The sequence below is a fragment of the Parasphingorhabdus sp. genome (assembly GCF_036963705.1).
Lineage (GTDB): Bacteria > Pseudomonadota > Alphaproteobacteria > Sphingomonadales > Sphingomonadaceae > Parasphingorhabdus.
Window position 1 is genome coordinate 1 of sequence record NZ_JBALUT010000003.1, and the last position, 57,671, is coordinate 57,671.

At 55.0% G+C, this 57,671-nt stretch carries 49 protein-coding genes, 2 tRNA genes, 1 pseudogene and 1 riboswitch (1 of these 53 running past the window's edge); of the genes and pseudogenes, 27 read left to right on the forward strand and 25 right to left on the reverse strand.

Annotated elements, in window-relative coordinates:
• From groEL to V7680_RS01075, 4 genes and pseudogenes are all read left to right on the forward strand, one after another.
• Window positions 1-186, forward strand: a pseudogene (gene groEL, locus V7680_RS01060) (chaperonin GroEL); the annotation flags it as partial.
• A gap of 143 nt (window positions 187-329) precedes the next feature.
• Window positions 330-2,183 carry a DUF885 domain-containing protein gene (locus tag V7680_RS01065; RefSeq protein ID WP_335651431.1) on the forward strand — a complete coding sequence of 618 codons (1,854 nt, stop codon included), beginning with the start codon at window positions 330-332 and terminating at the stop codon, window positions 2,181-2,183.
• Window positions 2,184-2,198: 15 nt separating this feature from the next.
• The gene (locus tag V7680_RS01070; RefSeq protein ID WP_335651432.1) at window positions 2,199-3,575 is read left to right on the forward strand and encodes an L-serine ammonia-lyase; all 1,377 of its coding nucleotides are present in this window, start codon (window positions 2,199-2,201) and stop codon (window positions 3,573-3,575) included.
• Window positions 3,576-3,596: 21 nt separating this feature from the next.
• The gene (locus V7680_RS01075) at window positions 3,597-4,670 is read left to right on the forward strand and encodes an MBL fold metallo-hydrolase (protein ID WP_335651433.1); all 1,074 of its coding nucleotides are present in this window, start codon (window positions 3,597-3,599) and stop codon (window positions 4,668-4,670) included.
• 55 nt (window positions 4,671-4,725) lie between these two features.
• On the opposite strand, the gene V7680_RS01080 is transcribed toward V7680_RS01075, so the two are convergent.
• Both V7680_RS01080 and V7680_RS01085 read right to left on the reverse strand, forming a co-directional pair.
• On the reverse strand, window positions 4,726-5,940 hold the full coding sequence (locus V7680_RS01080; RefSeq protein ID WP_335651434.1) for an MFS transporter: 1,215 nt from the start codon (window positions 5,938-5,940) through the stop codon (window positions 4,726-4,728).
• Between the two features lie 52 nt (window positions 5,941-5,992).
• Window positions 5,993-6,676, reverse strand: a complete 684-nt coding sequence (locus V7680_RS01085) for a DJ-1/PfpI family protein (protein WP_335651435.1) — start codon at window positions 6,674-6,676, stop codon at window positions 5,993-5,995.
• Window positions 6,677-6,693: 17 nt separating this feature from the next.
• A riboswitch (ZMP/ZTP riboswitch) is annotated at window positions 6,694-6,778 on the reverse strand.
• Between the two features lie 86 nt (window positions 6,779-6,864).
• Between V7680_RS01085 and V7680_RS01090 the strand changes: the two genes are divergently transcribed.
• Window positions 6,865-7,587, forward strand: a complete 723-nt coding sequence (locus V7680_RS01090; protein WP_335651436.1) for an energy transducer TonB — start codon at window positions 6,865-6,867, stop codon at window positions 7,585-7,587.
• 7 nt (window positions 7,588-7,594) lie between these two features.
• Here V7680_RS01090 and V7680_RS01095 read toward each other — a convergent pair whose 3' ends face one another.
• Window positions 7,595-8,110, reverse strand: a complete 516-nt coding sequence (locus tag V7680_RS01095) for a DUF1993 domain-containing protein (protein WP_335651437.1) — start codon at window positions 8,108-8,110, stop codon at window positions 7,595-7,597.
• Window positions 8,111-8,148: 38 nt separating this feature from the next.
• Window positions 8,149-8,565, reverse strand: coding sequence for an MAPEG family protein (locus V7680_RS01100; RefSeq protein ID WP_335651438.1), 417 nt, complete (start codon window positions 8,563-8,565; stop codon window positions 8,149-8,151).
• A gap of 301 nt (window positions 8,566-8,866) precedes the next feature.
• On the opposite strand from V7680_RS01100, the gene V7680_RS01105 reads away from it, so the two are divergent.
• The gene (locus V7680_RS01105) at window positions 8,867-9,718 is read left to right on the forward strand and encodes a GGDEF domain-containing protein (protein WP_335651439.1); all 852 of its coding nucleotides are present in this window, start codon (window positions 8,867-8,869) and stop codon (window positions 9,716-9,718) included.
• A 38-nt stretch (window positions 9,719-9,756) separates the two neighbouring features.
• Window positions 9,757-12,573 carry a DNA polymerase I gene (gene polA, locus V7680_RS01110; protein WP_335651440.1) on the forward strand — a complete coding sequence of 939 codons (2,817 nt, stop codon included), beginning with the start codon at window positions 9,757-9,759 and terminating at the stop codon, window positions 12,571-12,573.
• A 23-nt stretch (window positions 12,574-12,596) separates the two neighbouring features.
• On the opposite strand, the gene V7680_RS01115 is transcribed toward polA, so the two are convergent.
• From V7680_RS01115 to V7680_RS01150, 8 genes are read right to left on the reverse strand one after another with little or no spacing between them, the layout of a single operon-like run.
• Complete coding sequence (locus tag V7680_RS01115) at window positions 12,597-12,746, reverse strand: DUF2474 domain-containing protein (protein WP_335651441.1); 150 nt, start codon at window positions 12,744-12,746, stop codon at window positions 12,597-12,599.
• Window positions 12,746-13,750, reverse strand: coding sequence for a cytochrome d ubiquinol oxidase subunit II (gene cydB / locus V7680_RS01120; RefSeq protein ID WP_335651442.1), 1,005 nt, complete (start codon window positions 13,748-13,750; stop codon window positions 12,746-12,748). Before cydB ends, V7680_RS01115 begins: the two co-directional genes overlap by 1 nt.
• Window positions 13,747-15,168 (reverse strand): cytochrome ubiquinol oxidase subunit I, encoded by a 1,422-nt coding sequence (locus tag V7680_RS01125; RefSeq protein WP_335651443.1) that lies wholly within the window; start codon window positions 15,166-15,168, stop codon window positions 13,747-13,749. Before V7680_RS01125 ends, cydB begins: the two co-directional genes overlap by 4 nt.
• Window positions 15,165-16,934 (reverse strand): SulP family inorganic anion transporter, encoded by a 1,770-nt coding sequence (locus V7680_RS01130; RefSeq protein WP_335651444.1) that lies wholly within the window; start codon window positions 16,932-16,934, stop codon window positions 15,165-15,167. Before V7680_RS01130 ends, V7680_RS01125 begins: the two co-directional genes overlap by 4 nt.
• A gap of 8 nt (window positions 16,935-16,942) precedes the next feature.
• Window positions 16,943-18,538, reverse strand: a complete 1,596-nt coding sequence (locus tag V7680_RS01135; RefSeq protein ID WP_335651445.1) for a TIGR01244 family sulfur transferase — start codon at window positions 18,536-18,538, stop codon at window positions 16,943-16,945.
• Window positions 18,539-18,566: 28 nt separating this feature from the next.
• Window positions 18,567-18,974 carry a DUF6691 family protein gene (locus V7680_RS01140; RefSeq protein ID WP_335651446.1) on the reverse strand — a complete coding sequence of 136 codons (408 nt, stop codon included), beginning with the start codon at window positions 18,972-18,974 and terminating at the stop codon, window positions 18,567-18,569.
• Window positions 18,971-19,411, reverse strand: a complete 441-nt coding sequence (locus V7680_RS01145) for a YeeE/YedE family protein (RefSeq protein WP_335651447.1) — start codon at window positions 19,409-19,411, stop codon at window positions 18,971-18,973. Before V7680_RS01145 ends, V7680_RS01140 begins: the two co-directional genes overlap by 4 nt.
• Window positions 19,411-20,328, reverse strand: coding sequence for an MBL fold metallo-hydrolase (locus tag V7680_RS01150; RefSeq protein ID WP_335651448.1), 918 nt, complete (start codon window positions 20,326-20,328; stop codon window positions 19,411-19,413). Before V7680_RS01150 ends, V7680_RS01145 begins: the two co-directional genes overlap by 1 nt.
• Before the next feature lie 100 nt (window positions 20,329-20,428).
• Between V7680_RS01150 and V7680_RS01155 the strand changes: the two genes are divergently transcribed.
• From V7680_RS01155 to V7680_RS01165, 3 genes are read left to right on the forward strand one after another with little or no spacing between them, the layout of a single operon-like run.
• Window positions 20,429-21,061, forward strand: coding sequence for a peroxiredoxin (locus tag V7680_RS01155; protein WP_335651449.1), 633 nt, complete (start codon window positions 20,429-20,431; stop codon window positions 21,059-21,061).
• Window positions 21,058-21,456: an ArsR/SmtB family transcription factor gene (locus V7680_RS01160; protein WP_335651450.1), complete on the forward strand. Its 399-nt coding sequence runs from the start codon at window positions 21,058-21,060 to the stop codon at window positions 21,454-21,456. The genes V7680_RS01155 and V7680_RS01160 overlap by 4 nt, the downstream gene beginning before the upstream one ends.
• Window positions 21,457-21,472: 16 nt before the next feature.
• Complete coding sequence (locus V7680_RS01165; protein ID WP_335651451.1) at window positions 21,473-22,348, forward strand: class I SAM-dependent methyltransferase; 876 nt, start codon at window positions 21,473-21,475, stop codon at window positions 22,346-22,348.
• A gap of 69 nt (window positions 22,349-22,417) precedes the next feature.
• Here the strand turns inward: V7680_RS01165 and V7680_RS01170 are convergent, their stop codons facing one another.
• Both V7680_RS01170 and V7680_RS01175 read right to left on the reverse strand, forming a co-directional pair.
• The gene (locus V7680_RS01170) at window positions 22,418-23,089 is read right to left on the reverse strand and encodes a DUF3833 family protein (RefSeq protein WP_335651452.1); all 672 of its coding nucleotides are present in this window, start codon (window positions 23,087-23,089) and stop codon (window positions 22,418-22,420) included.
• A gap of 56 nt (window positions 23,090-23,145) precedes the next feature.
• On the reverse strand, window positions 23,146-23,394 hold the full coding sequence (locus V7680_RS01175) for a YdcH family protein (protein WP_335651453.1): 249 nt from the start codon (window positions 23,392-23,394) through the stop codon (window positions 23,146-23,148).
• 282 nt (window positions 23,395-23,676) lie between these two features.
• On the opposite strand from V7680_RS01175, the gene V7680_RS01180 reads away from it, so the two are divergent.
• From V7680_RS01180 to V7680_RS01220, 9 genes are all read left to right on the forward strand, one after another.
• Entirely contained in the window at window positions 23,677-24,855 is a 1,179-nt protein-coding gene (locus V7680_RS01180) for a Yip1 family protein (protein WP_335651454.1), read from the forward strand.
• Window positions 24,856-24,938: 83 nt separating this feature from the next.
• Window positions 24,939-25,301 carry a hypothetical protein gene (locus tag V7680_RS01185; RefSeq protein WP_335651455.1) on the forward strand — a complete coding sequence of 121 codons (363 nt, stop codon included), beginning with the start codon at window positions 24,939-24,941 and terminating at the stop codon, window positions 25,299-25,301.
• A 123-nt stretch (window positions 25,302-25,424) separates the two neighbouring features.
• Window positions 25,425-25,988 carry an ECF-type sigma factor gene (locus V7680_RS01190; protein ID WP_335651456.1) on the forward strand — a complete coding sequence of 188 codons (564 nt, stop codon included), beginning with the start codon at window positions 25,425-25,427 and terminating at the stop codon, window positions 25,986-25,988.
• Between the two features lie 127 nt (window positions 25,989-26,115).
• On the forward strand, window positions 26,116-28,584 hold the full coding sequence (locus V7680_RS01195; RefSeq protein WP_335651457.1) for a serine/threonine-protein kinase: 2,469 nt from the start codon (window positions 26,116-26,118) through the stop codon (window positions 28,582-28,584).
• 116 nt (window positions 28,585-28,700) lie between these two features.
• Window positions 28,701-29,561, forward strand: a complete 861-nt coding sequence (locus tag V7680_RS01200; RefSeq protein WP_335651458.1) for an LCCL domain-containing protein — start codon at window positions 28,701-28,703, stop codon at window positions 29,559-29,561.
• Window positions 29,562-29,647: 86 nt separating this feature from the next.
• Window positions 29,648-30,106: a hypothetical protein gene (locus V7680_RS01205; RefSeq protein ID WP_335651459.1), complete on the forward strand. Its 459-nt coding sequence runs from the start codon at window positions 29,648-29,650 to the stop codon at window positions 30,104-30,106.
• A gap of 81 nt (window positions 30,107-30,187) precedes the next feature.
• Entirely contained in the window at window positions 30,188-30,619 is a 432-nt protein-coding gene (locus V7680_RS01210) for a hypothetical protein (RefSeq protein WP_335651460.1), read from the forward strand.
• A gap of 342 nt (window positions 30,620-30,961) precedes the next feature.
• Window positions 30,962-32,134: a thiolase family protein gene (locus V7680_RS01215; protein ID WP_335651461.1), complete on the forward strand. Its 1,173-nt coding sequence runs from the start codon at window positions 30,962-30,964 to the stop codon at window positions 32,132-32,134.
• A gap of 47 nt (window positions 32,135-32,181) precedes the next feature.
• Window positions 32,182-33,108: an acyl-CoA thioesterase gene (locus V7680_RS01220; protein ID WP_335651462.1), complete on the forward strand. Its 927-nt coding sequence runs from the start codon at window positions 32,182-32,184 to the stop codon at window positions 33,106-33,108.
• A 6-nt stretch (window positions 33,109-33,114) separates the two neighbouring features.
• Here V7680_RS01220 and V7680_RS01225 read toward each other — a convergent pair whose 3' ends face one another.
• The 5 genes from V7680_RS01225 to V7680_RS01240 all read right to left on the reverse strand — a co-directional run bounded on the left by V7680_RS01225 (window position 33,115) and on the right by V7680_RS01240 (window position 39,261).
• Window positions 33,115-34,857: a class I adenylate-forming enzyme family protein gene (locus tag V7680_RS01225; RefSeq protein ID WP_442954952.1), complete on the reverse strand. Its 1,743-nt coding sequence runs from the start codon at window positions 34,855-34,857 to the stop codon at window positions 33,115-33,117.
• 55 nt (window positions 34,858-34,912) lie between these two features.
• On the reverse strand, window positions 34,913-36,949 hold the full coding sequence (locus tag V7680_RS01230; RefSeq protein WP_335651463.1) for a 3-hydroxyacyl-CoA dehydrogenase NAD-binding domain-containing protein: 2,037 nt from the start codon (window positions 36,947-36,949) through the stop codon (window positions 34,913-34,915).
• A gap of 432 nt (window positions 36,950-37,381) precedes the next feature.
• Entirely contained in the window at window positions 37,382-37,480 is a 99-nt protein-coding gene (locus V7680_RS15730; protein WP_442954953.1) for a DUF6538 domain-containing protein, read from the reverse strand.
• A gap of 99 nt (window positions 37,481-37,579) precedes the next feature.
• Window positions 37,580-37,682: transfer RNA gene (locus V7680_RS01235), tRNA-OTHER, on the reverse strand.
• A gap of 268 nt (window positions 37,683-37,950) precedes the next feature.
• Entirely contained in the window at window positions 37,951-39,261 is a 1,311-nt protein-coding gene (locus V7680_RS01240; RefSeq protein WP_335651464.1) for a hypothetical protein, read from the reverse strand.
• A 152-nt stretch (window positions 39,262-39,413) separates the two neighbouring features.
• Between V7680_RS01240 and V7680_RS01245 the strand changes: the two genes are divergently transcribed.
• The 3 genes from V7680_RS01245 (at window position 39,414) to V7680_RS01255 (ending at window position 45,533) form a co-directional block, all read left to right on the forward strand.
• Window positions 39,414-39,824 carry a hypothetical protein gene (locus V7680_RS01245; protein ID WP_335651465.1) on the forward strand — a complete coding sequence of 137 codons (411 nt, stop codon included), beginning with the start codon at window positions 39,414-39,416 and terminating at the stop codon, window positions 39,822-39,824.
• 76 nt (window positions 39,825-39,900) lie between these two features.
• Window positions 39,901-41,601 (forward strand): ShlB/FhaC/HecB family hemolysin secretion/activation protein, encoded by a 1,701-nt coding sequence (locus tag V7680_RS01250; RefSeq protein WP_335651466.1) that lies wholly within the window; start codon window positions 39,901-39,903, stop codon window positions 41,599-41,601.
• 11 nt (window positions 41,602-41,612) lie between these two features.
• On the forward strand, window positions 41,613-45,533 hold the full coding sequence (locus tag V7680_RS01255; protein ID WP_335651467.1) for a two-partner secretion domain-containing protein: 3,921 nt from the start codon (window positions 41,613-41,615) through the stop codon (window positions 45,531-45,533).
• A 250-nt stretch (window positions 45,534-45,783) separates the two neighbouring features.
• Here the strand turns inward: V7680_RS01255 and V7680_RS01260 are convergent, their stop codons facing one another.
• From V7680_RS01260 to V7680_RS01270, 3 genes are all read right to left on the reverse strand, one after another.
• The gene (locus tag V7680_RS01260) at window positions 45,784-46,035 is read right to left on the reverse strand and encodes a hypothetical protein (RefSeq protein WP_335651468.1); all 252 of its coding nucleotides are present in this window, start codon (window positions 46,033-46,035) and stop codon (window positions 45,784-45,786) included.
• Window positions 46,032-47,195: a tyrosine-type recombinase/integrase gene (locus V7680_RS01265; protein WP_335651469.1), complete on the reverse strand. Its 1,164-nt coding sequence runs from the start codon at window positions 47,193-47,195 to the stop codon at window positions 46,032-46,034. Before V7680_RS01265 ends, V7680_RS01260 begins: the two co-directional genes overlap by 4 nt.
• 204 nt (window positions 47,196-47,399) lie before the next feature.
• Window positions 47,400-50,021 carry a DNA-primase RepB domain-containing protein gene (locus tag V7680_RS01270; protein WP_335651470.1) on the reverse strand — a complete coding sequence of 874 codons (2,622 nt, stop codon included), beginning with the start codon at window positions 50,019-50,021 and terminating at the stop codon, window positions 47,400-47,402.
• 659 nt (window positions 50,022-50,680) lie between these two features.
• Here V7680_RS01270 and V7680_RS01275 point away from each other — a divergent pair.
• Entirely contained in the window at window positions 50,681-51,031 is a 351-nt protein-coding gene (locus V7680_RS01275) for a LysR family transcriptional regulator (protein WP_335651471.1), read from the forward strand.
• Between the two features lie 68 nt (window positions 51,032-51,099).
• On the opposite strand, the gene V7680_RS01280 is transcribed toward V7680_RS01275, so the two are convergent.
• Both V7680_RS01280 and V7680_RS01285 read right to left on the reverse strand, forming a co-directional pair.
• Window positions 51,100-51,711 carry a DUF4230 domain-containing protein gene (locus tag V7680_RS01280; RefSeq protein WP_335651472.1) on the reverse strand — a complete coding sequence of 204 codons (612 nt, stop codon included), beginning with the start codon at window positions 51,709-51,711 and terminating at the stop codon, window positions 51,100-51,102.
• A gap of 74 nt (window positions 51,712-51,785) precedes the next feature.
• The gene (locus V7680_RS01285; protein ID WP_335651473.1) at window positions 51,786-52,178 is read right to left on the reverse strand and encodes a hypothetical protein; all 393 of its coding nucleotides are present in this window, start codon (window positions 52,176-52,178) and stop codon (window positions 51,786-51,788) included.
• A gap of 276 nt (window positions 52,179-52,454) precedes the next feature.
• Here V7680_RS01285 and V7680_RS01290 point away from each other — a divergent pair, with 276 nt between their 5' ends.
• Together V7680_RS01290 and V7680_RS01295 are read left to right on the forward strand one after the other, a co-directional pair.
• Window positions 52,455-53,567: a DUF262 domain-containing protein gene (locus V7680_RS01290; protein WP_335651474.1), complete on the forward strand. Its 1,113-nt coding sequence runs from the start codon at window positions 52,455-52,457 to the stop codon at window positions 53,565-53,567.
• The gene (locus V7680_RS01295; RefSeq protein ID WP_335651475.1) at window positions 53,560-54,207 is read left to right on the forward strand and encodes an MAE_28990/MAE_18760 family HEPN-like nuclease; all 648 of its coding nucleotides are present in this window, start codon (window positions 53,560-53,562) and stop codon (window positions 54,205-54,207) included. The genes V7680_RS01290 and V7680_RS01295 overlap by 8 nt, the downstream gene beginning before the upstream one ends.
• 122 nt (window positions 54,208-54,329) lie before the next feature.
• Here the strand turns inward: V7680_RS01295 and V7680_RS01300 are convergent.
• A tRNA-Thr gene (locus V7680_RS01300) sits at window positions 54,330-54,405 on the reverse strand.
• Window positions 54,406-54,635: 230 nt separating this feature from the next.
• Here V7680_RS01300 and V7680_RS01305 point away from each other — a divergent pair.
• Both V7680_RS01305 and V7680_RS01310 read left to right on the forward strand, forming a co-directional pair.
• Window positions 54,636-55,973, forward strand: a complete 1,338-nt coding sequence (locus V7680_RS01305) for a PAS domain-containing protein (protein WP_335651476.1) — start codon at window positions 54,636-54,638, stop codon at window positions 55,971-55,973.
• Window positions 55,974-56,167: 194 nt separating this feature from the next.
• Window positions 56,168-57,671, forward strand: the beginning of a protein-coding gene (locus tag V7680_RS01310) for an NAD-glutamate dehydrogenase (protein ID WP_335651477.1). The gene runs 3,173 nt beyond the window's last position; the window shows 1,504 of its 4,677 coding nt (coding positions 1-1,504); its start codon is at window positions 56,168-56,170; the stop codon falls past the right edge of the window.

Below are 57,671 nucleotides of genomic sequence, written 5' to 3' on the forward strand. Positions count from 1 at the left end.
GTCAAAGCTGGCGTCATCGATCCAACCAAGGTTGTTCGTGCAGCATTGCAGGACGCTTCCTCGGTTGCTGGCCTGCTGATCACCACCGAAGCGGCTGTGGCAGAAACGCCATCAGACGACAAAGCCGGTGGCGGCATGCCCGACATGGGCGGCATGGGCGGCGGCATGGGCGGAATGGGCTTCTAAACCCAACCACCCAGCTTACGCTGAACCAAACAAGAGGGGCTGGAGGGAAACTTCCGGCCCTTTTTTTGTGGTCGCTAGATGCGTTTCCAAATTGACTGACTTGTGCGATGGAAGCGTCATTGAAAATCACAACGACAGGATGAATGACTATGCGGATCCGGTTTCTTCTCATTACCACGGCCTTACTCAGTGGGCTGGCTACTGCCCCGATGGCAACAGCGGCAGCGGCAACAGAGCAAGGGGCAGTCGAAGCGGCGAGCGAGACCGATCGCATCAACCAGTGGTTCGACGAAAAATATGAAGAAGAGCTCGCGTTCAGTCCGATTGAGCAGACATTCATCGGACGCAAAACCAATTATGGACTGATCGACGATTATAGTGATGAAGGCGCGGATCGCGAACTGGCCTGGCGACGCGCCGCTGTTGCTGAGATGAAAAGTCAATTTGACTATGAGAAGCTCTCGCAAGACGCCAAAATTTCTTACGATATCTGGGTCTATAATCTCGAACAGGTCGAAGCTGGTCTGGCGTTCCGGACCAATCGCTATGTGCTGCACCAGCATAACGGCCTGCAATCTTTCTTTCCGACTTTTCTGATCAATACGCACAAGGTCGAATCCGAAGCGGATATGCTCGGCTTTATCCAGCGCTTGTCCGGCGTCGCCACCGCGCTCGATCAACTATTGGCGCGAGCAAAAACCAACGCTGCGGCAGGAACCCGCCCGCCGCGCTTTGCCTATGAAGGGGTGATCGACCAGTCGCGCAAGATCATCAGCGGCGCGCCTTTTGGTGACGGACCGCCCTCGGCGATCTGGACCGCGACCGAAGAGAAATTGCAGGGTCTGGTCGACAAAAAGATTATAGACGAGGCGCGTGCGGAAGTGCTGCGTAGCGAAGCGCGAACCGCGCTGACCGACGCGTTTGCGCCAGCCTATCAGCGGATTATCGCCTGGTACGAAGCAGATATCTCCAACAGCGATGCCGCTCCGAAAGGGGCAGGCACTCTGGCGAACGGGGAAGCTTTTTATGATTATCGCCTCGCCAACCAGACGACGACCAAGCTGACCGCCGACCAGATTCACGATCTCGGCCTGTCCGAAGTGATACGGTTGCGCGCCGATATGGAAGCGGTCAAAGACAAGGTCGGGTTTGATGGCGATCTCAAGCAATTTTTCAAATTCATCCGCGAAGATGACCGCTTCTATTTCTCCGACGATGATGCCGGAGCGGATCAATATATCGCGGCGGCGAAGGAACATATCGAGGCACTAAAACTGAAACTGCCTGATTATTTCGGCATCCTTCCGAAGGCGGATCTGGAGGTGCGCCGCGTCGAATCTTTCCGCGAACGCGATGGCGCAGCCCAGCATTATCGCAGTGGCACGCCCGACGGTTCGCGGCCCGGTATCTATTATGCCCATCTTTCCGATATGCGGGCCATGCCGATTCCGACGCTGGAAGTGATCGCCTATCATGAAGGCCTGCCCGGCCATCACATGCAGATTTCCATCGCCCAGGAACTGACCGGCATTCCGGTCTTCCGCACCCAGGCGGGCTATACCGCCTATAGCGAAGGCTGGGGTCTCTATTCGGAGAAACTCGCCAAGGAAATGGGTGGCTATGCTGATCCCTATTCCGAATTCGGGCGGCTCACCAGCGAGATCTGGCGGGCGATCCGTCTGGTGGTCGATACCGGATTGCACAGCAAGGGCTGGAGCGAGGAGCAGGCCGTGGCCTATTTCCTCGAGAATAGCTCGATCCCGGAAGCAGCGGTGCGTTCCGAAGTGCGCCGCTATCTGGTCAATCCAGGTCAGGCAACCAGCTACAAGATCGGGATGATCAAAATCCTCGAGTTGCGGGCGCGGGCGCAAGAACAGTTGGGCGACCGCTTCGATATAGGCGCCTTTCACGACACCATCCTTGGCGGCGGCGCGCTGCCGCTCGGCATATTGGAACAGCGGGTCGATCAGTGGATCGCCGAAACGCTCGGCTCGTAAAGGTCAGGACGCGCTATGGTCTGCAGCACATTTGAGCTTTTCAAGATCGGCGTCGGGCCGTCGAGTTCGCACACGATGGGGCCAATGCTGGCTGCAGCGCAATTTGTCGAGCGGGTCGACGATAGCGGCAGGCTGAACGAGGTCACCCGGCTCGAGACCTTGCTGTTCGGTTCGCTGGCGCTGACCGGCAAGGGCCACGCGACCGATCGGGCGATATTGCTCGGACTCAGTGGTCAGCGACCCGAGCATATCGAGCCCGATGCAGCGGATCTGCTGATCGGGCAAATCCGGGATTCGAGCCGGATTCGCCTGAACGACGTTCATGAGATTGCTTTTGATGAAGCCGGTGATGTGATCTTCGACCAGAAGAAACGGCTGGACTTCCATAGCAACGCGATGCGCTTCAACGCATTCAACGGTGACGAACTGGTCGCGACCCGTGTCTATTATTCGGTCGGCGGCGGCGCGATTCTCGACGAGGACCAGATCGGCAGCAACAACCCCGAAAGCGGCCTGTGGGATGTGCCTTATAGTTTTTGCTCAGGCGCAGACTTGCTTAAAATTACGGCAGACGAGAATATATCGATCGCCGATATCATGCGCGCCAACGAGCGCACCCGGCAGCCGGACGAGCAGACCAGCATCGCCATCCGTGCGATTGCCGATGCGATGTCCGCCTGTATTGATCGCGGGATATTGCAGGGTGGTATTCTGCCCGGCGGCCTGCAGGTCAAGCGGCGAGCGCCGCTGATCCACGCGCGGTTGATGGAGCGGCAGGAACGCGCCTTGTCCGATCCTCTGACCATATTGGACTGGGTCAATCTCTGGGCACTGGCTGTGAACGAGGAAAATGCCGCCGGTGGCAAGGTGGTGACTGCTCCGACTAATGGCGCCGCCGGAATCGTTCCTTCGGTGCTGCGCTTCTACGAGCGTTTCGCGCCCAAGGCGGATGCGGCGGGCGTCGAGACTTTTCTGCTGACCGCTGCCGCTATCGGTTCTTTGTTCAAGGAAAATGCCTCGATCTCCGGCGCCGAAGTCGGCTGTCAGGGCGAAGTTGGTGTCGCTTGTTCAATGGCTGCTGCAGGCCTCACGGCAGCTTGGGGCGGAACCCCGCTGCAGGTCGAAAATGCTGCCGAAATCGGGATGGAGCATAATCTCGGGCTGACTTGTGATCCGGTTGGTGGTCTGGTGCAGGTGCCGTGCATCGAACGCAATGCGGTGGGCGCGGTGAAGGCGATTGAAGCGGCGCGGCTAGCCATTCTCGGCGATGGCACGCACCGGGTCAGTCTCGACGAAGTGATCGAAACCATGCGCAAGACCGGGCTCGATATGAGCGATCGCTACAAGGAAACATCGCAAGGTGGTTTGGCTGTCAATCTGGTGGAATGCTGACCGAAACGGGAGGAATTATCGATGAAAAAGCTGGGCATAGGTCTATTGGTATCAGTGCTGCTGGTTGTGGGAGCCGGCATTCTATTTCGGGAACAGATCGGTGAACGGCTTTTTGCAACCGCTGTCGAAACAGCGGTTACGCGCGATGTGATCGGGGACTTACCCGACGGAATGCATGTTGTGCTCTGCGGGTCCGGATCGCCGCTGCCCGATCCGACCCGCGCGGGCCCCTGCTCGGCCGTGATCGTAGACGGCAAGATTTTTGTCGTCGATATCGGCGGCGCGGCCGTCCGCAATCTCGGGCAAATGGGCCTGGCTCCCGGCCAGGTGGAAGCCTTGCTGCTGACCCATTTCCACAGCGATCATATCGACGGCATGGGGGAATTGATGTTGCAGCGATGGGCCGGTGGTGGCCGGACGTCGCCCTTGCCGGTCATCGCTCCCGAAGGCGTGGAGGCGATTGTCGACGGACTCAACGCTGCCTATGCCGCCGATGTATCTTATCGGATCGCCCACCACGGTGCGGACATCATGCCGCCGTCAGGGGCGGGCGGTGAGGCGCGACCGTTTGTCATGCCCCAAGGCGTCGCACAGCGGCTGATCTATGATCTTGACGGGCTCAAGATAACGGCCTTTGCGGTCGACCACCGGCCGGTATCGCCGGCGGTCGGCTATCGTTTTGACTATAAGGGGCGTTCGGTGGTTTTCAGCGGCGATTCGGTAAAGAGCGAAACCGTCAGAAAAGTCTGCAACGGCTGCGACCTGCTCGTTCACGAAACGCTCAATGCGGAAATGGTCGGTGTCACCGAACGGGCGCTGAGGAAGGCGGGACGCGACCGGCTTGCCCATATCATGGCTGATATCCCTGATTATCACACCACCCCGGTGCAGGCGGCTGCGCTGGCCAAGGCGGCCAGGGCCAGGATGCTGGTCTTTTCGCATATCGTGCCAGCGTTGCCGCTCGACTATCTGCAAGGCTATTATATGAAAGGCGTGAGCCAGGCTTTTGACGGCCCGGTCGTGCTCGGCAAAGACGGGATGCTATTCAGCCTTCCGGCCAATCAGGACAATATCGAACGGGGCGATCTGCTTTAGCGCTTTGGATGATGCTCCTGCGCAGCGGATCATGGAGGCTAAGATTGAAAATAATCTAAGTCCTGACTTGCCTGAAACGCAGACCCCATAGTGACAGGCCCATGATCGCCAGCGCATAGCTGATTGCCATAATTGAAATGCCCGACCATCCGGAAAATTCATAAGTCGCGGCGCCAAGCCAGCTCGATATGCCGCCGCCGATAAACATGATGACGATATAGATGGTCATCAGCCGGGTCCGGATGTCCGGCGCGCGACTGAACAAGATCGTGCGGCTGCAGATATCGACCGATGCGCCGCCGATGCTGTTGAAAATAACCGCGACCACCAACAGCCAGAGATTATTGCCCGCAAAGGGGAGCAGGCAGACACCGGCGAGCTGCACCATGCAGAAATAGACGCGCGCGCGTTCCGCCCCGATATAGTCCGCGAACCGGCCAGCATAAGGCGAGCCGAGGACGTTGACGATAGCGATGATCGCCAGATATCCGACGGTATCGACGCCATAGCCGTTGCGGGGCAGATGCAGCCCGATCGCCAGCCAGAGCGCCAGAAAAAGTCCGAAGGAAAGCGCCTGAATCAGTCCGCCCAACGCCACCTCTGGAAAAGACCTCATGATCGGCCACAATGATCGGAGCAATTCGCTGTAACGTGGTGGCTCGACGCCCGAGGGCTTCTCGTCCTGCTTGCGCTCCATGATCGAAGGCAGCAGAACTACCAGCAACGCCATACATGCCACCCCGACCCAATAGGCCGAGCGCCAGCCGAAATAATGGCCGAGCAAACCGCCGCCGACCCGGCTGCCCAATATGCCAAGCGTCACGCCAGCGGTCATTATTCCGGTGACATGTCCTATCCGTCCGGGGGCAACACGCTGGGTCACATAAGAGGGTAACAGATAGGGCGCGATGGTGACAAAGCCGAGCAGCGAAGAAGCGGCGGCAAATAGCAGGAAGCTACCGGATAGCGCCATTGCCAGCATCGCGAGAAACTGGCCGACGACAAATATCGTTATCAGCTTGCGGTTGTTGATCCGGTCGCCGAGCGGCAGCAGCAATAATATCCCCAGCGCCAGAGCGATCTGGTTGAGCGCAGGAACCAGTCCGATCGTCGCGCCGCTTACCCCGAATTCTTCTGCAACCGGCGTGACCAGAGGGTGAATATAATAGCCATTGGCCACCACCGCCGCCGACGACAGGGCGAAGAGGAAAAGTTTGAGCTCGCTGATCCGTGCGGGTGCGTTTTTTTCGGTTGGTGCGGGATTGTTCATTTCCGTCCTCGCCTACGCGATAACGCCCTGAGCGGAAATCAAAATTCCGAAATTATCGCCGATCAATAATGTCAGCCAGATCAGAAGCCTGCTTTCTGTAGATCCGATCCTGTAGCATCGCGATCAATTTGGGATCGGCAAGGTCGGGGTGCCCGCTATTGAATGGCGGACGCGGATCATATTCCAGTCCCAGCTGGACGAATTCGGCAAATTGCTGTCCGGCAATTTCGGCGATGACGGTCAGCGCGAAATCAATGCCCGATGTCACCCCGCCTGCAGTGATGACATTGCCATCTTTGACCACCCGTGCCTTTTCAAAAGTTGCGCCGAATTTTTCCAGCAACCTGGTATAGGCCCAATGGCTGGTCGCCCGTTTGCCTTTGAGCAATCCCGCCGCTCCGAGCGCTAGCGAACCGGTGCAAACCGACGTAATATATTGCGCTCCGGCGGCCTGATCGCGGAGAAATTGCAGGGTTTCGTCGTCGCTGATCACGCCTTTTGTACCGAAACCGCCGGGTACGCAGAGCAAGTCGGCCTGCGGGCAGTCAGCGAAATCTCTATTCGGCAAAATGGCAAAGCCGCTGTCGGTTTCTATCGGTTTGAGTTGCTTGGCGGCGGTATGGACAATTGCTCCCGGCATCCGAGCGAGAAATTGTGCGGGGCCGGTGAAATCCAGCTGGGTGATGCCGTCGAACAGCAGGAAGACAATGTGGAAGGGTTTAGGGCTGTCGGTCATGGGGTGGCTCCAGGTTAGAGAAACGCCCAGGCGATCGGCTGCATAAATATGCCCGCTCCCCGATGGTATCCCATCTTGATCTCGCCAGTTACGGACAGATGGTGGTCTAATCCCGTTTATGTGCGAGATCAATCAGGACTTGCCAGTCCGCCAGCGAATATTCATCGACCCGCTGCTAGGATGTAAGCATGGAATATGTAACGGAATATGACCGGAAGGATCGCGCCAAGTCGCTCGTAGCGGTGATCATTGTTCACGCCACCATCGGCTATGCGCTGGTGAGCGGTCTGGGAATGGATATGGCGAAGACCGTGACCGCAGGATTCAAGGTCATCAATGTTACCGCTCCGCCGCTGCCACCGGAACCTGTGCGGGACGAGGAGCCGACCAAAGCCGTGGAACAGGCCGCCTCGCCAGAGAATTTGAAGGCTCAGGCAACCCAGATTGTCGCGCCTGAACCGGTGGTCAAACTCGAGATTATATCGCCGGTGGTTGCGGCGCCGGTTGCTGGCCAGGGAAATGACAATGACGCCGGTGCTTCTGACCGGCCGGGTTCCGGCTTCGGCAGCGGTGGGCAGGGCGACGGTTTCGGGAGTGGCGGGATCGTTTCCGGGCCGCGCCACCTGTCCGGCGCGATTACCCGCAAGGATATCCCGCGCGCGGTGTGGAAAGCCGGGAATCGCGGCAATGTCGTGGCTCATTTTACGGTCGGGATCGATGGTCGCGCAAGCGATTGCACCGTCCGGCAGTCTAGCGGCCATCCGGCACTGGATGCCGCTACCTGTCGCCTGATAGAACAGCGTTTCCGGTTCGAGCCGGCGCGGGACGCGCGTGGCCAATCGGTCGCGCGGCCCTATGGCTGGCTACAGGAATGGTGGCAGGATGGCCGTGGCCCGCAGCAGGCCGACTGATGCCGGCTTACATCCCCATATAATCGCGTTTGCCGATCGCTACGCCCTGCATGCGGAGCAAATTATAGGCCGTGGTAACATGGAAAAACAGGTTGGGCAGGAAGAAGCTGAGGACATAAGTCTGGCCGTCCAGTTCCATGGTCTGTTCCGGACCGACCGGCATCGAAATTTTGAGATCGGCGTTGCCGTCAATAGCGGCATCGTCCGTGGCCGCGATTTTTTCAGCACATTCGGCGATGCGCGCGATCAGGGCGTCAAATGTATCGCCTTCCATCGGCATATTCGGCAGCGCATCCGGCGCAGTGCCGCTCATTCGGGCAGCGCCGCGGACAGCGAATTCGGTGATCATCTGGACCTGCCATTTCAGGTCGCTCATATCGGGGAACAGGCGCGCGCCGAGATAGGCTTCTTCTGCGGTGCCGGCGGCTTCTGCCGTCGCCTTGGCCTTCGTGAGGATGTTGGTCAGGCCGCGAAAGGCCTGGGCGGCCGAGCCTTTGAGAATGAGGGAGAGGTTGGTGGTCATATATTTTTCTTTCCAAGATCGGGGTTGAGGGTGAGAATCTAGAATATGCCGAACAGCAGATAACCACCGAGCGCGATAAAGCAGCCGAAGGTGGTGAGCGCGCCAATGGCTCGGAAGCCAGCGAAAATCTTGCCGGACTCGGCACCGTGCGAACCGGCTACGGTCGACAAGGCGATTGCGTGAAATATGCGGCCAATAATGAAGACAAGAGCGATAATCCGGACGATATTATTTGGTACTACGGTCATTTCCGCCAATGCCAAAACGACGATGAACAGCGCTGCATTTTCCGCCAGATTACCATGACGGCGGATTTTGCGCTCCAGCGCCGGATCGTCACCTGTGCCGAGGTTGACCCGGTTGCGGATGCGGTGGGTGCCGACAAGGATCATCAATATTGCCTGCAATATGATGAGCACGGCCCCTGCGACCGCAGCAATAATCGGTATGGTCATTCGGCATTCTCCTAAGTCGATTATCTGTGGGCGACTTGCGGCAGTTGATCAATGAACGCAAGGCTATTGGCAATAGAGAAATCGCGGGGCGGATATGATGGTGGAAGCTCGTTATACATACTGGCGCGCCCTGCCGCGGCATTTTTTCGCGTTGCAAGCTGTTACATAGCCCCAGGTTCGAAAAGGTTGAATTTTAACCGCAATTTGGCAAATTTCAGCTAGTTTGAGCGGCTTGTTACGGAGGTGCGTTAACCATGTGGATGCACAGGCGCTCAACCTGTTTCCGCTACAGCAAGGGATCATGAACGAATTAGTGCACAGCATCTCGCCGATCCGGCAGACTGCCATCATCTCGGCGATCGCTGTGCTACTGTCTTTCACCCTCACCGGAATTTGTTATTTGCTATTCTACGGGATGGACGACCGGTTCTGGCCCGCGATGACCATGGCGATAGTGGTTCCGTGGGGGATCAGTATTCCGCTCGGTCTGTACATGTCCAAACAGCGGTTCAAGCTCATTGGGCTGACGAACCGGCTCAAGGAAGCGCAAGGAAACTTGCGCAAGGCCAACAAGGCGCTTGAATTGCGGGCGAATTACGACGGGATGACCGGTTTGCTCAATCGCGACAGCTTCCTGAGCCAGCTCAACAAATTGCGCACAGATCAGGACAATAATGTGCTGATGATCGTCGACGTCGACCATTTCAAGGACATCAACGACAGTTTCGGTCATCCCGTTGGGGATCAGGCGCTGAACCTGCTCGGTAAGGTTTTTCACAAAATTCTGCGAAAAAATGATATTGCCGGACGCATTGGCGGTGAAGAATTTGGTATCTTCCTGCCCGACACCAGTGCGCCCGAGGGCCAGATTATCGGCGAGATGGTCCGGCACGAGATCGAAAATATGATTTTCGAGCCCTGTCAAAATATGCGCCATGTCATCACCGTCAGCATTGGCGTGACCGATATGGCCCTGCACCACCAGCGTTCTGCGCTGATGGAAAATGCCGACGCGGCTCTGTTCGCCGCTAAACGGCGCGGGCGAAATCAGGTGGTATTGTTCGAACCCGGCATGCGCGCCAGTCCGTCCCCTCCGGGTCGTGAACAGCCGCGTGATTTGAATCTGGTCGTGCCGGATTCAAAATTCGGTTAAGACAGAATTTGAAATGACGAAGGCCGCAGGCGCTGCTAATGCTCGCGACTATGACCAACTCTCCAGACAGCAAACCCAATCATCTCTATCTCGTTGACGGCTCGGCCTATATATTCCGCGCCTATCATCGTCTCCCGCCGCTGACCAATGTCCATGGCGAGCCGGTCGGGGCGGTCTATGGCTATACCACAATGTTGTGGAAGCTTGCCGACCAACTCAACAAGGCTGATGGTCCGACCCATATGGCGGTGGTGCTGGACAAGTCGGGGACCAGCTTCCGCAATGATCTCTATGATCAATATAAGGCCAATCGTCCGGAGGCGCCGGAGGATCTCAGGCCGCAATTTCCGATGATCCGCGATGCCACGCGTGCGTTCTCGTTGCCATTGATCGAGGAAGAAAATGTCGAGGCCGATGATATGATCGCCTCTTATACCAAGGCGGCGCTGGCAGAGGGCTGGCATGTCACGATCGTTTCGTCCGACAAGGATTTGATGCAGCTGATCGAACCGAGTGATGACAGCCGCGTCGATATGCTCGACACGATGAAAAATGCCCGGATGAACCGAGCGACCGTCGAGGAGAAATTCGGCGTCGGACCCGAGAAACTGGGTGATGTGCTTGGGCTGATGGGTGACAGTTCGGACAATATTCCGGGTGTCCCGGGCATCGGGCCGAAGACCGCGTCGAAGCTGATCAACGAATTTGGCGATATTGAAAGCGTGCTGGCCGCGGCACCGGAAATGAAAAAATCCAAGATGCGCGACAATCTGATCGAATTTGCCGAACAGGCCCGACTGTCGCGGATATTGGTTACATTGCGGGAAGATTGTCCGCTGCCGGACACGTTGGAGAGTTTCCTGATCCAGGATATTCCCCACGATCCATTGCACGAATTCCTGTCGCATCATGGTTTCAACAGCTTGCTCAAAAAGCTCGGCGGTAACGGCCAGACGGAGCCCCAGGACCCCGATGTCGATGACAAGGCCTCTGCGAAGTCTGTGGTGAAGACGCCCGATGCGCCAGCCATCGACCGGACAAAATATGAGTGCGTGCAGACGATCGCAGCGCTTGATAAGTGGATCGAGCGCGCCACCACACAGGGCGTCTGCGCTGTTGATCTCGAGACCGACAGCCTCGAAAGTGTGACCGCGCGCGTCGTCGGAGTCTGCCTTGCCACCGGCCCCAACGAGGCCTGCTATGTCCCGCTTGGCCACGGCAGCGGCGATATGTTTGGCGAGACGCCCGAGCAGATCGGGCTTCAGGACGCGCTGGCCAAGCTGAAGCCGTTGCTCGAGGATGACGCGGTGCTCAAAGTCGGGCAGAATCTGAAATATGACATGGGCGTACTGGCCCAGCATGACATTAAAATCGCGCCGTTTGACGATACATTGGTGATGAGCTTCAATCTCGACGCTGGTCTGCACGGGCATGGCATGGATGAACTTTCCAAGCTGCATCTCGGGCACGAGTGCATCAGCTTCAAATCGATCACGGGGACCGGAAAGAAGGCGATTGGTTTCGCTGAAGTGCCGCTTGAAAAAGCGACCGAATATGGAGCGGAAGACGCCGATGTCACGCTCCGGCTTTGGGAAATCCTTCGTCTGCGGATGGCTCCGCAACGGGCGACGCGGGTCTATCAGATGGTTGACCGTCCGTTGGTTCCGGTGATCGCCAAAATGGAGGGGACTGGCGTCCTTGTCGACCGCGAGGAACTAGCGCGACTGTCAAAGACATTCGCCGAAGAAATGGTGAAGCTGGAACTGGAAATCCACGAGTTTGCCGGCGAACCTTTTTCCATCGGCAGCCCCAAGCAATTGGGTGAAATCCTGTTCGGCAAGCTTGGCCTCAAGGGCGGCAAGAAGGGCAAATCGGGGCAGTATTCAACCGATGTCACAGTGCTCGAACGGCTGGCCGGTGATGGCGAGCCAATTGCCCAGAAGGTTGTCGACTGGCGCCAGCTGGCGAAGCTGAAATCCACCTACACCGATGCGCTGCAGGAGCAGATCAATCCGAAGACCGGGCGCGTCCACACCTCCTACAGCCTGAGCGGCGCGCAAACGGGACGGCTGTCCTCGACCGAACCGAACCTGCAGAATATCCCGATCCGTACCGAGATCGGGCGGCAGATAAGGCAGGCCTTTGTCGCCGCTCCCGGCAACGTCATTCTCGCAGCCGATTATAGCCAGATCGAGCTCCGGCTGGCGGCGCATATCGCCGACGTAGCGAGCCTGAAAGAAGCCTTTGCCAATGGCGAGGACATCCATAACCGCACCGCGCGAGAACTATTCGGTGCCGAAGACCGCGATGCCCGTGCTCGTGCCAAGACAATCAATTTCGCGATTCTCTACGGTATCTCCCGCTGGGGTCTGGCCAAGCGCCTCGAGGTGGACCCGGATGAAGCGCAGGCGATGATCGATACTTATTTCGAGCGCTTTCCAGGCATCAATCAATATATCTCGAACACTCTGCAATCGGTTCGCGAAGCAGGCTATACCGAGACCTTGTTCGGCCGCAAGACCTGGTTCGAGCGGATCAAGTCTCCCAATCAGGCCGAACGCCAGGGCAGCGAACGCGCGGCGATCAATGCGCCAATCCAGGGAACCAGCGCGGATATTATCAAGCGCGCGATGGCAAGAATGCTGCCTGCCTTGGCCGAGGCGGGACTGGGTAAAGTTCAGATGCTGATGCAGGTCCACGATGAACTGGTCTTCGAATTGCCCGAAGGTGATGTGGATGCCGCTAGCACGGTCATTCGATCGGTCATGTCCGGCGCAGCGGAACCGGCGGTGAAATTATCGGTGCCGCTGGACGTCGATATCGGGACCGGTAAGAATTGGGATGAAGCGCACTAAGCGGATTGCGCTGCGGTCCGGCGTCAGGTCTTGATCCAGAAGCGGATGAAATAGCCGACCGTGCCAACGACCGCCACTCCCATCGCCCAATAAGCCAGCATCCAGAGCAGGCGCTTGGGCAAGGGCGCGCCATCTGCGGTTTTGCCTTTCGACGAGAGCGGATCAAAAGCCATTAGTGGTAGCCGTCCGATCCTACCTTGCCGCGGAACACCCAATAAGCCCATGCGGTATAAGCGAGAATGACCGGCACCATGATGCCCGCGCCGATCAGCATGAACATCTGGCTCTCATAGGGTGCTGCCGCTTCCCAGATCGTGATCCGGCCGGGGATGACGTCAGGCCACATCGAGACGGCAAGGCCGATCAGACACAGACCGAACAGGCCGAGCGCATAGAAAAAGGGTGCGGCTTCCTGGCGTTTGGACAGGCTGCGGAAGAACAGCACCGAGATGACCAGAGTCGCGAGCGGAATCTGGGCCGTGGCGATGACGCCGGGATAGGCGAGCCAGCGGCTATAATATTCTTCCTCGAGGAAGGGTGTTGCGATGCTGACAACAGCGATGGCGAGCAGCAGCAAGATACCGAGGCGGCCGGCATAGCTGTAGCACTGGCGCTGTAGCGGACCTTCGGTTTTCCAGATCAGCCAGCAGCAGCCGAGCAAGGCGTAGCCGGCCAGCAAGGCAAAGCCGGTCAGCAGGCTGAAAGGTGTCAGCCATTCCCACCAGCCACCGGCATAAGCGCGGCCTTCGACGGTGATGCCCTGCAGCAATGCGCCGAGCGTAATGCCTTGGGCAAAGGTCGCGATGACCGATCCGGCGGTAAAGGCGAAATCCCAGCGGGCGCGGTGGGCAGGGTCGCGCCAGCGAAATTCAAAGGCCACGCCGCGCAGGACCAGTCCCAGTAACATGGCAATCAGCGGGGCGTAGAGCGCCGGCAAGATGATCGCATAAGCGAGCGGGAAAGCGGCCAGTAAACCACCGCCGCCGAGCACCAGCCAGGTTTCATTGCCATCCCATACCGGCGCGATGCTGTTCATCGCGGTGTCGCGGTCCTGCCCGACCTTGAAATTGGGGAACAAGATGCCGATGCCAAGATCAAAGCCGTCCATGATCACGTATACGACGACAGCAAAGGCGATGATGCCCGCCCAGATGACGGTTAGTTCGGTGCCGCTCATGTCGCTGCTCCTTCTTCATGATCCCCTTCGAGCACTGCCGCTGCAGGCGTGATACCTGCCGAGCGGATCGGGGCGTCGTCTGGCGTCGGTTCGTGGGCTTCGGGCGGTTTCGCGGCGAGCTTGAAGATATAGACTATGCCGGCGCCGAAGACGATGAAATAGACGACAACAAACGCCAGTAACGAAGCTGCAACCGCAGGTGCATCCAGCGGTGCTGCGCTCTCGCTGGTGCGCAGCAAGCCGTAGATGGTGAACGGCTGGCGTCCGACCTCGGTCGTTACCCAGCCGGCCAGTACGGCAATGAAGCCGGATGGCCCCATCACCAGAGCCGCGCGGTGCAACAAGGGCCAGTCATAGAGTTTCTTGCGCGATCGGGCGAACAGGCTCCACAGGCCGATGCCGAGCATCGCAAAGCCGAGGCCGACCATGATCCGGAACGACCAGAAGACGATGCCAACCGGCGGTTCGTCTGCATCGGGGATGGTATCAAGTCCGGCCAGTGGCGCATTGAGATCATGTTTGAGGATTAGCGAGGATGCCTTGGTTATTTCAATGGCATAGTCGACACGCTTTTCCTTGCTGTTGGGAATACCGAACAGGATCAGCGGCGCGCCATCGGGATGGCTGTCATAATGACCTTCCATCGCCATCACCTTTGCCGGCTGATGCTCGAGCGTGTTGAGCCCGTGCAGATCGCCCATGAATATCTGTGCCGGAGCAACCAGCGCTGCCATCCACATCGCCATCGAGAACATTTTGCGCGCGCCGGGGTTGGTCTTGTCTTTCAGCAGATGCCAGGCGCCGACGGCACCGACAGCAAAGGCCGTGGTCAGATAGGCCGCGAGCACCGTGTGCACCAGACGATAGGGGAAGCTGGGGTTCCAGATGATCTCCCACCAGCCGGCTGCGGGCACATATTGCCCGACTTCATTGATCGCAAAACCGACCGGCGTCTGCATCCAGCTGTTCACCGACAGGATCCAGAAGGCAGAGATGAAAGTTCCAATAGCGACGGCCAGTGTCGCAACGAAATGCAGTTTGCGGCCGACCTTGTTGATGCCGAACAACATCACACCAAGGAAACCGGCTTCGAGGAAAAAGGCGGTCAGTACTTCATAGGCCATGAGCGGCCCGATAATCGGTCCCGCCTTGTCGGAAAATACCGACCAGTTGGTCCCGAACTGATAAGACATGACGATACCGGAAACGACGCCCATGGCGAAGACGACTGCAAAGATCTTCAGCCAATAGCGGTACAGGTTCGCGTAAACGCCATTGTCGGTTTTCAGCCAGAGACCTTCCAATACGGCGAGATAGCTGGCGATGCCAATTGTGAAGGCGGGGAACAGGAAGTGGAAGCTGATGGTGAACGCGAACTGCACCCGGGCCAGATTGATGGCGAGATCATTTTCTATCATATCATGCCTCTTGCATTCCAAATATCAACAGGAGTGTCGGCTTTGTCTTCGCTGTCCGCAATTGCAATTAGCGCCGAATAAGCTTCGTTTTGCGAAAGATAGACCTTCCCCGACAACTGTTCGAGAAAATGCGATCGATGCAACCGGTCCATCACCGGACCTTTGACTTCGGACAGATGCAGCGAAATGCCGCCATCCTCGAGCCGGTGGTTGATCGCCTCGATACTTTCCAGCGCCGAGGCATCGATCGCGTTCACCGCCGAGCACATCAGCACGACGTGGCGGACGGTCTTCTGTTCGGCGACTTGCTCGAGAATGAATTCCTCCAGCCAGCGCGCGTTGAGATAGGTCAGGCTTTCGTCGATACGAATGGTCAGTATACGGGGATCGGTGAAAACCTTGTGGCGGTTGACGTTGCGGAAATGCTCGGTTTCGGGAACCCGACCGACAATCGCGGCATGGGGCCGCGAACTGCGCCACAGGAACAGCGCGAGACTGAGGGCTACACCGGCGATCACACCCGGTTCTACCCCGGCGAGCAAGGTAACGCCGATGGTCGCTGCCATGGCGGCAAAATCCATTTTCGAATAGCGCCAGATCGTTCGCGGGGTTTTGAAGTCGACGAGGCTCAGCACGGCGACGATGATGGTCGCGGCCAGGGTGGCGATTGGAAGCGAAGCGAGCAGCGGCGTCAGAAAAAGCGCCGCCAGGGCGATGCCCACTGCGGTGAAGGCTCCGGCAGCGGGAGTCTCTGCTCCAGCGTCAAAATTCACCACCGAACGGGCAAATCCGCCGGTCACCGGATAGCCACCGGAAAAAGCCGCCGAGATATTGGCTGCGCCGAGGCCGATCAGTTCCTGATCCGGGTCGATCCGCTGACGGCGCTTGGCCGCCAAAGTCTGGCCGACAGAAACGGATTCTACAAATCCGATGATGCTGAGCAGCAGCGCCGGTATCGCAAGCGTTTTCCAAAGCTCCAGATCGATCAGCGGAACGGAAAAGGGTGGCAGACTCTGCGGAATGTCGCCGACTACGCTGACTCCCTTTGCCTCGAGTCCGAACACAATGGTCGCAATGGTCGAAACGGCGACTGCGGCAATCGGTCCGGCCTTGGCGATCAGTTCGGCCGGGCGTGCAGGAAGACCGAAGCGCATAAGCAATGGCTTCAGGCCTTTGCGCACCCAGAAGAGAAAGGCAGTTGCGGAGACGCCGATGATCAGCGTCGGAACATTGGTGGTGCCAATTGTTGCGGCGATGCTTGAAACCAGTTCGGGCATGGCCGCTCCACTGGCCTTGATACCGAAGATCGATTTCAGCTGGCTCGTCGCGATGATGATCCCGCTGGCGGTGATGAAGCCCGACACCACCGGATGGGACAGTAGATTGGCGAGAAAGCCGAGCTTGAATATGCCAAGCAGCAGAAGGAACAGTCCGGAGAGCAGTGCCAATACCAATGCAGCAGCGATAAATTCGGCACTACCGGGCGCGGCAATGGCGCTCGCGGCGGTCAGTGTCATTAGCGACACCACCGCAACCGGTCCGACCGCCAATGTCCGGCTGGTGCCGAATACCGCATAGGCAATCAGTGGCAGGATCGAGGCGTAAAGCCCTATCTCCGGCGGCAACCCTGCCAGCATCGCATAAGCCAGACTCTGTGGGATCAGCATGATCGTGACAATGATCGCGGCGACACCGTCGTTGGTCAGCGTGGTGCTGTTATAGCGGCTGCCCCAATCGAGGATCGGCAGATAGCGGGATATTTTCACGGGCTATCTTATTCCGAGCCGATGCGGTGCGGCTTGACCATCCATTCACGGCCCTTGAGCATGCCGTGCCAGTAGACCGGCGGCAGGATCGTGTCCTTGAGCAGCCACGACAGCCGCGATGGCCTTGTGCCGTCGATCAGCCAGTTCGGGAAGCTCGGCAACAGCTTTCCGCCATAGCCGAATTCGGCGAGCACAACCTTGCCGCGTTCAACAGTCAGTGGGCAGCTGCCATAGCCGTCGTAATCGGCGACCGGTGGCTTGCCATCGAGGGCGGCGAGCGCGTTGACGGCAACGATCGGGGCCTGTTTACGAACGGCCGCCATCGTTTTGGCATTGGGCGCGCTACAGGCATCGCCGAGCGCAAATATATTGGCATATTTCATGTGGCGTAGAGTATCAGGATCGACATCAACGAAGCCGCTTTCGGCGGCCAGCGGGCTGGAGCGGACAAAATCGGGAGCGACTTGCGGCGGGACAACATGGATCATGTCGAACTTCACTTCGACTCTTTTGGTCTCTTCGCCATATTTCTGTTCAAAGGTGGCAATTTGCGCCGGACCGTCGATTGCAACCAGTCTGGATTCCAGCTTGAGATGGATGTCATAGCGATCAACATATTCCATCAGGGCGGGCACATATTCCTTGATACCAAACAGCACTGCACCGGTGTTGTGGAACTGTACGTCGATGTTGCCCAGAACGCCCTGTTTTTCCCACTTGCTGCAGGACAGATACATCGCCTTTTGCGGTGCGCCAGCGCATTTGATCGGCATCGGTGGCTGGGTGAACAAGGCGGTCCCACTGGTCAGGTCTTTCACCAGACGATATGTATAGGGCGCGAGATCGAAGCGGTAATTGGACGTGACGCCATTTTTGCCCAGCGTCTCCGGCAGGCCGTCAATGGCTGCCCAGTCAAGCTTGATGCCCGGACAAACGATCAGCACATCGTAGCCGACTTCCTGTCCGTCAGCGGTGAGCACGGAGTTATTTTCGGGATCGAATGAGCTGACCGCAGACTTTATCCATTGCGCCCGCGCAGGGATCAGGTCCTTTTCCTTGCGGTGCGTGAATTCCGCAGAAAAGGCTCCGCCACCGACCATGGTCCAGCCGGGCTGGTAATAATGGTCTTCCGACGGGTCGATAATCGCGAGCGAGATATTCCTGTCGCGCTTGAGCATGCTGGCAGCGGTCGCGATGCCAGCGGAGCCGCCACCGACGATGACGACATTGAAGCGGCTGGATGTTGATGGTGTTTTCGCTGATTTAACCTGTGCCATGTCCGTCAATTTGGTCGACCGGGCACCGGACCGGCAATAGGCGAGGACCGGAGCGGGAAGATCCGCCAGCGCTGCGGCCATTCTTTCGCCGTCCTGATCGGTGATCGCACCGGACACTGCCGGGACATATGCGAACTTAAGGCCGGATTCTTTCGCTGCTTTGGCCACTGCAGCGGAACGGGGATGGGCGCCTGCCTCGTCGTCGGGACGGTTGCAGATGATCGATTTGAAGCCGGCTTTCGCCAGTTCCGTGACACTGCCAAGCTCCAGTTGCGGCGATACGCTAACAGCGTCGGTCAACTTCGTAATTTGTAGCTTGCTCGTCATTGGACATCCTTCATTATCGTGTCTCTACTTAACTTGTCACCCGATGCGCGATCATACCGGCCAGCAATGCGCCGACGAATGCTAACGCGGGCAGGGGATTGATCGCCAGGTCGGCCAGACCAGGGCCCGGGCAGAGGCCACTAATGCCCCAGCCGGCTCCGAAAAGGACCGCACCGATTGTGAGTTTGCGATCAATCAGCGTGGTGCCGGGAAGCGAGAAATGCGCATCGGCAAATGGCTTGTCCAGACGCCGCTGGATGATCCAGGCGAAAGCCATAGGAATCATCGCTCCGCCCATCACAAAGGCGAGGGTCGGGTCCCAATGGCCGAAGAGATCGAGAAAGCCCTGCACCCGGGCAGGATCGGCCATGCCTGAAAAGGCTAAGCCTGCGCCGAACAGGGCTCCGGCGAAAAGAGCGACCAATATCTGTCTCACAAGAAACCTCCTGCGCGCATCAGCGCCACGGTGACAAAGCCGCTGGCCATGAAGATGGCCGTGGCAATCAACGAACGGGGGGACAGTCTCGACATGCCGCAGACGCCGTGACCGCTGGTGCAGCCGGAGCCGAGACGCGTGCCGTAGCCGACCAGCAAACCGCCGATGACCAGCGGAATGACCGATGCCGGAAAGCGGGTTTCGATACCGCCGGTGACCAGGGAAATTATCAGGGCGCCCAGTGGTAGTCCGATGACAAATGCGGTGGCTATGCCGCGCGGCGCTCCGCTATCGGCGATGCCGGTGGCGCGCGCCGCCAGGCCGCTGACTCCGGCGATGCGACCGAGGCCGAGCAACATCACTGCTGCAGCTAGCCCGATCATCAAACCGCCGATCAGGCCTTCCAGCGGCATGGCATGGGGAAAAGCGGTGAGCATCAGACGCCGTTCAACGGAACTTTGAGGTAGCGCACTCCATTATCTTCCTCGGGCGGCAAATGTCCGGCCCGCATATTGACCTGCACGGACGGCAGGATCAGCCGCGGCATATCCAGCGTCTTGTCACGCTCGGTCCGCATTTTGACAAATTCGTCCTCGGTCACGCCGTCATGCGCATGGATATTGTTCTTCCGCTGCTCGGCGACGGTGGTTTCCCAGACATATTCGGTCCGGCCGGCCGGCAGATAATCATGGCACATGAACAGGCGGGTGCTGTCGGGCAGCGATAACAGGCGCCGCATTGACTGGTAGAGTTTGCGCGCGTCGCCGCCGGGGAAATCGGCCCGGGCTGTTCCGTAATCCGGCATGAACATCGTGTCGCCGACGAAGACCGCATCGCCGATGACATAGGCGATATCGGCCGGCGTATGGCCGGGCACGTGCATCACCGTCACATCAAGATCGCCGATCTTGAACGTATCGCCGTCGGCGAACAGGCGATCGAAATCCGATCCGTCGCGCTGGAATTCGGTTCCGGCGTTGAACAATTTGCCGAATACGTCCTGAACCGTCACGATATGCTCGCCAATGGCAATTTTGCCGCCAAGCTTTTCCTGCAGATAGGGCGCAGCCGACAGGTGATCGGCATGGGCGTGGGTTTCGAGCAGCCACTGGACCGTCAGACCCTGTTCCTTGACATAGGCAATCACCTCGTCGGCGGAATCGAAGGAGGTTCGACCGGAAGCCGGATCAAAATCGAACACGCTGTCGATGATGGCGGCGCATTTGGTCTCCTTGTCATGCACCACATAGGTCACCGTATAGGTTGGCTGGTCAAAAAAAGCCTTGATAACGGGGAGATGCTGCTGCGCGCGGGAGATTTGTTCCGTTGCATGAATCAGTGCCGAATCAGTCATAGATAATTCCTCAAATTCATATTTACATAAACTATGTAATACATTATATGTGTTGCGTCAATATGCCAACACTGCCAATTCTCGGGAGAGGTGAAAATTAATGTCAGACGCGTTGCAGGTAAAGTCAGGGTCATTGCGTATAGGGGACGTCGCCCCGGACTTTGAGGCGCGTACAACCCGTGGTCCGGTCAAGCTGTCCGACTATCGCGGGCGGTGGCTGATCTTCTTCTCGCATCCCGCCGACTTCACCCCGGTCTGCACCACCGAATTTGTCGCCCTTGCGCGCCATCAGGACCGGTTCGAAGCGATGGACTGCGCCTTGCTCGGCCTGTCAGTGGACAGCCTCTATTCCCATCTTGCCTGGGCGCGGGCCATCGAGAAAAAGTTCGACGTCAAAATCCCCTTTCCGATCGTTGAGGACCCGAGCATGGCGGTCGGCCGTGCCTTTGGCATGATCGACGAAAATGCCGCCGATTCTGCAGCGATGCGGACCAGCTATTTTATCGATCCGGAAGGGATTGTCCGCGCGACCACCTGCTATCCGCACAATGTCGGACGGTCGGTCGACGAGATTCTCCGCATGCTGGCGGCGCTGCAACTCACCGACAAGGAAAACGTGCTGACTCCCGAAGGGTGGCAACCCGGTGACGATGTGCTGGCGATACCGTCGCTATCGGCAAAGGATATCAGTCAGGACGAAGACTGGTTCTGCCATGTAGTGAGAGCCCCGTGACTGCAATATTCGAAAGCCGAGTCCGGGCTGATGCGGCCAGCGAGAAGCTGAAAATCTTCGCTCAGCCGCAGCGGTTGATGATCTTGTCCTTTCTGCTCCGCGGCGAAAGCAGCGTGAGCGATATCGATGCCGCAACAAGAATCGGCCAGCCGGCACTCAGTCAGCAACTTGCGGCTCTGAGGCAGGCAGACGTCGTGAAAACACGCAGGGAAGGAAAGCAAATCTGGTATGATCTTGCCGATGACGCCTCGCGTCTTTGCGTCAGAACGATGGAGGCCTTGTTGACCGAGGAACCTGATCCGCAGCGCATCGTGGCGGCAGCGACAACGGTCGCCGCTCCAGCGAAAAAACCGGTGACCGGAACAGGAACGGCCGGCTTCGCGAAAATATTATAGGATAGGAACACCAACGATGAGCAATGATAATGCCGATCAAGGCCAGCAGCCCGAAGAGATAAAACCCGAAGACTGGGCTGGTGAAATGGGTCTGAAATGGCTCGCCAACCTCTCCTTGTTCGAAGAAATGATCGCCCCGATCGGCGACGCATTGCTGGCTCGCGCTGATTTTCAGCCGGGCGAAACCGTGATTGATCTGGGTTGTGGTGGCGCTGCTACAACGCTTGCGATTGCCGATGCGGTGGCGCCTTCGGGTAAGGTCATGGGCGTCGATATTTCACCCGACCTTGTCGCTTCCGCTCAGGAACGTGCGTCAAGAAGTGGCGCTGAGAATATAGAATTTACCTGCGCCGACGCCTCCACCGTCACCTTGTCCGACGCGCCTTATGACCGCCTGTTTTCCCGCTTCGGCAGCATGTTCTTCGAAGACCCCAAGAGCGCCTTTGCAAATCTGCACGGCTTGGTCCGCAAAGGCGGCCGCATCGATCTGGCGGTATGGGGCCCTCCGCGAGACAATCTCTGGATGATGGAGATGATGGGTGTCGTCAGAAATCACGTTGAGGTTCCTCCAGCGGTACCGCGCGCGCCGGGGCCGTTTGCTTTTGAAGATCTGGACTATCTTGGCGAGATATTGAGCAGCGGTGGTTTTTCCGATGTTGATGTTGCTGCCTATGTAGCCTTGCAACCTGTCGGTGGTGTCGGCGCGACGCCGGAGCAGGCCGCCGATTTTGCGTCAGCCGCAATGGCGACCGGTCGCTTGTTGCGTGATCAAGGGGATGCGGTTGTCAACGCTGCTCGCAAGGAGCTTATCGATCTATTTGCCCGGCACCACGTTCCCGGAAAAGGTGTGATGATGCAGGGCAAGGTCTGGTTGGTCTCCGCTGTCGCTTGAGATGTCGGGCCGGCGCCGGGTTGATCCAACAGGGTCTCCTTGCGCTACGCAATGATGAACGGGGAGCGATTACTCGGATATTTTAATGATCTTCTCGTCCAGCACTGCAACTCTGATACCGAGCTTGTGGACCAGCATGATGTTTTTTGCCGAACGCCCGTCGGCCGCAAGAAAAATATACTGATCAACCGGAAAGCCTCCATCCATGGTGAAGGATATGTGCATCCGGTTTCCTTCCACCGAGATTTTAACCGGACCACTGGCATCGCTCAATGAACCAGCATATATATTCTGGCCAATAAGACGAATGTGCCAGCTGCGTTTGCGGAGCGGCTTTTCTCCCTCCAGCACCTCCTGTTCCAAGACAAGAGTTCCACTCTGGTCCACCGAACCGCTGCCATGAACGATGACCGGAGTTGGCGAAGAAAGAATTTTCCTCAAATTTCCGCGGCCTTCTGTTCGGCCGGCAAAGAATATCAGCGGATCGAAAACCGGCGATGACGCCGCCAGCCCTTGCGGCACAGAAATCGAGGCGCAGCCGGCCAGGGACTGAATCAGGACGCACATAATACCAAAGCGAGACATGTGGTGGATGGATTTGGCAAAATCAGAAGGCTTGGCTCTGGCCACGCGGACGTATTTATCCGCGAGCCAGAACCAGACGATCAGCAAATGTGACATAGGCGGCGATGGATAGACGCGGCGGCAAGCGCCATGCTCCTGTAAAGATATCGAAGCCATTGGTAGTTCGGGTGGCAAATGACAGCGCTCATCGTGCTACATCGACCATCGCTCTTTCAAACCGCCTTGGCTTTGCTGATCATGGTGGCGACCTCGTCCAATAGACTCAGTCGTTGCTTTTTTAGCTCTTCGTTCCGATCGTCAGACGCGGGTTCCACTTCAGCTTCTATGCGGTGAATTTCCTTGTTTACGTCGTGATAACGATCCGAGACGGTCCGGAAATGTCCATCGGACAGCTTCAACGCATGTAGAATATCGTTGTCGTTTGGAAATTCGGCATGGAGATCGTGCAATACGTGGCTCATTTATATTCCTTTGCTGCAATGGATGCATTTTCGCGAACGGGAGCGGGGCAAAGCTCGGCTTTGCGAACCTGACCCAGCGCCGGATCGATCCAGCAAATATTGGTTCGCGCCACTCTCTCATATCAGGAGTTCTACTTACTGCTGCTTTGGCGCGTTAAAGCCTGATTCGCGAATGAATTGGATTATCCCTATTAAGACACGGATATAATTACATTTACTTTGGCGGGATTTCCGATCATTCTGCGTCTTGGGTTGTAACCAGTTAATTTATGAGGTGGTTATATGAACGAAGAACAATTCGGAGCATCATTGCTACAACGGGCCAAGGCTATATTATTAAAGCCGCGTGAAGAATGGCCGGTTATTGAAGGTGAAGCAGCGAGCATCGCTTCAATCTACAAATCCTACATTATTCCGCTGGCGGCGATCGGACCTGTGGCCGGGTTCATTCATGCTATCCTGTTTGGCAACAGCTTTTTCGGTATTACACACCGGCCGTCTTTCCTGTCCGCTCTGTCGACCGCAGTGGTCAGCTATATATTCACCCTGATCGGTGTTTTCCTGATGGCATTGGTGATCGACTTTCTGGCGCCCCGTTTCGGTGGCACCGCGAACCGGACCAATGCGTTCAAGCTGGCCGCCTATAGCGCAACCGCTGCGTGGGTGGCGGGAGCATTCCAGCTTGTGCCAGGCCTTGGAATGCTCACCATTCTAGGATTATATGGATTATATCTGCTTTATGTAGGCATTCCGGTCATGATGAAGGCGCCGGACGACAAAGCGGTAATCTACACCGTAGCAATCGTGGTTGTCGGCGCGATCGCAGGGATGATTTTCAGTTTGATTCTGGCCCCGCTGATGCTCATGACCAGCAGCGTACCAGACGCCAGCGATGGCAGCCTGTCCGGTAGCTTCAACGTGCCCGGCGTGGGTTCGCTAGATTTGGGCGAGTTGGAAAAAGCCGGCGAGAAAATGGCGGCCGCAAACGAACGGGCGCAAAACGGCCAGGCCACTACATTGCCGTCAAAACAACTCGCTGCAATGCTTCCGGCCAGTCTGCCCGGCGGGTTGGTCCAGACCAGAACACAGTCTAGCGGCACGTCGGTTGGCGGTGTCGGAGCGTCCAGCGCGTCGGCCAGCTATGGCAATGACGAGAAGAGCATAGATCTCGTCATCACCGATCTGGGGATTGCAGGGAGCCTCGCTACATTGGGCGGTGCAATGAATATGGAATCCGAAAGCCAGAACGGTACGGTGATCGAAAAAATGGGTAAGATCGACGGTCGTCTCACCACAATCCGTTATGACAGCGCCAGCAAGGATGGCCGCTACGGGATGATCGTGGGTGACCGTTTCAACGTCCAGGCCGATGGATATGCCAATTCGATCGGAGATCTGCGAGCGGTGCTCGATCAGATCGATCTGGGGGCGTTGGAAGCGATCGCAAGATCCGGCGAGTGAAAATAGTCTCGCGAAAGGGCCTGCGCTTTTATCTTGGTTGGTCGCTGGTCTCTTCGCTACTTCTAGTCACGAGTTGTTCGACAATGGATGGCATTGCAAAGGCTGCCTGCCCCGAGTCACAAGCGATGCAGATAGAAAATTACCCATCTTCGATCCTGTTTCCGGACGATGCTATTATCGAACAGCAGACCGCAGGCCATCCGCCGGAATATGCCAGCGATAATTACGCCGTTGTAGCGCAGACGCCGGGAACGGTTGACACTGTATCGGCTTTTTATCGCTGCATGCTGCCCCGCCAGAATCTGTCGATCATCAGCGAAGAGCAAGGCAATGTCCTGCTCATTCGCTTCGCGGGAGAGGCGGTTGATGATGGCTCGATCACGCTCAGCGACGACGTTGAAGGCGGCGGAACCCGCATTGAAATTTTCGTGATCGAGAAAGAATAACAGGATCCTTTGATCCGGTAAAATCGAGGAAATATAGAAAAACCCTTGCTATACCAGCCACATGCACGAGAAGAGAATTTCCTTCCGGCGACCAGCGCCCGGAATATTGCATGGGAATATGGGATGGGGAGCAATAGCGTTGAACGTGGAGCGGAAAGCCGCAGCCTGAACCTGTCCGAAGAACTGATCGCCGAAACCTATGATGCCCTGCGCCGGATAGCATCCCGGCAACTGAGCAGGCAGGCGAACGGTCCATCGCTTAACACTACGATGATCGTTCACGAGGCCTGGCTAAAATTATCAGCATCCGAAGGCTCTTCCTACACCGACCGCAACCATTATCTGGCAACGGCATCCCGGGCCATGCGGCAGATATTGGTCGATCACGCCCGCCGCAAGACCGCTGGCAAGCGCGGCGGGGGTGCAGCTCATGTCCAGCTGGACGAAAATCTTGTGGCAGACACTGCCCCTTCGGAGGCGATAGTGACAATTGATGAAGCGCTTGCGGCGCTATCTGACCGGGTTCCGGAATTGGAGGCAGTGGTCGAATGCCGGTTCTTCGCCGGTCTGTCCGTCGAGGAAACCGCACAGGCTCTGGATCGCTCTACGCGGACTGTCGAACGGCAGTGGACGCGGGCGCGGATCTATCTCGCGGAACATTTCGTGGCGGATGATGGCGCTGTTTGACGTTATCAGACCGACAAGGAAATTCATGGTCGCTTATGAATTCTCATGGAAACAGGATCGCAAACCAGTCCTCCCAATCTAGTGGGTCGCATATGACAACGGACGCAAAATGAAACAGGATATCAGCATGTCTGATTGGGAAAGGGTCGATTACGCTCTCGACCACGTCTTGTCATTGGCGTCCGGCAAGCGTGCTTCATGGATCAAGAAACATTTCGCCGCTGAACCCGCACTCGGTTTGCGGACGAAAATATTGCTCGATAAGGCATCCAAAAATGATGCGCTGTTCACCGTGCTGGAACAACAGCGCGACATGTTTCTCGATATGGTCGTGCCCGAATTTGCCAGTGATTCCGATGATCTGCGGATAGGGGCACATTATGGACCATGGAAGGTTGTCTCCCATATCGGATCGGGAGGGCTCGCCGAGGTCTACGAGGTCGAACGGGATGATGATCGCTACCGGCAGAAAGCGGCGCTGAAAATCATGCGCGCGTCGATCCTGAGCGATGATCTGATCAAATTATTCCATCGCGAACGCAATGTGCTGGCCAGTCTGGATCATCACGGGCTGGTGAGGATCATTGATGGTGGCGAGACGGCCACCGGATCACCCTGGCTGGTCATGGAATATGTCGATGGTCTGGCGATTACCGAATATTGTGCTACAAATGATCTGCCTCTGGCGGAGCGGCTCGCGCTCGTCGCACAAGCGGCGGATGCGTTGCAGGCCGCCCATAACCGATTGGTCCTGCACGGCGATATCAAGCCCGAACATGTCGTGGTTCAGGAAGACGGGTCGATCAAGCTGCTGGACTTCGGCATCGCCCAGTTGCTCGACGAGGACGGGCTGGGTGGTCCGGCCATCGCCGTGTCTCCCGCTATCGCCTCGCCCGAACATCGTGCCGGTCAGGCCCTGACCATCAGCAGCGATGTCTATCAGCTGGGGCTGGTCCTGAAGCAGCTGATTTCCGATTTTGACCTTGATGCCGACCATATAGCGGTGGCGGAGATGGCAACGGCTTCCGATCCGGCGGCAAGATATCCGTCCGCTGCGCAATTGGCGATGGACCTGAGAAAGCTGGTCGACGGCCAGGCAGTCATGGCTGCGCCGGATAGCAAAGCGGCAGGGATTTGGCGCCTGATCAAGCGCAATCCATGGACAGCAGTCTTGGCGGCAGCCTTGTTACTGGGCTTTGCTGGCTGGGGATTGACCGCCTCGATCTATGCGAGCCAGATTCGCGAACAGAGGAATATCGCGGTCGCGGCTCTCGACCGGGTCGAACGGGGCAAGGATATGCTGCTCAATCTGTTTCGGCGGTTCGATCCGCTGGAAATGGACGCGGTCGGCCCGCAATCGGCGACGACCCTCAGGATGCTGGAAGCTTCTCTGGCGGATGCACGCGAGAATCTGGCGGATGATCCGGCTTTGATAGCGGACTTGCTGGGCTGGACCGCGCGCAGTCACCAACGGGCCGACGATCTGCCAGCCGCGCAGAAACTGGCGGCAGAAGCGGTGGCTTTGCTGGACAGAGCCAATGCACCGCAAGACAACGCCTATGCCGCTGCTCTTGCCTATCTGGGCTATCTGCAAAACCTGGGTGGTGACCGGAAGGCAGGTGAGGAGAAGCTGGACAGAGCGCTGGCCCTGCTTGGACGGAACAAGAGCGAAGATATTCATGCGCTCGACATATTGTTGTTGGCGGCCTGGAATCAGGAAGGGAACTGGTCGGAGCAGAAAGAGCTGTTCGAACGGGTGGAGACCCTGGCAGGGAAGCTCGATCAAATCCCCGCTGCTGTTGAAGCGGGTTCTGGGCTGGGCCGGTCCCTGGTCGGTCTGGGAGAGGGCGCCGCCGCAGAAGCCCAGCTGGACAAGACCCTTGTCGTCGCCCGCAAATATTATGGCGATGATCACCCGCGCCTGTCGATCATCTATTCCGATCTCGGCCGGCTGGCAGCAACGCAAGGCAAGCCGGAACCAGCGATAGAATATCATCGCAAGGCTCTGGAATTGTCGATCGCCGCCTTTGGCCCCGATTATTCGTCCAACCTGTCACATCGCAACAATCTGGCTCTGGCTCTGGTCGAGGCAGGTCAGGTCGAAGAGGCGATATCCCAGTTTCGGCAGGTCCTGGTGCAGACCCGATCCCTACATGGGAAGCGGTCTTTGGAAGCGGGAGAGGTGAAGCAGAATCTGGCAGCAGCCCTCGTCCAGTCAGGGCAATTTGCCCAAGCCGAAAAGGATTTGCGGGATGTCGACAATATTTTCGCGCGCCATCTTCCGGACGATCACCCGCGCCGCGCCTTTCCATCGCTAACCCGCGCCGAAATGCGTATCGCGCAAGGCCGTTTTGTCGAAGCGCAGGTTGACGCGCAGCGCGCATTCGATTTGCTCTCGCGGGTATTACCTGCCGGCCATTTCGCGACCGAGGTGGCCCGGTGCCGGATCGGGATATCGATAATGGGACAGGGAAAGAAGAGGGAAGCGAAGCCGTTTATTCAGTCCGCCTATAGCGGCCTGAAGGCGTCGAAAATACCGCTGCCGGATCGGTATCTGCTTCCTTGCAAGGCAGCCGCAGCGAAATTCTCTAGCTAGTTTCTTCTGAAAATTGGCGGTATTTTTCATTGCTTTGCGTTGGAGGGGTGATTGGCAATGATCTTGAGGATCATCCTGCCAATCATTCGATGTTTCAACGGCAAAGGATTGCTGAAATGCCAGTATCAAGCTTCAGATCGATATTAACCGCCATCGCATTCGTTTCAGCTTCTCTGTCTTCGTCGGCAATGGCGGCGCCGGCAAGTCAACCCGGCCCGGGGCACGATGCGCAGGATATCGGAATCTGTGCTGCTCCAACCAGCTGGGTGGGGACGGACAAGGTTCTGACCTGTACATGCCCGGCGAATTTCGACATTTCGACTTCGCTGTGGGGCACCGATATTTATACGGCGGATTCCTATATCTGTTCCACAGCACTCCACGCCTCGGTTCTGGATCGCAGCGGCGGACGCGTGACAATCGAAATGCTGCCCGGTCAGAATAGCTACACCGGTTCGAAACGGCATGGCGTATCGACCCGGAGTTACGGGAAATATCGCGCCAGCTACCGCTTTGTTGATGCGGTCGAAGTCAATTCAAGCGGAGCTTCGGCCAGTGGTCGCAATCGGGCCAATGGCAATGGACGGAAATCAAGATCTGGGAGTTCTTTTGAACGCGATGCCGCAGCCATATTGGGCAGTCTTGGTTTGGGCAATTTGGGTCAGGTGGAAAATCAACTGACCGGCGAAGATATCGGGGAATGCCGCGCGGCATCCAAATGGCGAGGCACCGGCAAAGCGCTGAGTTGCTCATGCCCTGCAAATATCTCGAACACGGGGTCAGTATGGGGAACCGACATTTACACGGATGATTCCTATATCTGCAAAGCAGCGCTCCATGCCGGACGGATCGACCGTTCCGGCGGGCAGGTGTCGATCCAGATGCTCCCCGGGCAATCCTCTTATGCAGGAACCAGGCGCAATGGCGTCACGACAATGTCCTACCGCAGCTATGCAGGCAGCTACCGGTTCAATTGATGTGAACCGGTGGGCCCCGAGCAGGGCTGGAGGCCGGCCCCGCATCTATCAGATTAACATTTGGCATGGCGCAACGGAGAGAAGATATGAAAAATAGCAGAGTAATTTGGACGATGGCAGCACCGATATTACTGGTGACGGCATGTTCCGATGATCCGAAGCAGCCAGAGGCTGTTGCCAATGGCCCGCTGGAGATCAGCAAGGTGGAGTCACCACCACCCGCCTTTTTGCCCAAGGATATGGACTGGATGCCAAAGGATATCTGGCTTCCCGCCGACTTTGAACCGACGCAAAGCCAGAAGATGAATCCGATGGCAGAAACTTATCTCCTGCGCGGCAATACACAGACCAGCGCCGCTGACCTGCTGGCGGCCTATAATGACCGCATGATTGCAGCCGGATATGAGCTGTTTCCTGTGGAAGAACCAAAACCGGGGATGATGATGTTTCGTGGAAACGGCCATGGTATGGTCATCATCGATGTCAAAGACGACGGCATTAAACGGGTGCTGGTCGTTAGCGTCGAAAATGCGACCGGCAATTAGCACCGGTTTCAATATCCCGTGATGACGCGGCTACCGATCACGGCTCCAATTATCTTTCGGTAATATTATCAGGAAATACTCATGAAATTTCACACCGCTCTGCTGCTTCCTTTGCTCCTTTCCGCCTGTGGTCAGTCAGAAGATCAGGCGGCATCATCTGCCGGGATATGGAACGCCGCTGGCGCTTCGGAGGTGGCGGTTGCTGGTCTGACTCCGGCCCATCTCGAAGGCCCGTGGTGCTATTCCCATAATATGATCAGCGACGAGCGGAGCGATGAAATGCTCGGCTTCGTTTTCGCGCAGGACGGAACATTATTATACCAGACCAATTCAGCAACCGAGATTGAAAAGCCGGGAAGCTATGTCATCGATGGCAGCAGTATCAAGATCAAACCGACCCTGGCTTTCTTCAACATGCAGCTGGAAAGCCTGTCAAAAGACGAAATGGTGTTCAAGATGGCATATGGATTGATGTACTGGACTCGCGGGGCTTGTAAAGCGCAGGCTATGTAGTTGCTCGTGCGTTGGGCAAGGGTGTGCCAGCGCCCGGACGCTTTTCGAACATAGATGTCCTCGAATTAGTGCATTGGGAACTCGGGCCGCTGCTTTCAGACCGCTGCATGCGGGTTGAAACACGCTGAATTACAGCCATCTGCCGCCGGCCCGAGAAGATATATTTTTCCGCTGGACCAGAGGGAACGTCCTGCTGTCCGCAGATCTCCGCCGCATTCAACCACAAACACACGCTTCGTCCAATTGCGGATATCTTGACAAGGTTTCAAATAATCTTAGGCCGTCATGTTCAAATGCAATTCAATCAAAGCGTTACCTTTGAACATCAACTGGAGAAATTAAATGCGTGAAGCAGTCATCGTATCCTATGCCCGTACCGGGCTCGCCAAAGCAGGTCGCGGTGGCTTCAATATCACGCCCCCGATGACGATGGCGGCTCATGCGATCAAACATGCGGTATCCAAGTCGGGCGTTGAAAGCGATTTTGTCGATGATTGCATACTCGGCAATGTCGCGCACGCGGCTCCCAATATCGGACGCAACGCGGCGCTTCTCGCTGGTCTTCCAAAAACAACGGCTGGCGCAACGGTCAATCGCTTCTGTTCGTCCGGCATGCAGTCGATCGCGATTGCGGCGAACCATATCCGGGGTGATGGCGCGGACTGCGTTGTAGCTGGCGGCGTCGAGAGCATTTCGATGCAGGGGACAAGAGCACCGGAAGGCAGCATCGACAATGAAATTCTGAAAATTGCTCCGGCGATCTTCATGCCGATGATCGAGACTGCCGATATCGTGGCAGAGCGCTATAATATCAGCCGCGAATATCAGGATGAATATTCCCTGCAATCGCAACAGCGGATCGCAGCAGCGCAGGAAGCCGGGCTATTTGACGATGAAATCGTCCCCATGCAGACCAAGATGAAAATGGTCGACCGGGAAACCAAGGAAGAAACCATTGTCGACTACACCGTCGACCGCGACGAGTGCAATCGTCCGACAACAACATTGGAAGGCCTGTCCAGTCTGAAGCCGATCATGGGCGAAGATAAATTTATCACGGCCGGCAACGCCAGCCAGCTGTCGGACGGAGCGGCCGCTCTCGTGCTGATGGAAGCCAAGGAAGCGGAGCGCCGCGGATTGAAGCCACTGGGCCGTTTTGTGTCCTGGGCGGTGGCCGGCTGCGAGCCTGATGAAATGGGCATTGGCCCTGTATTTGCGGTTCCCAAGCTGCTTGAACGGCAAGGGCTGACTGTTGACGATATCGACATCTGGGAACTGAACGAAGCGTTCGCCAGCCAGTGTCTCTACAGCCGCGACCGTCTGGGAATTGACCCGGCGAAATATAATGTCAACGGCGGCTCGATTTCGATCGGTCATCCGTTCGGCATGACCGGTGCGCGCTGTGCCGGCCATCTGTTGCAGGAAGGCCGTCGTCGTGGCGCGAAATGGGGCGTGGTGACCATGTGCATTGGCGGCGGACAGGGTGGTGCCGGCCTGTTCGAAATTTATCCCTGAACGCGCATTACTTTAAGCTTGGCGCATATTAAGGAATAGAAGCAGTTTTGGAAAAATTGACAGACGCACAAGTCGAGCGCCGGTTGTCGGACGCTTTGGCCCATCGATCCTCCGTGCCCGCGGAAAAGCTGATAGCGGGATTGCTCCGTACCTTTGATTTGACGGCGGAAGAGGATGACGAGTTCATCTTTCCGGCGCTCAATTCAACGGCGCGGGAGCGGATTTTCGGCGGTCAGGTGATTGCCCAGGCGATTGTTGCGGCGGATCGTACGGTGGATGGCGAAAAGAATATCCATTCGCTCCATTCCTATTTCCTGCGGGCGGGGGATGAAACCAAACCGCTGCATTTCCGGGTGCATCGCGACTTCGACGGACGCAGTATATCCAACCGCAGGGTTGTCGTCCGGCAGGATGAAAAGGTCATCTTCAACCTGACCGCTTCTTTCCAGAAACCCGCCGAGGGACTCGAGCATCAGATCACTATGCCCGACGTCTTGCCGCCCGAGCAATGTATGAGCGCGATGGAGCAAATTGCCCGCAATCCGCTGATATCGGACGAGCATGTCGAGCGGATGAGTATGCCGCGCCCCTTTGAAGTGCGGAGCTTTCGCCCCGAAGGGAAGAATCCGGAAGCGCGCCAATATCAGTGGTTCAAGACGGTTGCGCCGCTGCCCGATGATCCGTTGACCCACCGCGCCACTCTGGCCTTCGCATCCGATATGGGACTGCTCTCGACGTCGATGATCCCTCACGGGCTGCACTGGACCACGCCGGGCCTATTCTCGACCAGCCTCGACCACGCCATGTGGTTCCATGACGACTTCAGGGTCGATCAGTGGATCTGCTATGTCATGGACAGCGACTGGACCGGCCATACGCGCGGTCTCAATCGCGGGTCACTGTTCACAGAGGACGGGCTTCTGGTGGCGACGGCCGTGCAAGAGGGTATGATCCGCCTGACACCAAAAGCCTAATTGGTCTCAGAAAAGCGACTTGAGGTCCTTCTTCAGAATCTTGCCGTTTGCGTTGCGCGGCAGGCTTTCCGTTCTGAACAGGATTTTCACCGGCACTTTGAAGTTGGCGAGCCGTCCGCGTACCCATGCCTGCAATTCCGCCTCGGTGGCCTGTTGTCCGGGAACCAGCTGCACAATGGCGGCCGGTTCTTCGCCCAGCATCTTGTGATCGATACCGACAAGAGCGGCGTCCATCACCGCAGGGTGATCGTAGAGGACATTCTCGACCTCGGATGAGTAGATATTCTCGCCGCCGCGGATGATCATGTCTTTCGCACGGTCGACAATATAGCAGAAGCCTTCGTCATCCAGCCGCGCCAGATCACCGGTACGGACCCAGCCATCGACAAAGGTTTCGGCGGTCGCGTCGGGGCGTCTCCAATAGCCTTTGACGACCATCGGTCCGCGCGCCCAAAGTTCACCGACCTCGCCAATCGGCATTTCCTCGCTGGCATCCTCGCTCATGACTTTCAGGTCGGCAGCCGCCACCGGCGGGCCGCAACTGGTCGGGCGATTGAGATAATCTTCGGCGCTATGGCCTGTAACCGTCGCCGTTGTTTCGGTCATACCCCAGCCGTTGCCGGGCAGCGCGCCAAAGACTTCAAAGATCTTCCGGGCCAGTTCGGGAGCTGAGGGCGCCCCACCATAGCTGATTGAATCGATCGAGCTCAGATCATATTTCTCGCGGTCCGGATGTTCGATCAATTGCCACGCGATAAACGGCACACCGCCGGTCGCGTTGACCTTTTCCCGTTCGATGATTTCCATTGCCTTTATCGTGTCCCACTTATGCAGGAATATCATCTTGTGACCGCCATGTACGGTGGGCATCATGGTTGCGGAACATGCGGTACAATGGAACATCGGTATAACCGTCAAGCCAACACGCACGGTCGGTTCGGGCAGTTCATTTCCCCGACGCAAGGCTCCGACTGTTGCGGCATAGCCGGAGGAAATCGCGTTGGTTGTCAGGTTGCGATGGCTGCCGAGCGCGCCTTTGGGTTGTCCGGTCGTGCCACTGGTATAGAAAATCGTCGCCGCGTCATCCGGTGCAATATCGACCGCGGGCAGGTCCTGATCCGGAAGATTGCCATAGTCATTGGGCCGCCCGATAATCGCTTCCAGCGGCCGGGCCGCCGGTGCCAATTCGCTTTGGCTGCGAGCCACTATGACATGTTTGAGGTCGGGCAGGTCCGCCAGATGCGGCGAAATCCGGTCCCATCTTTCGGCGTCGCAGAGCAAGACGCTGGTCTGTGAATTTTCCAGTCCGAAGACCAGTTCCTGATCCGTCCACCAAGCATTGAGCGGCACGACAATGGCGCCGATAGAGGCGGCAGCAAAGAAGATCACCGGCCATTCGGGCAGATTGCGCATCGCCAGCGATACCCGGTCACCCTTGGTGACGCCGATGTTCTGCAGCTCCACTGCGAGAGCGGTGACGGCACGATACCAGTTGGCATAGGTGACGCGCTCATCTTCGAATATCAGAAATTCGCTATCACCATGACCGCGGGCATGTTCGGCGAGAGCCGCCAGACTGGGATGGGCGTTTTTCCACACGCGGGTGGCGACACCTTCAATATCGACCATCTCCATTTCAAATGGTTCACCCGGTGCGCATAACAAGGCTTCGATTTCATCACGCGACCGCAGCGGCCATCCATTGCTCGGCGTCCACTTTTCCAGTGGATCTATAGCTTGAGTTGCCAATTTATTCTCTCCTATTCGATAAACCTAAACCTACCCGTTTTCGAAAAACCTAAACCTACCCGTTGAACTTTTCGCCTTTGCTCGCCTTGTCCCGGAGCATATCGGCGACCGGCAGGTTGTGCTTCTCGAGTCCGGCAACGACCTTGTCGAGTCCGACGGTATCGGCCCAGAACATCGGGCCACCGGTGTAAAGCGGCCAGCCATAACCGTTGATCCAGACGACATCGATGTCGCTCGCGCGCTGTGCCATGCCTTCTTCCAGGATCTTGGCTCCTTCATTGACCATCGGGTAAAGAAGCCGCTCGCGAATCTCGTCCTTTGAAATCTCACGCTGTTCCTTGCCCGCCTTGGCCGCAAATTCGGCGATGATCTGTTTGACTTCGTCAGCAGGCGTCCGTTGACGCGCCTGATCATAATCATAAAATCCCTTGCCGACCTTCTGGCCCCAGCGTCCGACCGCACAAAGCGCATCGCGCATTGTTTCGATGCGGGCCGGGTCACGATGCCACCCGATATCGACACCGGCCAGATCGGACATCTGGAACGGTCCCATCGGGAATCCGAATTCGAGCAGGACGTCGTCGACTTCCCAGTAATTGGCGCCTTCCATAAGCATCGCATTGGCCTGTTCCTGACGCGGGCTGAGCATCCGGTTGCCGATAAAGCCAGGGCAGACACCCGAAACTGCCGCAACTTTGCCGATTTTCTTCGACAGTTTCATCGCCGTCATCAGGACATCATCTGCAGTCTTCTCGCCGCGAACGATTTCCAGCAATTTCATCACATTGGCCGGAGAGAAAAAGTGCAGACCCAGAACATATTCGGGTCGCTTGGTCATCGCCGCAATCTCGTTGATATTGAGGTAGCTGGTGTTGCTGGCGAGGATCGCGCCCTGTTTGACGATAGCGTCAAGCTTGGTGAACACTTCCTTTTTGACATCCATATTCTCAAACACCGCTTCGATCACTAGGTCACAATCGGCGAGGTCGTCGTAAGACAGACTAGGCGTCAATATGCTCATCGCATCTTCGACCTGCTGCTCTGTCATGCGTCCGCGCTTGGCGGTATTTTCATAATTTTTGCGGATCACGCCAACACCGCGATCCAGCGCTTCTTCTTTGAGCTCGACAATTGTCACCGGAATGCCAGCAGACAAAAAGTTCATGCCGATGCCGCCGCCCATGGTGCCGGCACCCAAAATACCGACTTTCTTGATCGGGATCAGGTCGATTTTCGGATCAATGCCATCAATCTTGTTGGCAGCCCGTTCGGCAAAGAAATAATGCTGCATGGCAGCCGCCTGGGTGCCTGACATCAATTTGGCGAACAGCTCGCGCTCTTTCGCCACGCCATCGGCATAGGAAAGTTCGCCCGCCGCTTTGACCGCCTGGATGCCTGCTTCGGGCGCATCGAAGCCACGAATCTTGCGCCCGTTTTGCTGACGGAACTCGTCGAATATGGCCGGGTTCTTGATGCCGTCTTGGTTGGCGGTACCTTCGGACGAACGCGGCGGTGCCTTGCCAATTTGTTCGCGGGCAAAGGCTATCGCTTCATCAGCCAGACTGTCCTCACCAACGATCTTGTCGATCAGGCCGATGCCATGGGCCTTTGTCGCCGAAATCGGGTTGCCGATCACGACCATCGGCAGGGCGGCTTCTGCGCCAACCACCCGCGGCAAACGCTGGGTTCCGGCGGCGCCGGGGATCAATCCCAATTTGACTTCCGGCAAGCCTATTTTTGCTGACGGAACCGCAACCCGGTAATGACAAGCCAAAGCGACTTCGCAACCTCCGCCTAGTGCGGTGCCGTGGATCGCCGCAACAACCGGCTTGCTGCTGGCCTCCAGCTGGTCAAGCGCTTCGCCCAGATTCGGACCCTTCATCGGCTTGCCGAATTCGGTGATATCGGCACCTGCAAAAAAAGTCCGTCCGTCACAGCGGATAACCACGGCCTCGACGCTATCGTCTGAAAGCGCCTCGCTGATGCCGTCCACCAATCCCTGGCGTACCGCAGCACCGAGCGCATTTACCGGAGGATTATTGGAAATAATGACCAGAATATTGCCATGTTTTTCAGTGGTAACGACAGACATTTTTTTCTCCTAAAGGACCATGCTTTCGTGGCGAAGCATTGTGACTCAGCATGATGATAAACCGCGATTATCGGGTAAACGGACGGGATATCACAAAGGCTAAGGATTTGAAAACAGGCTTTTGCCGCAACCCGGCCCGAGAGGGTATTTTTATGCGTTTTACCTTTAGATGGCTATCTCGATAAATTGCAGACTACGTTACGGCATCATCGGTTTGCGCATCGACAGCCATGTTCCCCGTCAGCTTGATTGTCTGTTGACACCGACATTCCCAGACGATTTTCTCTGCCCATCGTTGCCCAGCGGTTTCAGGAGCGTCTTATCCACAATCATGCCAGCCTTGAATCTGACATTTTCGATCTCAGCTTCCACCTCCGAAGCGACGAGTGAAAATCGCCTTAATGCTGATCTCAAACTGTCAGTCTTCAAAGATCACCAAATCTCATTCCTGCCAATCAGCTTGCGAACATCAGTTGGAACCCGTCGTCGATAATAGAACTGACTGCCCCTCAACGCCATTCCTGAAGGCATTTTGTGTAGCAGGTTTGTGTAGCAGTTCTGTGTAGCAAACGCTGTTTTGGGACCGTTTCTCCAACGATTGGATAGATATTTCAAGGGATTGGGAAAAAGTGGTGCCGCTTAGAGGATTCGAACCTCTGACCCCCGCATTACGAAATCTTCTCAATCAAGTGCAGCTTATAAGGATTACGATACATTACTCCAATAAGCTGGCTGGCGTGTTCGCTTTTACCCACGAAATTCCCATAGTGCGTAATCGGCCGGTGTGGGTGCTTTCGGTTGAAAACGCTTTTGGCTCATTAGATTCCCGAATTTGGCCCACGGTGGGCCGACACTGCGATGACAATGGGTGGCGAGTAGTCATTTGAAGAGTCATTTTCAGATGACTGCTCTTGGGCCGGTCCAGTGCTGTGTAGCGGGTCCAACTTGCGGACGTAGAATGATCGCATTGGAGGCTTTGCGCAATCTGTTTGGACTGAGCTTCAGGAAGGATGCAAGATAGCAGCAATCTCTCCGTCGATCCAATCAGCTGCAGCATTATAGCCTGTCCGCAAATATATCGCCTTGGATTTTTCGAGAAGATCGATGGCTTGATCAAAATGTTCTTTATCCGTTGCTTCGGCGGCGATTATTAGCCCTTCAACGCGCGCCATCAATGCCTCATCAGCACGCAATCCGCTCTGCTCAATAATAACTTTCGCCATCTTAAGATACTTCTTCGCCTTGGTTAAATCTCTACGCTCATAGTAAAGATATGCCAATAAAAGCTCACTTTGCGCGCTGTCTCTCCCAAATCCATATTTTGTCCTTATCTCTGCATCAAATTCCAATAGACTGGCTATAACTTCAAAATTGACGGCTTTAGGTTTTAGCCGATGAATTTCAGATGCAATGTTTGCGAGATTGAACGCAATATTTTGGATCAAAATAATGTCACCGGAAAAAATGCCAAACTTAGCCGCATCCGATATTTGCCCTAAAGCCTCATCCACTTTACCAAGGCGACGAAGCAAAATCCCAAGAGCATTTTTCAAGATAGCGATTGATAAAAAGTCACCCGAACCCGCCAAAGTGGCTAGATATTGGCGGAAAATATTTTCTAACTTATTCCATTCGTTTGAATTGGCATGAAGGGCATAAGCTGCAACTCGGCGAAATTCTATAGCACGGACGAATGGATCAATCGGTAATTTACTGGAAGGAAATATGGGTATTGTGGATTCTGCGATACGTTGTTCAAGCCTAGTGAGCAAAACGTTGCTTATCGCGAGTTGCTCATCATCATGCACATGCAACAAGTCGTCACGAAGCTTTGTATAGCCGTTTCGTGCGTCTCCGCTGGTTAACGCCACCAACGCCTTAAAGTTAACGGCATACCAAAACAGCAGTTCATTTTGTTCTTCAGTTGTCCGTTTGCCGGATTTAAGCTGTTTCGCATTCAATAGTTCTTTTGCTCTCTGGATATCTGTTTCTAAAATAGATGCGCGGAATTCATCGCTCAGACCCCAACCATCTGTCTTTCGGCTCGTGCTTAGCAATGAAATCCCTTTTTGGTTCAGTGATTCTAGGAATCGTGCAATCTGCTTTCCAGCGGATAACGGCTTGTTCGCCGACCAACTTTCGAGTGCTACTAAATCGTGACGTGTTACCAACGTATCGGGCGACCTACAAATCAGCAAACATAAAAAGTCTACGAATTTTGATTTCACCCTTACATTTACTCCGCCCTGAGACAGAACAAACTCTTCACCAAAAAGACCAATGATTGGCTTATTCTCATTCAATAAGTTCATTGGTTTGGCATTCTCCTAAATCTGATGTTACTGTGAATTATAGTGAATATCAATAACTAGGTTAACTCTACTTGCTTAGGCTGGGGGCTCACAAAAATTGTTCGGTTAGCTAACCCCCCGCAAATATCTGCCGAGCAAAAATGGGGGTATCTATGCGTATACTTATAGCTTTTATTACGATGTTGTCGCTAACCGCTTGCTCATCGGTTGGCATGATTGCCAGTCCCCAGCGAGAGTTCAATACCACCGAAACCTTGCAGTTAGCATCCAGGCCAGCCAATTTCGTCGATACGGTAGTTGAGGTTGGAAAGTCCCTGAACTACGAATACGCAGGCGGAGATCGCTCCAAGAACATCATTAACTTTACGGATAACACTGGACTTGGAATGGGCGTGTTAATTGGAAAAGTTTCCCAAAACAGGTTGACGGTTTCCCTTGCCCCCGACGGACGGTCAGTGAAATTCGATCTAAATTCGTTTGGCAATTTCTCAACTGCCAATGAAGAAAAAATTTCGGAACGCATAGGTGAGTTTAAAAACGCACTGCAAACCAATCTCCGGTAGCGGGCCGCAATTGTTGATGCGGTCATATGAATAATTCGTGATTTTTAGGGGGTATAGCGTGCATCGAAGATATCTAGTGCCTTTATTTTTGATATGCGGCGTCTCGACACCTGCTTATGCGCAGGATGCCGGGTCACTTTTAAAAGATCGAGAACAAGGTCTATCCCCGAATTTACCGAAATCGCTGCCCGAAGATCAGAGCGAAGTCCTACAAGCTCAACCATCGTCAGTGCAACAATCGGAAGAAATGGTCACAATCCGGACGGTGCGATTTACGGGCAAGAAAGAGCTCCTGAGCGACGGACAGCGTGCTCAACTTGCAGCACTTGTCGAAGATAAAAAGGTCGGTTTTTCTCAACTTCGGTCGCTCGCGGAGGCGACTAGTACTGCATTACGGCAGAATGGATATATTCTTGCTCGGGCTGTCCTCCCGCCACAAGAAGCCACCGATGGAGTGCTTACCATCGACATCGTCGAGGGGCAGTTAGGTGACATCAGCTTTAATTATGGGGAACAAGTGCGCATCCGCCATGGCTTGATAGAGAGCATCATCGATCAGCATTTGGATCGTCAGCGACTTAACAAAGCCGATCTTGAATCAGCGCTTTTGCGTGTCGGTGATTTGCCGGGCGTCACTGCTCGATCGCGATTAGCGCCCGGCACGACTAACGGAACGAGTAATCTTGTCATCGACGTTACAGAACAGCCAGTTTTTGCGGGATCATTTTTTGGTGATAATTTCGGCAGTCCCAGCACAGGACGGGCGCAAGGTCACGCGCAACTAGCCTTTTCCGATATCGCCGGAATCGGTGATTACTCAAGGCTCGGTCTTTCAATTTCCGAAGGTCAACGCTTTCTGTCAGCATCATTATCTGCGCCAATTTCTTCGAGCGGCCTCAGCGCCACCATTGACTATGCTTATCTGACATACAAAAATCAGGATGTGTTGGGCAAAGCCGCTGGTTTGGACGGAAATGCCCATTATGGTGGTGTGAGTTTGGACTATCAAGCCATCAGAACTCGCAACGCGAATCTTCGATTTTCTGCTGCCTTAGATGGTAAAACGCTTGTGGACGATTCAACCGGAGGGAGACTCTCTGACAAACGAGTTTTGTCGGGCACATTGGGCATGTCGGGTGATGTCAGTGATTCCTTTCTGGGGGGCAGTGTTACTCAGCTTTCGTTGTCATGGACTATGGGTGATCTCGACCTTTCCCGGGTACCTTTTTCAGAGCTCGTCGATTTCTTAACCCTGCAAACGCAGGGCCGATTTAACCGGATCAATGTGGACATGGTCCGCCTACAAAAGCTTTACGGTAATTTTTCGCTTCTCACCCGAATGTCTGGTCAGTGGGCCAGCAAAAATCTGGATTCCTCAGAGTCCATCTCGCTGGGTGGACCATACGGCGTGCGTGGCTGGCCCGTCGGAGAAGGACGAGGCGATATGGGGCTGCAAGGAACTATGGAATTGCGTTACGATTTGCCATCCCCCCCCAAATTAGGCGCATTTCAACTCTCTGCCTTTGTCGATGCAGGCCGGCTACGGATTAATGAAAATACCAATGGTATTCCGTTCGTAAATGCCTGTTCATGCAATAGCTACTCTCTCAGTAGTGCGGGTGTTGGCATGTCCTGGCAGCACAAGAACTTTGGTCTTTCGGCCAGTTGGGCGCACGGCCTTGGCTCCAATCCCGGACGCAATGCGTTCAATGGCTCAAACGTCGATGGCGATAGCGACCGCCAGCAATTTTGGCTCTCTGGCTCGATCAAATTTTAAAGGTGGGTATAATGAACACATCCTCTCTCATCGCAAAAGTCGGTATCCGCTCCTTGAGAGTAGCCCTCTTTTCAACCGCGATACTGGCCGCTCCTGGATTTGCAAAGGAGACGCTCCCCACCGGCGGCGGCGTTGTGTACGGTAGCGCCACGATCAAGACCAATGGCCGGTCGATGGAAATCAACCAATCCAGCGATAAAATGATCGCCATCTGGGAAAGTTTTTCGATTGGAAAAGACAATTCCGTTATTTTCAATCAACCGAATGCGCAATCTATCGCTCTCAATCGGGTAATAGGGCAAGATCCCTCTCGAATATTGGGACGCCTTACCGCTAACGGCCAAGTCTTTTTGCTCAATCCTAACGGCATCATGATTGGCAAAAACGGCGTTGTTCAAACTGGCGGCTTTGTCGCTTCGACACTCGGCATCGCTGATGATGATTTTCTGAGCGGCCATTACAAATTTTCCGGCACTGGCGGCGCAATTCTCAATTACGGCGCTTTGAAAGGCGGTGTCGTTGCTCTGATCGCACCGTATGTTGTGAACAAGGGCTCTATCATAGGCAGTACGGCTCTTGCGGCCGGGACCGGTGTCACGCTCGACTTTGATGGCGACGGTTTGGTTTCTGTTGAAGTCAGCGCAGCTACCCTAGGCACATTGGTCGAAAACAGCGGATTGATAAGGGCCGATGGGGGTTTGGTAATCCTGACCGCCAAAGGTGCTAATGACGCCATGAAAGGCGTTGTGAACAATACCGGTATCATTGAAGCCAACTCGCTCGAAAATCGCGATGGACGGATCTTTCTACTCGGAGATATGAGCCATGGCCAAGTCAATGCTGCGGGTACTTTGGCGGCATCTTTTGTGGAAACTTCCGCTGCTCGAGTCGATATCGACGATAGGCTTCAGGTTAAAACCAATGGCGGCACATGGTTGATTGATCCCAACGACTTTACGATTGCAGCCAGCGGCGGCAATATTTCTGGTACTGCGCTTTCGAACAATCTGGTCAACGGTAATGTTGTTATTTCAACTGCTACGCAGGGTACACCGAATGGCAATGGGGACATTTTTGTTAACGACATTGTTACTTGGTCTGCAAATACACTTACGCTGAATGCAGATCGCAACATTGAGATTAACACCGAGATGTTTGGTAGCGGTACCGCAGGATTGGCGCTGGAATATGCGCAATCTGATCCTGATGGCGACTATTTTGTGAACGCTCCGGTCAACCTTGCCTCCACCGGAAGCTTTTCGACGAAGCGCGGTGCTGAGGGTCGGATTGACTATACAATCATTACTGAACTCGGGAATGCCGAAAGTTCCGGTGATGGCACCTTACAGGGAATGCGCGGTGATTTGACTGGCAACTACATCTTAGGTGCAAACGTTGATGCGTCGGACACGCAAAGTTGGAATGGTGGATTGGGATTTACGCCAATCTCCAGTGAAGTTGTAGCTATCCAAAGCGGGACTAAGTTTGAATATCGCGGTTCGTTCGCTGGAAGATTTGACGGTCTAGGACATCAAATAAATCAGCTAACCATCAATCGACCCGATCATAGATACGTTGGATTATTCGCAGCCATCGGATCCGGGAATGGCATTGCTGGTGATTTCGAGAGCGAGGTCAGGAATTTAAGCCTCACTGAAGTTAATATAATTGGCTGGCGTGACATTGGCTCCATAACAGGAAACCTTGCCAATTCTTACTTACACAATCTCACTGTTCAAGGTGCGATTGAAGGAATTTTGCCGTTATCAAGCTCAAGTATCGCGGGCGATGTGGTAGGCGGAGCCGTCGGAGGCGCCGATTCTAACTCTCTACTTAGTTCAATTAAGACAGATGTCATAGTGTCCGGTAGCAACGCTGTTGGAGGAATTGTGGGGGTACTTGGGGGCACAATACTCAAGTCCCACGCAATGGGTATCGTAACCGGCAATGAGAATACAATTGGCGGGTTGATCGGTTATGTGTTGGGCGGCAGTGTCTTAAGCAGTTCTTCTGAGGCTGAGGTGACTGGACAGAATCAAGTCGGAGGACTGGTCGGTAACTTAGAACAGGGACGTATTATTGATTCATGGTCTGTAGGTGAGGTTAGCGGTGGTTTGAACATTGGAGGGCTGGTCGGGACGACCAATAGCTCAGAGGTCAAGTCTTCGTTTTCATCGGCTTCTATCTTTGGCGTCAGTGAAGTTGGCGGCTTGGTAGGTCGAATGATTGACGGCCAAATTTCCAACAGTTTCGCCGAGGGGGCTGTAATCGGCACTGGCCTCTACGCTGGCGGGCTGGTTGGATATCTTGATGGCGACGTAAGTGACAGCTTCGCAACAGGCGACGTGTCTGGAAACTTTGGCGTCGGCGGACTTATAGGCCACAGCAGCTTGGATAATGAGATTACTAATACCTATGCTGCTGGTCGGGTCTCTGGATCTACCACGGTAGGCGGCCTCATCGGAGAAGTCTTTGATAGCATCATAACCAATAGCTTCTTTGATGCTGAATCAACGGGACAGTCAGTGGCTTTCGGTTTCTTTGGGTCGGGCACGCGTGGCGACGCCACTGGTCTAACCACAGCCCAAATGAAAGACCCGACCAACTTCATCGCAGCAGGTTGGGATTTCGACAATGTTTGGGCAATCGATCCCGACATCAACAATGGTTACCCCCATTTACGCGCGACGGTGAAAACCGAAGTTACGCCACCACCTCCACCTCCACCTCCACCTCCACCTCCTCCACCAAGCACCTTGACGCTTGATGATTTTGGTGATTTCTCGACAATGGTATTGCCGTTCCAGCCGACAATCAATCTGACCGGTGGCGGTTTCTCCGATGTGACCGAAATCGTCTTCACCTTCACCGGTCCGAATGGTCAGGCCGGCACAGTCACATGGAACGCCGCGAACGGCTTCGGCAATGGCCGCTTTGTGGTCGGAGCCGATGGGAATTCCGCCACGATTGCGCCTGTGCTGGTCGCCAATGGCGATCCGTCCGGTGCATATCAATGGACGGTGACGTTGAAAGCCGGTGACCAAACCGTTTCAGACAGCTTCACTGTGACCTACACTGCCATGGCGACGCCACCACCCTCGCCAACTCCTGCGCCGACACCCACTCCAACACCAACACCAACACCAACTCCAACACCAACTCCAACACCTACACCGGAACCAACACCGATTTCCGAAGAACCGATATTGAACGTCAATCCAGACAATCCCCCCGGACAAATAATATGGGGTTTGCCTGTTGAAGGCGGTGGTCCTGTGCTTTTTGATCCGATATTCCCAGTGTCAACTCCTCCGGTCATCGGTATATTTAAAATTAATACCGAGAATTATGTCGTGTCGCCGCGTCAGCAGGCGCAGCTTGAAAGGTACAAGCAAATCGATGGAGATAGAATTGTAGGGATTCTTAAGCGTGAGGATGTTTGGCAACAAATACCGCTGATGAGTGGTCTTTCGTTGAGTCGCGATATCGTGATGAGAAATCTGATCGATACAATGATCAAGCTGGCTGATGCAGCGGGAATATCGATGGATGAGCTGCGAACAGTCCATTGGGCCAGAAACAGCAAGCAAGATAGCGAAATTGATCGTTCCACCATATTAGCAAATGCAGACAAAGGCTGGAAATTAGCCCCCGACTCGAAAAAGGCCTTTCATGTTATTGGCCTGAACCCGGACAGAGTGGAAAAATGGGTTCATGACGATGGGCGCGAGTATGTTTTCCTCAGGCAAGATGATGGTTCGTACAAGCAAGTAATTGATGGAAGGAATGATGGGACTTTCAACTTCAAAACCGATGACAGCAGTACGAAAGGACATATTTTGCTAGATGTTTATCCTTGGCTTCTTTGGGGTACTAGCATGGATGATGAAACCACTTTTGAGCAAAGACTGGAGCTCCTTCGTCCAATTTAAAAAGATTGTTCTCGGCAGGCCTTTCATCATGACGGGTCTTACTTGAATCTGCGCACAGTCGGCGTCTGAGAAAACACCACCAGATCGAGCAGGATTTTCAAATCTTTGGCCCTGTGATCGATCCCCAACGCCGGGAAAAGCGTGACAGCTCGGAGAGACGGCATTATTTCAAATTTAGGGAAAAAATGGGAATGGAAAAATATCCCCGACCTCACACAGCTTCCGCCATGCAAAAATCGGGGTTGATAAGTTAGTCTTTGACCAGGCTGTAGAGCCCGTCGTTGTCACGGATCCAAAGCTTGTCGACCGTCCCTTGTCGATTGTGTTTCAGCAATAGTGCAATGTGGCCCTTGTCATAACCCAGGTCGCTTAGACGGGAGATTATCTCAGAGCCGCGCCGAATACCCAAGTCGATACAGGCGGCAATCAAGACGATGACCTTTTCATGTTTGTCAGCTTTAGTCCCATTCAGTGTGTCATTCAAAACGTTCAAGCTATTCATAGTGTTTTTCCTTTCATTCCTGCGGCGCCTGCCTCGACGGCCGCAAGCAGTGTGTCATTGGCGAGATGGGCGTAGCGCATCGTGGATTGGTGATCGGCATGACCGAGCACCCTGCCGACTGCGAACAAATCGATGCCAGCATTGATCATGAAGCTCGCGGCGGAATGCCGTAAGTCATGGATCCTGACATCGCCAAGCCCAGCCGCCGTTCTTGCGGTGTCCCAAGCCCTTTTCATTTCTGTGAAGGGTAGTCGTGTTTTTGGATTGGGCACCAGATATGGACAATCATCGAACCGAGGCAGTTCTTCGATTATGTCCAGTGCCGCCTGTGAGAGCGGCACGTGACGATGCTTGCCGGTTTTCGACATTGGTATTAGCCAATGCTTTCTATCCACATCAACGTGCCGCCATTCCGCATTGAGCAGCTCAGACACCCTTGCTCCGGTCAGTAGCAATAAGCTGATGATGGAACGTAGCTGGGTGTTCTTCGATGCCCCGCAAGCGAGCAGCAACCCTTTTACCTCTTCCGGCGACAGGAAGCGGTTGCGAGAGTTGTTGAATTTTGCCCGCTTGATACCGCGCACTGGATTGACGGTGACCCCGGCAAGTTGCCATTGCAGAGCAAGCTCGAAGGACCGGCTAAAGATCGCCTTGATCTTTTCAACCGTCGCGGGAGCAAGCCCCTCGCGGTCCTTTTCCGACAACCATTTGGCGATGTCCCGTTGCCCTATGTCGGACAGCCGCATTTTGCCCCAGCGAGGAACGATGTGCCGCCGAACATACATGCGGGTCGTGTCATAGGCCCTCTGATAGGTCTTGGCTTGAGCAAGATGCTGTATGGCCAACTCGCCGTAGGTTATGACCGCCTTGGCTTCAGCCTTCGCTTGAGAGGGATCGCCGACTCCGAGGACAATGGCGGCTTTCAACTCCCTGGCCTTCTTGCGGGCCTGGTCGAAGCTGATATCACCGTAGCGGCCTATCCTATACTGCTTCTGCTTTCCGCTCTGATCGGTGTAGCGGAGATAGAATGTCCGATTTCCAGACGGCCGAACCTCGACGGTGAAGCCTTTGATCTCTGTGTCGAAAAACTCTTCCTTCGACTTGCGCGGATCGCAGTAAATCAGGTTTACGAACTGGCTAGTTAGCTTTTCTCTAGGCATAATTTTTCCTTTCTTGATTGTGATAAATCCGAACCGCAGAGGGCGGTCGGACACGCGTAGGGGTTGAGGTGCAGGGCTGGCCGCCTGCGGCTCCTCTGGTTGAATTTTAGGCAAATGCGGGTGAGTTGCGGGTTGTCTGCGCCGCTTCGAGGCATCCGATGGGTGAACATCTTGCGATGAAGCGGCGCAAACTCGGCCGGATAGCTATCCGTGCGGTCCCGGCTCGAGGTCATCGGGCGAAAGCGGCGAAACCGGTGTTTCCGCAGACTCCGCTTTCACCACTTTTTCCGCCATCCAGGCGCGGCGACCGTCGGCCCGCCCCTCGATAAAACGCAGCCCGCCGACAATTCGCTTGGCATGTTTGGAAATGTACCAACCAAGCTTGCCGTTGTTGATCTTTTCACCGTTCATGATCGGTAGATCCTCCAACGTTTCCCGTAATTCCGGATTTTGGTAGTCCGCCGCTTCCGCAACCTGGCGAACGGTCTTCGGCGTACTACCGAACACCTTGTGCCAAGCCTCGAGAAGGAACCCGAGCTTCTCCCCGTCACTATCATCTTCCACTTGATCAAAGAGGGGTTGTGCCGGATCCGGCTCGCCGAGCCAAATCAAAGGATGGCGGCAACAGTCAGCCCATTCGCCGTTATAGCTGGCGATCGGCGGAACATTCGACTTTGGGCTTCCGGCCGCCTTCCAGGCTTCGATGATAGTGAGCACCGCACTGACCATTTCCATGCGTTTCTCCCGCACCAATGCAGCCGGGTTACCGGTAAAGCTGCTGCTGATCCGTTCCGCCGGTCGGGAAGCCAGCCGGATGGTGATCACTCTTCTTTTCGTGTCCCGTTCCGGTTCTACGTTGATCCCCGATCCGATGAAAAGCACTCGGGTGGAGACAGTGGCGGTTTTACTCATCCCAAGAATACGGTCGGTAATGGTCTCGCTCGTCAGCGCGCGATTCAAGATTGCATGCGGCTTGAAGTTGCAAACCATATCATCATATTCAATGCAGGACGGTGACGATATCAGCAGAGAAAGCACCGATTTAGTCGCTTCAGCGGCATCCATTGGAAAGCTCGCTTTCGCCGGTTCACCGCCAGCAAAAGCCGTGATCACGCTATTGAGATAACTTTTCCCAACTCCGCTTTCAGGCGCCGTCGTTAGATAGGCAGGAGCAACCGGTAGATATGGCCTGACCGTGGCGGTCATGACTGCAGAAAGTGCAGCAGCGTAGTCCGTGGGGGTTTCAAACTCAAATTCACAGAACAGATCTTTAAGCTTCGCGAGAGCAGCTTCGGCATCTTCACGGGAAGTGCCGGGAATAACAACCTGATCTCCTTCGAAAGCCCCGTAGATGCCGGACTTTTCATCATATCCCGGTGTCGTGACCAAAGACCCATCATTCGGCCGGTAAAAAGGTTGCCGGGCTATGGCCACAATGTTTCGCAAAAAGCTATATTTGGAAGCGCCTGAGAGGGTGCGAACGACGCGCTCGGTTGGATCGCAAGGACGCCACTCTTTGCCTTTGCGGTCATAACTTGCAAATGAACATGCGCTCGCCAGTGCCATTGTCAGCTCGGCTGCGGAGGCCGGTTCCATCCGGTAATCACCGCCTTCACCCGATTGGCGCAGTATAGTGATCACGCCTCCAGACTGGAATATCTTGCCAGTACCCGCCAGCACGTAGTCGCATGCGTTCACAATCTGATCGATCGCTCCCACCTCGTTGCGAATTTGCGGCCGGTTGCGAGCAGATGCGGCATCAATTTTGAGAAAGGACAGAAGATCGCTGATACTCAAACTTTCGCCATGCGAATGATGACATTTGAAGCCGCCCAAGGGAAAAGCCTTGCTCGGTTCAAAATAGGCCGAACCGCTGTCGATTTGATCCGTATGACCCTCTATCCAAGGACACTTAACGTCGTGGATCCCCGGACTTACTTCGCACTTATAGTGGCCGCGCTCTATCAATGCGGTCACCACAGGATTTTCATCCAGGGCCGGTAGGAAAACACCGTGGGATAGCCCAGCGGGTTGCCGCCTTGGTACCGCTGGAGCCGAGACCACATGCCCCGGCGTTGCAGGAACGTTCAGCAATCCGAGCCCTTCGTAGAGTGCGTCCAAGCTAAATCGCTTTTCTGGTGACCATTGATCCAACTGGCATTGGAAAGGACCTTCACCATCGCTCTGATATTTAGCCTTCCCGTTCACGGCAAAAGGTAACCTTGCCCATCTGGCCAGCCCAAAGGCTCCTGGATCACTATGGCCAGCCGCAGACACAGCTTTCTGCAGAGCGGCAACCACGTTTTCATCGTCGATCGGCTGGTCGAAAACGTAGCCGTATTGAAAGTTTCCCGGACTGGTTTCTATAGAATAGGTCGGCGGGAAGCCCTTCAAGGCATCGATTGCTACCTTCGTGCCCACGTCATCCAGAACGAGCACGCGATATTTCTCAAAAAACTCGTTTTTCGCTTGTAGTCTGCCATCTTCAGCCTCGCGAAATGTCGAGCAGTTGAAGTAGTTGTTGGCCGTCGGCGGGCAGGCCTGATTGACGTTATCGGCCGGTTTTGCTGTCCAGCCACCGTCCGTTGGATCTCCCGTTTTCGAGCAAACTGCCAGCAGTTCACCATCGTCGAGAGAAGGGCAAAGCGCGGAAATGAACTGCGCGTTTGTCACCGGCCGCGCAGTGTCGCTGGACGGGTCGGACAAAGGTGGTGAAAGCGGTGGTGTGGCGGATTTTTCACCACTTTCGCCGCTTTTCTTCGGGTAGTTTTTGAGGCGGATGGATGCGGCGGAAATTTTGCCGGGATTCGATTGATAGGTGTTCATATTCTACGGTCCTTAATTAAAAGGCTGCCGCCTGAGATCGTTTGTGGGAATTACGCCTCAGACAACAACTGTTGTTTGCTATCGCTGAGAAGTTGCTCGCACGGCGAAGGAGACATGTGTAAATCTGCAATGAAAACGGGTCGTTTTGCTAACCAGATCGAATTGAATGATTACACCGTGGAGGTGCCCGATTTTGCTCGTGAGCGTTATTGAGCGGATGCTAATGCTAGCTTTCCGCGTCGATATGAACGCAGTGCACGAACGACTCAAAGTTTTATCGTGGAAGTAACGAGTGCGGGTCTTGCCGCTCGGTTTTATGGTTGTGTGGCTCGTGGTCTCAGCCCTTGTAGACGTCTCATTATGGGGGGTTTTGCTTTCCCATTCAGATTTAGTGTTTTTCATTCCCTAGTTTCTTTCGTTTCGACGCACTTGGTTCTTTCGAAGCAAACTCGTCTTTAAAAAGAGACGCCGGAAGCATCTCTGTCCTAGGGTTTAGGGATCGGTTGTCTGCGGCTGCGAAAAACTTCTGCTGCTGCAAGTTCCTATTTTATGTGCCTTTATCCTTTAACGTGCAGTATCTGCATGGAATAATTGCGTTCATGAGCGTAGTTCGAGAGCGAATCATCGGCCCGAATCACCGGGCGTAGGAGTGAGGGATTATGTCGGACAAAGCTCTGGGGGATTTTCGGTTTTGTTGGATCGAAGCTTTTTTGTCGGTTATTGACAACGAGGGCGTAGAGAAGCGTGCTGCTGAGAAATTAGGTTTGGATGCCTCGACGGTGAATCGCTATCTGGGAGACCTCGAGGCCTGGCTAAGCAAGTCTCTGTTCAGCAGGAATTCTCCGAAGGAGCTAAACAATCTGGGGGTGATGTTTGAAGGCACAGCTCGCGAAATTGTTAGCGCGTTGTCCGCCGCGCAAAAAGAACTACCGGTTCCACCGCCGCGCGCCCCAACGTCTGCGATTGGTATAAAGATAACGCCTCGCCAACCAGATAAAGCGGCTGATTGAGGCAGTTAGCTGGGGTCTATAAAGCAAGATTATAAGCGCCCCAGAGTTTCCCCTTGGGCGCTTAATCGTTAGTCGAACTGGGCCACGACCTTCACCTCCGGTTGCCCTGCCGCTCGCAGCGGGTATTCAAAGAGCCGTTCGATATTCTCGATTGCCCTGCTTTTGGCTACGGCCACCATCGCTGCTTGCTGCGCTTGTTTCACAATACCTTTGCGGGCGGCGCGGTAGGAGAGTTTGCTCAGGGCTTGCACGGTGTCGTCACTATAACTCAGCGATCCGCCGTTGATGGTCGTGGCTTCCTCCGGCTGGAAAGCGACATCGGACAGAACCAGTTTCGGCAACCGCACCGTGACCAGCTTTGTCTCCTCATTGTATGTCGGTGAGAGATCGCTGAGGTCCAGCCGATAGTCGACGACGGCGGGCACGATCAGTTCCTGCGTTCCGTTCAACACCCAGTAGCGTTCCCGGTGGGCCCGCACTCTCACGGTACCCTTGTACGACCACACCACAAGGCTGTTCTTCGCCCGCAAGCTTTCGACTGTGGCGGCGAGGATCTTTGTTGCGTCAACCTGCAGGAAGCCGGTGTGCTTGACCTCTTCGTCCAGCAGTTCCTTGGGTGCTACCCAGTACCCGATACCGAATACGGTCAGGGCCAGTGCCGCGATGATTGGTTTGTCCATGTTGAATTCCTTTTGATTGGGCATAAAAAAAGCGCCTCAGGGGCGCCGCGATTTGTGGTTGTGATTGGTTGTGGTCAGCTACGGCACATCGCCAAGATGTTCGCATCCGTCTCGGGATGATCCTGGACGAACAGACTTATGCCGAAGCCGTCATCGCTGAGGATGTAGACAGCTTCGAACCAGCCGCCGTGATCCTCGATCCACTCCCATGACGGGGTGAAGGCAGGATCACCGAAGCGGGCACCGTCCACAGGATTGACCAACAGTGACCAGCCGAGTTCGTGTTCTGCATCCGCTGCGGTGTCCCCCGGCTGGATGATCAAGAAGTGCGTCAGGTCGGAAAGGTCGATGCCTTCCCAGGCAGTGGTTAGTTGGTCGAGGTGTTCGGTGAGGAGGGATCGCAGTTGGTTGTCGGCGAGCAGATTGAGGGTGCTGTGGATGGCGGTGCTTGTTCTTAATGAGATCATTGGGGTATTCCTTTCGGGCATGAAAAAGGCCCCCGGAAATTCATCCAGAGGCCTGATTTGGTGAAAGGAGCAGCAACTTAGCTTCTCCATATAAGGTACCCCGATTTGCTCATAAGAACCAACTCTGCACACCTAATTAGGACCGCAAACCGTAACATCGAAATACAGAATGTTGCGAAGGTTCACCGCGAACAGATTGGCTTTATTTAAATATATAACTTATGCTGTTCGCTGAACGAACTACGTGGCCACTAACCAAATAAAAAGGGCGTCAGAATGCTGCACGAAGAAATCGAAATAGCACAAAGACAGGTTAAAACCGATGCATATCAAATGTCTATCGGTGAAGTGGTCAACATGTACCGTGATAAGGAAATTATAATTGATCCTGAATTCCAGAGATTGTTTCGCTGGGATCTTGGGCAAAAATCGCGGTTATTTGAATCGATGATTCTTGGAATACCACTACCTTCCATTTTTGTGTTTGAACGTGAAGACTCGAAGTGGGAGCTGATTGATGGGTTACAGCGCCTCTCAACAATTCTGGAATTTATGGGACTACTGAAAACGCCGGAAGGTGAAGACCATCCACCTTCATTCTTGCAAGAAACTCGATACCTTCCTTCGCTGAATAATACTGTTTGGGAAGTCTCGGCTGAAGTTGATGGGCTTGCAGAAGCTGATCAAGTCGGACTGACTAGCGATATAAAGTTAGCAATAAGAAGATCACGGATCGCTGTTGAAATTCTTAAAAGACCGAGCGACAATAATACCAAGTACGATCTGTTTCAAAGACTTAATGCAGGCGGTACACCCGCTAATGCGCAAGAACTGAGAAACTGCGTAATTATTATGGCTAATCGTAATTATTATGATCAACTTAAAAATCTGTCGGAGACGGAGGAATTTGGGCTCGTAACCGCAATGTCATCGGATCAACTCGAAAAGCAAAAGCCGATGGAGTATGTTAGCAGGTTTATGGTGCATTTGCGGTTGCCGTATCAGAACAATCTTGATGTCGAAGAGTTTATAAACGAAGGTGTTATTGAACTCGCGGGCGGAGGAGTAACAAATGCGGATCAACGCGCATTTACGGAAACATTCCGATTACTAAATGAAGCTTACGGACAAGGTGCGCTTCGCCGCTTTACAGATGGGAACCCTGGAGGACGAGTAAGTTTAGCGGCCTTTGAAATCATAGCGGTTGGTTTAGCCAAAAATATTGATTCTGTTTTGGCAAGAGCGAGCCCACTGGCATATGTAAAAAACAAAATTCAAACGCTTTGGGCCCATCCAGAAATTGAGCAGTTTTTTACGGCGGGGATGAGGGGGACAACGAGAATCCAACGTACCGTTCCATTCGGAGCCGATTGGTTTGCGAATGACTAAACCGCATTCCGCAGAGGAATTTGCAGCTTTAGTAACAACGGATTTTACATGGAGGCTGCGAGAGGTTTCAAATTTGAAACTCGCTATCGCGAACGCCAAATTGGAAGAGAAAAATGGATTTTTGAGAGCTTTGGTTGTGATGTGCTATGCTCATTGGGAGGGTCATGCAAAATTTTGTGGCGAACGTTATTTTCAGTTCCTGACGAAGAGGAGACTTCGTTTTTCGCAATTGAAGCCACATTTTTATAACATTAGATTTTTACGCGAATTGTCCGCGGCCAACGGCACCAGCCATGAGCAAAAAATGAACCTCGCTCACAAGATATGCTCGTCGCTGGAGGACAGGTTCTCACATTTTCCAAAAGAACTTTTTGATACAAAATCAAACTTGAATTCCGAGGTTCTCGCCGATTTATGCTTGGTCTGTGGAATAGAATTTGAGATTTTTGAAGACTATATCGATTTTATGGACCGAATGTTGTTGAAACGCCGAAATGAAGTCGCGCATGGGGAAGCAGTTTTTATAGATGCAGTTGACGCTGACGATCTGGTTGACCGAACAACCAGCCTTATGCGAACTTTCAGAGATGAGATTGATAATCACGTAACCTTGCAAGGTTATCGTGCCGCACCTGAGTAGCTTTCGTTTGAACGGGTATTACAGATTGAGTAGGTCAAAAGCACCACCCACGCCATACCCACGAGCGCACCCCTGTTTGAGCACGTTCAGCAGTAAGCGTGATACTTCCAAGCTGAGAGTGATGGTGCCGCTTAGAGGATTCGAACCTCTGACCCCCGCATTACGAATGCGATGCTCTACCAACTGAGCTAAAGCGGCATCAGCGAAATGGATGAGCATTGGTCCCATGCATTTGCATTGATCGCGGGCCATTACCAGCAGAGCTGTGTCGTGACAAGTCTGCGCGGTCGATAATTCGCGCGGCCGCGCCCGTTTTGCCGATTTGTGACAAACAATCGGGCCCCGAGATCATTATCAGGAAATTTACCATATGTTTACCATAGGGGATGCATACAAATGTGGAACTAATGGAATGACAGTGGGGAAGCATGGAAAACCTACGAAATCACGGTGAACTCAACGATCAGGACGCAGCCTCGGCACCTGATTACGCCGGCTATGAAGATGACGACGCCGCTATGGAAGCACCTCCTGCTATCGGTCAGGACGAGCGACGCATGCATGTGCGTGCTTATAATTTCTGGGCCGGTCTGTTGGGAGACAGACAATTTCCCAGCGTCGAAGATCTGGAGCCTGAATCCGATGAAGACTTCGGACCAAATAGTGTTTTGCTCGATTTTACCGACGGCGTTGAAAATCCGACGATCCAGTTTCTGGGCCGGGCGCTCCGCGAGGAATGCGAGATTGATGACTCGATCACCGCTATCGACGATGTACCGGCACGTTCGTTGCTGTCGCGGATCACAGACCATTATTTGCAGATTATCGCCAATCAGGCACCGATCGGTTTCGAAGCCGAATTCGTCAATCAGCGTGGCGTGACGATCATGTATCGCGGTATATTGCTGCCCTTCTCGACCGACGATGACACCATCGATTTCATCTATGGCGTGATCAACTGGAAAGAAGTCGCCGCGGATGCCATCCGCGAAGAAATCGAAGATGAAGTGTCGGAAGCCATGCTCTCCGCGCCAGCGAAAATTGCGGCCGGACCGGTCTGGGAAGACGGACCACATTCTGCGAATCTCGATGAGCTGGAGCTCACCCAGGAATTGGAGATTGTCCCTGACTTTGCTGCGAGTGTAGTCGCCGAACCGCTCGACGAGGACGCGAGTCTGGCCGATTGGTTGTGCGCAGCCCGTGACAGCGCCGACAATGCAGCTGATTCGGTTGAGCGCAGTCGAGTAGCTCTCTATTCCGCGATCAGTCAGGCCTATGATTTCTACCTGATGTCCGAACAATATCCGGAAGATTACCAGATGCTGCTCGAGGATTCCGGACTGGTGGTCCAGGATCGCGCGCCGATGACGCCGATTGTAAAGCTGGTGTTTGGTGCCCAATATGACAAAACACGGCTGACCGAATATGCAACCGCACTAAAATATGCGCAGCGCAACGCGGTCGGAAAAGGAACGCTCGGCGATCTGCTCGTTCGCCATGACGGCGGCTTGAAAGCTATTGTCCATGCCGAACGCATGGCAAACCGGCCGGTCGGTCTTCTGTCCAAGGCCCAGGCAGTTGGCGAAAGCCTATTGGCGAAACTGCGCTCCGCGCCATCGCGGCAATTGCAGGAAATTGATGCCGGCGATTCCGAATTTGTTGTGCTCGTCGCTCGCAAGGACCTGAGCGGTGAACTAACCATAGTCGGACCGGTCGTTGGTAACGAAAAGCTGACCAGCCAGGCGCTCAAACACACCCAGTTCTGATCGGGTCATCTCCAAGATCGAGCAGGCATTACACCGCCAATAGTAGCATATGTAACCAAAATATCACTGTTCTCGATATTCCCCGAACGGTGACCGGAAAGCATTGGCTAAACTCTTGAGCGGCTATGAGAATAGGCGCATAGCATAGCCATGCTGACGGGATTTTGACTCGTCCGGATCCACTTGGGGGAAAAATGGCTGCCAATCTCAAACCGAAATCCACACGATCGAGCAAGACGGCGGATGGCCTTGAACAGGCGTTGATAACAGCCTTCCGCGAAAGCGCATTGCCGGGCGAGAATATCGGTTTTGACAAAAAGGCCTGCCAGGAAGCGGCGCATTTCACGTTGCGATGCGCTCAGGAACGTCAGGGCAGTGAAGCCAGCTTGTCACTGGAAAGCGTCAGCGGCCATCAGAACCACAGGCATTTGCGTCTGGCGATTGTTAACGACGATATGCCGTTTCTGGTCGATTCCGTTTGTGCCACCATCGCCGGTTTCGGACTGACCATAGAGCGGTTGATCCATCCGGTGGTTGCGGTGCGGAGGGATGTTAAAGGCCAGTTGGTCGAGATTTCCGAACAGGCGACGAGCGGAGAAAAGCGCGAGTCGATAATCTATATCGAACTGGAACGGACCGACGCCCGTATTCGTCGGGATTTGGTCAAGGCCTTGCGCTCTAACCTGAAAGACATCGCCGCCGCCGTTGCCGACTGGTTGAAGTTGCAGATCGTGCTGGGCGAAAATGCCGATGCGCTGCCGGAAGGCGAGGGTGCTACCCTGTTGCGCTGGTTCCTCGATCGGAACCTGACATTGCTCGGCCATGAGATCGTCAATGCCGACGGCGGACGTAGCAAACAGCTCGGCCTGGCGCGGATGCGTTCGCAGCCAATTCTATCCGAAGAAAGCCGCCGCCGTGCGTTCGAATGGTTCGAAAATGGTGGCACAGCACCGCTCATTATCAAATCCAATCAGCTTTCTACGGTCCATCGCCATGTCTTGATGGATTTGATCATTGTTCCGATCAGGGACAAGAGCAATGTCACCGAGCTGTCGATCATTTCCGGGATGTGGACCAGTGCGGCGCTTGCGGCGGCACCGGAAACAATTCCGGTCTTGCGAACCCAGCTCACCCGGTTGTTCGACAAGTTTGAATTTTCCGAATCCGGGCATGCTGGCAAAAGCCTGACCCATGCGTTGACGGCTCTGCCACACGACATGCTGATAACCTTTGCTCAAGACGATCTCGAAAAGCTTGCGCTGATCTCGATGTCGCTGATCGATCGTCCGCGACCCAAATTACACAGCGTGATATCTCCGCTGGCCCGTCATCTGTTTGCTTTCGTGTGGCTTCCACGCGAACAGCTCTCAACCGAGCGCAGACAGAATGTCGAGAATATGCTGATCGATGCTACCGGGGCAAAAATATTGAGCTGGTCCAATACTCTGGAAGAAGGCGGAGTATCGTCCTTGCGCTACACGCTCGACATGGGCGCCGATGGCCGAATTCCCGATCCTGATCTGCTCGATCAGGAGTTGGAAAATATGGTCCGGGGCTGGAAACCGGAAGTCGAGCGTAACCTTAGGGAAGCGGGGCAGGACAGCCGGGCGGCGGTTCTCGCTCAGCGCTATGCCAATTGCTTTCCGGGCACCTATCAGACCACCTATGGTGCGTTGGAAGCTGCGAAAGATATCATGC

Bases quoted from the DNA above. Each gene is read 5' to 3' on its own strand.
- V7680_RS01240 (WP_335651464.1), bottom strand. From the start codon at position 39,261: ATGAACTTATTGAATGAGAATAAGCCAATCATTGGTCTTTTTGGTGAA.
- V7680_RS01150 (WP_335651448.1), bottom strand. From the start codon at position 20,328: ATGACTGATTCGGCACTGATTCATGCAACGGAACAAATCTCCCGCGCG.
- V7680_RS01305 (WP_335651476.1), top strand. From the start codon at position 54,636: ATGGAAAACCTACGAAATCACGGTGAACTCAACGATCAGGACGCAGCC.
- V7680_RS01215 (WP_335651461.1), top strand. From the start codon at position 30,962: ATGCGTGAAGCAGTCATCGTATCCTATGCCCGTACCGGGCTCGCCAAA.
- V7680_RS01115 (WP_335651441.1), bottom strand. From the start codon at position 12,746: ATGGCTTTTGATCCGCTCTCGTCGAAAGGCAAAACCGCAGATGGCGCG.
- V7680_RS01280 (WP_335651472.1), bottom strand. From the start codon at position 51,711: ATGGACAAACCAATCATCGCGGCACTGGCCCTGACCGTATTCGGTATC.
- V7680_RS01290 (WP_335651474.1), top strand. From the start codon at position 52,455: ATGCTGCACGAAGAAATCGAAATAGCACAAAGACAGGTTAAAACCGAT.
- V7680_RS01275 (WP_335651471.1), top strand. From the start codon at position 50,681: ATGTCGGACAAAGCTCTGGGGGATTTTCGGTTTTGTTGGATCGAAGCT.
- V7680_RS01190 (WP_335651456.1), top strand. From the start codon at position 25,425: ATGGGGAGCAATAGCGTTGAACGTGGAGCGGAAAGCCGCAGCCTGAAC.
- V7680_RS01295 (WP_335651475.1), top strand. From the start codon at position 53,560: ATGACTAAACCGCATTCCGCAGAGGAATTTGCAGCTTTAGTAACAACG.
- V7680_RS15730 (WP_442954953.1), bottom strand. From the start codon at position 37,480: ATGCCTTCAGGAATGGCGTTGAGGGGCAGTCAGTTCTATTATCGACGA.
- V7680_RS01260 (WP_335651468.1), bottom strand. From the start codon at position 46,035: ATGAATAGCTTGAACGTTTTGAATGACACACTGAATGGGACTAAAGCT.
- V7680_RS01075 (WP_335651433.1), top strand. From the start codon at position 3,597: ATGAAAAAGCTGGGCATAGGTCTATTGGTATCAGTGCTGCTGGTTGTG.
- V7680_RS01095 (WP_335651437.1), bottom strand. From the start codon at position 8,110: ATGACCACCAACCTCTCCCTCATTCTCAAAGGCTCGGCCGCCCAGGCC.
- V7680_RS01100 (WP_335651438.1), bottom strand. From the start codon at position 8,565: ATGACCATACCGATTATTGCTGCGGTCGCAGGGGCCGTGCTCATCATA.
- V7680_RS01230 (WP_335651463.1), bottom strand. From the start codon at position 36,949: ATGTCTGTCGTTACCACTGAAAAACATGGCAATATTCTGGTCATTATT.
- V7680_RS01085 (WP_335651435.1), bottom strand. From the start codon at position 6,676: ATGACCGACAGCCCTAAACCCTTCCACATTGTCTTCCTGCTGTTCGAC.
- V7680_RS01255 (WP_335651467.1), top strand. From the start codon at position 41,613: ATGAACACATCCTCTCTCATCGCAAAAGTCGGTATCCGCTCCTTGAGA.
- V7680_RS01125 (WP_335651443.1), bottom strand. From the start codon at position 15,168: ATGATAGAAAATGATCTCGCCATCAATCTGGCCCGGGTGCAGTTCGCG.
- V7680_RS01270 (WP_335651470.1), bottom strand. From the start codon at position 50,021: ATGAACACCTATCAATCGAATCCCGGCAAAATTTCCGCCGCATCCATC.
- V7680_RS01200 (WP_335651458.1), top strand. From the start codon at position 28,701: ATGCCAGTATCAAGCTTCAGATCGATATTAACCGCCATCGCATTCGTT.
- V7680_RS01080 (WP_335651434.1), bottom strand. From the start codon at position 5,940: ATGAACAATCCCGCACCAACCGAAAAAAACGCACCCGCACGGATCAGC.
- V7680_RS01105 (WP_335651439.1), top strand. From the start codon at position 8,867: ATGAACGAATTAGTGCACAGCATCTCGCCGATCCGGCAGACTGCCATC.
- V7680_RS01185 (WP_335651455.1), top strand. From the start codon at position 24,939: ATGGATGGCATTGCAAAGGCTGCCTGCCCCGAGTCACAAGCGATGCAG.
- V7680_RS01070 (WP_335651432.1), top strand. From the start codon at position 2,199: ATGGTCTGCAGCACATTTGAGCTTTTCAAGATCGGCGTCGGGCCGTCG.
- V7680_RS01090 (WP_335651436.1), top strand. From the start codon at position 6,865: ATGGAATATGTAACGGAATATGACCGGAAGGATCGCGCCAAGTCGCTC.
- V7680_RS01285 (WP_335651473.1), bottom strand. From the start codon at position 52,178: ATGATCTCATTAAGAACAAGCACCGCCATCCACAGCACCCTCAATCTG.
- V7680_RS01180 (WP_335651454.1), top strand. From the start codon at position 23,677: ATGAACGAAGAACAATTCGGAGCATCATTGCTACAACGGGCCAAGGCT.
- polA (WP_335651440.1), top strand. From the start codon at position 9,757: ATGCTCGCGACTATGACCAACTCTCCAGACAGCAAACCCAATCATCTC.
- V7680_RS01155 (WP_335651449.1), top strand. From the start codon at position 20,429: ATGTCAGACGCGTTGCAGGTAAAGTCAGGGTCATTGCGTATAGGGGAC.
- V7680_RS01065 (WP_335651431.1), top strand. From the start codon at position 330: ATGACTATGCGGATCCGGTTTCTTCTCATTACCACGGCCTTACTCAGT.
- V7680_RS01165 (WP_335651451.1), top strand. From the start codon at position 21,473: ATGAGCAATGATAATGCCGATCAAGGCCAGCAGCCCGAAGAGATAAAA.
- V7680_RS01170 (WP_335651452.1), bottom strand. From the start codon at position 23,089: ATGGCTTCGATATCTTTACAGGAGCATGGCGCTTGCCGCCGCGTCTAT.
- V7680_RS01145 (WP_335651447.1), bottom strand. From the start codon at position 19,411: ATGCTCACCGCTTTTCCCCATGCCATGCCGCTGGAAGGCCTGATCGGC.
- V7680_RS01175 (WP_335651453.1), bottom strand. From the start codon at position 23,394: ATGAGCCACGTATTGCACGATCTCCATGCCGAATTTCCAAACGACAAC.
- V7680_RS01245 (WP_335651465.1), top strand. From the start codon at position 39,414: ATGCGTATACTTATAGCTTTTATTACGATGTTGTCGCTAACCGCTTGC.
- V7680_RS01205 (WP_335651459.1), top strand. From the start codon at position 29,648: ATGAAAAATAGCAGAGTAATTTGGACGATGGCAGCACCGATATTACTG.
- V7680_RS01135 (WP_335651445.1), bottom strand. From the start codon at position 18,538: ATGACGAGCAAGCTACAAATTACGAAGTTGACCGACGCTGTTAGCGTA.
- V7680_RS01195 (WP_335651457.1), top strand. From the start codon at position 26,116: ATGTCTGATTGGGAAAGGGTCGATTACGCTCTCGACCACGTCTTGTCA.
- V7680_RS01265 (WP_335651469.1), bottom strand. From the start codon at position 47,195: ATGCCTAGAGAAAAGCTAACTAGCCAGTTCGTAAACCTGATTTACTGC.
- V7680_RS01210 (WP_335651460.1), top strand. From the start codon at position 30,188: ATGAAATTTCACACCGCTCTGCTGCTTCCTTTGCTCCTTTCCGCCTGT.
- cydB (WP_335651442.1), bottom strand. From the start codon at position 13,750: ATGAGCGGCACCGAACTAACCGTCATCTGGGCGGGCATCATCGCCTTT.